Annotated in this window: 48 protein-coding genes (2 of these 48 only partly in view); 20 read left to right on the top strand and 28 right to left on the bottom strand. The window is 73.3% G+C overall.

All coding sequences use genetic code 11. From position 1 onward, the window contains the following. Positions 1–1,012 carry the 3' portion of a helix-turn-helix transcriptional regulator gene (locus K4G22_RS17895; protein WP_228081297.1) on the top strand. 5 nt of this gene lie to the left of the window's left edge, so only the last 1,012 of its 1,017 coding nucleotides appear in the window; the start codon falls outside the window, past its left edge; the stop codon is at positions 1,010–1,012. Continuing rightward, positions 1,005–1,565 (top strand): YdeI/OmpD-associated family protein, encoded by a 561-nt coding sequence (locus K4G22_RS17890; protein WP_228081296.1) that lies wholly within the window; start codon positions 1,005–1,007, stop codon positions 1,563–1,565. Before K4G22_RS17895 ends, K4G22_RS17890 begins: the two co-directional genes overlap by 8 nt. 12 nt (positions 1,566–1,577) lie before the next feature. Here the strand turns inward: K4G22_RS17890 and K4G22_RS17885 are convergent, their stop codons facing one another. The 3 genes from K4G22_RS17885 to K4G22_RS17875 all read right to left on the bottom strand — a co-directional run bounded on the left by K4G22_RS17885 (position 1,578) and on the right by K4G22_RS17875 (position 2,750). Next, a complete protein-coding gene (locus tag K4G22_RS17885; RefSeq protein WP_228081295.1) occupies positions 1,578–1,742 on the bottom strand; it encodes a hypothetical protein in 165 nt (54 codons plus the stop codon). 226 nt (positions 1,743–1,968) lie between these two features. Next, on the bottom strand, positions 1,969–2,334 hold the full coding sequence (locus K4G22_RS17880; protein WP_228081294.1) for a thioredoxin family protein: 366 nt from the start codon (positions 2,332–2,334) through the stop codon (positions 1,969–1,971). Continuing rightward, positions 2,331–2,750, bottom strand: a complete 420-nt coding sequence (locus tag K4G22_RS17875) for a MerR family transcriptional regulator (protein WP_228081293.1) — start codon at positions 2,748–2,750, stop codon at positions 2,331–2,333. The genes K4G22_RS17880 and K4G22_RS17875 overlap by 4 nt, the downstream gene beginning before the upstream one ends. A gap of 135 nt (positions 2,751–2,885) precedes the next feature. Here K4G22_RS17875 and K4G22_RS17870 point away from each other — a divergent pair, with 135 nt between their 5' ends. Further along, positions 2,886–3,719, top strand: a complete 834-nt coding sequence (locus K4G22_RS17870) for a DUF4253 domain-containing protein (protein WP_228081292.1) — start codon at positions 2,886–2,888, stop codon at positions 3,717–3,719. Between the two features lie 80 nt (positions 3,720–3,799). On the opposite strand, the gene K4G22_RS17865 is transcribed toward K4G22_RS17870, so the two are convergent. Continuing rightward, the gene (locus K4G22_RS17865; protein WP_228081291.1) at positions 3,800–4,744 is read right to left on the bottom strand and encodes a glycosyl hydrolase; all 945 of its coding nucleotides are present in this window, start codon (positions 4,742–4,744) and stop codon (positions 3,800–3,802) included. A gap of 9 nt (positions 4,745–4,753) precedes the next feature. Then, positions 4,754–5,548 (bottom strand): GNAT family N-acetyltransferase, encoded by a 795-nt coding sequence (locus K4G22_RS17860; RefSeq protein ID WP_228081290.1) that lies wholly within the window; start codon positions 5,546–5,548, stop codon positions 4,754–4,756. 206 nt (positions 5,549–5,754) lie between these two features. On the opposite strand from K4G22_RS17860, the gene K4G22_RS17855 reads away from it, so the two are divergent. After that, positions 5,755–8,145: a tetratricopeptide repeat protein gene (locus K4G22_RS17855; protein WP_228081289.1), complete on the top strand. Its 2,391-nt coding sequence runs from the start codon at positions 5,755–5,757 to the stop codon at positions 8,143–8,145. Between the two features lie 14 nt (positions 8,146–8,159). On the opposite strand, the gene K4G22_RS17850 is transcribed toward K4G22_RS17855, so the two are convergent. Continuing rightward, positions 8,160–9,935, bottom strand: coding sequence for a hypothetical protein (locus K4G22_RS17850; RefSeq protein ID WP_228081288.1), 1,776 nt, complete (start codon positions 9,933–9,935; stop codon positions 8,160–8,162). A 286-nt stretch (positions 9,936–10,221) separates the two neighbouring features. Between K4G22_RS17850 and K4G22_RS17845 the strand changes: the two genes are divergently transcribed. Next, a complete protein-coding gene (locus K4G22_RS17845) occupies positions 10,222–11,385 on the top strand; it encodes a pyridoxal phosphate-dependent aminotransferase (RefSeq protein WP_228081287.1) in 1,164 nt (387 codons plus the stop codon). Positions 11,386–11,464: 79 nt separating this feature from the next. Here the strand turns inward: K4G22_RS17845 and K4G22_RS17840 are convergent, their stop codons facing one another. The 5 genes from K4G22_RS17840 to K4G22_RS17820 all read right to left on the bottom strand — a co-directional run bounded on the left by K4G22_RS17840 (position 11,465) and on the right by K4G22_RS17820 (position 17,524). After that, positions 11,465–12,271, bottom strand: coding sequence for a phosphotransferase enzyme family protein (locus K4G22_RS17840; RefSeq protein WP_228081286.1), 807 nt, complete (start codon positions 12,269–12,271; stop codon positions 11,465–11,467). Positions 12,272–12,366: 95 nt separating this feature from the next. Then, positions 12,367–14,328, bottom strand: a complete 1,962-nt coding sequence (locus K4G22_RS17835; protein WP_228081285.1) for a DUF2264 domain-containing protein — start codon at positions 14,326–14,328, stop codon at positions 12,367–12,369. After that, positions 14,325–15,152 carry a carbohydrate ABC transporter permease gene (locus K4G22_RS17830; RefSeq protein ID WP_228084132.1) on the bottom strand — a complete coding sequence of 276 codons (828 nt, stop codon included), beginning with the start codon at positions 15,150–15,152 and terminating at the stop codon, positions 14,325–14,327. Before K4G22_RS17830 ends, K4G22_RS17835 begins: the two co-directional genes overlap by 4 nt. 62 nt (positions 15,153–15,214) lie before the next feature. Beyond that, positions 15,215–15,880, bottom strand: a complete 666-nt coding sequence (locus K4G22_RS17825; RefSeq protein ID WP_228081284.1) for a carbohydrate ABC transporter permease — start codon at positions 15,878–15,880, stop codon at positions 15,215–15,217. Positions 15,881–16,210: 330 nt separating this feature from the next. Then, positions 16,211–17,524: an ABC transporter substrate-binding protein gene (locus tag K4G22_RS17820; protein WP_228081283.1), complete on the bottom strand. Its 1,314-nt coding sequence runs from the start codon at positions 17,522–17,524 to the stop codon at positions 16,211–16,213. A 142-nt stretch (positions 17,525–17,666) separates the two neighbouring features. Here K4G22_RS17820 and K4G22_RS17815 point away from each other — a divergent pair, with 142 nt between their 5' ends. Next, positions 17,667–18,806 (top strand): substrate-binding domain-containing protein, encoded by a 1,140-nt coding sequence (locus K4G22_RS17815; RefSeq protein WP_228081282.1) that lies wholly within the window; start codon positions 17,667–17,669, stop codon positions 18,804–18,806. 22 nt (positions 18,807–18,828) lie between these two features. Here the strand turns inward: K4G22_RS17815 and K4G22_RS17810 are convergent, their stop codons facing one another. Further along, positions 18,829–19,947: an ADP-ribosylglycohydrolase family protein gene (locus K4G22_RS17810; RefSeq protein ID WP_228081281.1), complete on the bottom strand. Its 1,119-nt coding sequence runs from the start codon at positions 19,945–19,947 to the stop codon at positions 18,829–18,831. Next, positions 19,944–22,559, bottom strand: a complete 2,616-nt coding sequence (locus tag K4G22_RS17805) for a bifunctional FO biosynthesis protein CofGH (protein ID WP_228081280.1) — start codon at positions 22,557–22,559, stop codon at positions 19,944–19,946. Before K4G22_RS17805 ends, K4G22_RS17810 begins: the two co-directional genes overlap by 4 nt. Before the next feature lie 213 nt (positions 22,560–22,772). Between K4G22_RS17805 and afsR the strand changes: the two genes are divergently transcribed. The 3 genes from afsR to K4G22_RS31665 all read left to right on the top strand — a co-directional run bounded on the left by afsR (position 22,773) and on the right by K4G22_RS31665 (position 26,414). Continuing rightward, positions 22,773–25,709 (top strand): SARP-family global regulator AfsR, encoded by a 2,937-nt coding sequence (afsR, locus tag K4G22_RS17800; RefSeq protein ID WP_228081279.1) that lies wholly within the window; start codon positions 22,773–22,775, stop codon positions 25,707–25,709. 177 nt (positions 25,710–25,886) lie between these two features. Then, positions 25,887–26,135, top strand: coding sequence for a hypothetical protein (locus tag K4G22_RS17795; RefSeq protein WP_228081278.1), 249 nt, complete (start codon positions 25,887–25,889; stop codon positions 26,133–26,135). Between the two features lie 153 nt (positions 26,136–26,288). After that, the gene (locus K4G22_RS31665; RefSeq protein WP_265590235.1) at positions 26,289–26,414 is read left to right on the top strand and encodes a hypothetical protein; all 126 of its coding nucleotides are present in this window, start codon (positions 26,289–26,291) and stop codon (positions 26,412–26,414) included. Between the two features lie 341 nt (positions 26,415–26,755). Here K4G22_RS31665 and K4G22_RS17790 read toward each other — a convergent pair whose 3' ends face one another. Continuing rightward, positions 26,756–27,430 carry a helix-turn-helix domain-containing protein gene (locus K4G22_RS17790; protein WP_228081277.1) on the bottom strand — a complete coding sequence of 225 codons (675 nt, stop codon included), beginning with the start codon at positions 27,428–27,430 and terminating at the stop codon, positions 26,756–26,758. A gap of 104 nt (positions 27,431–27,534) precedes the next feature. On the opposite strand from K4G22_RS17790, the gene K4G22_RS17785 reads away from it, so the two are divergent. Continuing rightward, positions 27,535–28,536, top strand: a complete 1,002-nt coding sequence (locus K4G22_RS17785) for an NAD(P)/FAD-dependent oxidoreductase (RefSeq protein WP_228081276.1) — start codon at positions 27,535–27,537, stop codon at positions 28,534–28,536. Then, positions 28,533–29,225 (top strand): class I SAM-dependent methyltransferase, encoded by a 693-nt coding sequence (locus tag K4G22_RS17780; RefSeq protein ID WP_228081275.1) that lies wholly within the window; start codon positions 28,533–28,535, stop codon positions 29,223–29,225. Before K4G22_RS17785 ends, K4G22_RS17780 begins: the two co-directional genes overlap by 4 nt. A gap of 21 nt (positions 29,226–29,246) precedes the next feature. On the opposite strand, the gene K4G22_RS17775 is transcribed toward K4G22_RS17780, so the two are convergent. Then, a complete protein-coding gene (locus tag K4G22_RS17775; RefSeq protein WP_228081274.1) occupies positions 29,247–30,278 on the bottom strand; it encodes an aminoglycoside phosphotransferase family protein in 1,032 nt (343 codons plus the stop codon). Positions 30,279–30,417: 139 nt separating this feature from the next. On the opposite strand from K4G22_RS17775, the gene K4G22_RS17770 reads away from it, so the two are divergent. Further along, positions 30,418–30,978, top strand: a complete 561-nt coding sequence (locus tag K4G22_RS17770) for a dihydrofolate reductase family protein (RefSeq protein WP_228081273.1) — start codon at positions 30,418–30,420, stop codon at positions 30,976–30,978. Between the two features lie 19 nt (positions 30,979–30,997). Here the strand turns inward: K4G22_RS17770 and K4G22_RS17765 are convergent, their stop codons facing one another. Further along, positions 30,998–32,818: an endonuclease/exonuclease/phosphatase family protein gene (locus tag K4G22_RS17765; protein WP_228081272.1), complete on the bottom strand. Its 1,821-nt coding sequence runs from the start codon at positions 32,816–32,818 to the stop codon at positions 30,998–31,000. Positions 32,819–32,937: 119 nt separating this feature from the next. On the opposite strand from K4G22_RS17765, the gene K4G22_RS17760 reads away from it, so the two are divergent. Then, complete coding sequence (locus K4G22_RS17760; protein WP_228081271.1) at positions 32,938–33,489, top strand: hypothetical protein; 552 nt, start codon at positions 32,938–32,940, stop codon at positions 33,487–33,489. Between the two features lie 243 nt (positions 33,490–33,732). On the opposite strand, the gene afsK is transcribed toward K4G22_RS17760, so the two are convergent. Continuing rightward, entirely contained in the window at positions 33,733–36,180 is a 2,448-nt protein-coding gene (gene afsK / locus K4G22_RS17755; RefSeq protein WP_228081270.1) for an outer membrane protein assembly factor BamB family protein, read from the bottom strand. A gap of 253 nt (positions 36,181–36,433) precedes the next feature. Here afsK and K4G22_RS17750 point away from each other — a divergent pair, with 253 nt between their 5' ends. Then, entirely contained in the window at positions 36,434–37,081 is a 648-nt protein-coding gene (locus tag K4G22_RS17750) for a TetR family transcriptional regulator (protein ID WP_228081269.1), read from the top strand. 134 nt (positions 37,082–37,215) lie between these two features. Beyond that, positions 37,216–38,385 (top strand): flavin-containing monooxygenase, encoded by a 1,170-nt coding sequence (locus K4G22_RS17745; protein ID WP_228081268.1) that lies wholly within the window; start codon positions 37,216–37,218, stop codon positions 38,383–38,385. 196 nt (positions 38,386–38,581) lie between these two features. On the opposite strand, the gene K4G22_RS17740 is transcribed toward K4G22_RS17745, so the two are convergent. Together K4G22_RS17740 and K4G22_RS17735 are read right to left on the bottom strand one after the other, a co-directional pair. Continuing rightward, on the bottom strand, positions 38,582–39,073 hold the full coding sequence (locus K4G22_RS17740; protein ID WP_228081267.1) for an ATP-binding protein: 492 nt from the start codon (positions 39,071–39,073) through the stop codon (positions 38,582–38,584). Between the two features lie 285 nt (positions 39,074–39,358). Further along, complete coding sequence (locus K4G22_RS17735; protein ID WP_228081266.1) at positions 39,359–39,736, bottom strand: STAS domain-containing protein; 378 nt, start codon at positions 39,734–39,736, stop codon at positions 39,359–39,361. 276 nt (positions 39,737–40,012) lie between these two features. On the opposite strand from K4G22_RS17735, the gene K4G22_RS17730 reads away from it, so the two are divergent. Continuing rightward, positions 40,013–40,561, top strand: a complete 549-nt coding sequence (locus tag K4G22_RS17730) for a sigma factor (protein ID WP_228081265.1) — start codon at positions 40,013–40,015, stop codon at positions 40,559–40,561. Then, complete coding sequence (locus tag K4G22_RS17725; RefSeq protein ID WP_228081264.1) at positions 40,558–41,913, top strand: zf-HC2 domain-containing protein; 1,356 nt, start codon at positions 40,558–40,560, stop codon at positions 41,911–41,913. Before K4G22_RS17730 ends, K4G22_RS17725 begins: the two co-directional genes overlap by 4 nt. Before the next feature lie 17 nt (positions 41,914–41,930). Here the strand turns inward: K4G22_RS17725 and purU are convergent, their stop codons facing one another. From purU to K4G22_RS17705, 4 genes are all read right to left on the bottom strand, one after another. Next, on the bottom strand, positions 41,931–42,824 hold the full coding sequence (gene purU, locus K4G22_RS17720) for a formyltetrahydrofolate deformylase (protein ID WP_228081263.1): 894 nt from the start codon (positions 42,822–42,824) through the stop codon (positions 41,931–41,933). 33 nt (positions 42,825–42,857) lie between these two features. Beyond that, a complete protein-coding gene (locus K4G22_RS17715) occupies positions 42,858–43,304 on the bottom strand; it encodes an SCO4402 family protein (RefSeq protein ID WP_228081262.1) in 447 nt (148 codons plus the stop codon). A gap of 74 nt (positions 43,305–43,378) precedes the next feature. Then, the gene (locus tag K4G22_RS17710; RefSeq protein ID WP_228081261.1) at positions 43,379–44,926 is read right to left on the bottom strand and encodes a hypothetical protein; all 1,548 of its coding nucleotides are present in this window, start codon (positions 44,924–44,926) and stop codon (positions 43,379–43,381) included. Positions 44,927–45,021: 95 nt separating this feature from the next. Continuing rightward, positions 45,022–46,437: an NsdA family TPR-like regulatory protein gene (locus tag K4G22_RS17705; protein WP_228081260.1), complete on the bottom strand. Its 1,416-nt coding sequence runs from the start codon at positions 46,435–46,437 to the stop codon at positions 45,022–45,024. A gap of 509 nt (positions 46,438–46,946) precedes the next feature. On the opposite strand from K4G22_RS17705, the gene K4G22_RS17700 reads away from it, so the two are divergent. Next, positions 46,947–47,813 carry an ABC transporter ATP-binding protein gene (locus K4G22_RS17700; RefSeq protein WP_228081259.1) on the top strand — a complete coding sequence of 289 codons (867 nt, stop codon included), beginning with the start codon at positions 46,947–46,949 and terminating at the stop codon, positions 47,811–47,813. Between the two features lie 50 nt (positions 47,814–47,863). Beyond that, positions 47,864–49,420 (top strand): transporter, encoded by a 1,557-nt coding sequence (locus tag K4G22_RS17695; protein ID WP_228084131.1) that lies wholly within the window; start codon positions 47,864–47,866, stop codon positions 49,418–49,420. A 124-nt stretch (positions 49,421–49,544) separates the two neighbouring features. Here the strand turns inward: K4G22_RS17695 and K4G22_RS17690 are convergent, their stop codons facing one another. From K4G22_RS17690 to K4G22_RS17675, 4 genes are all read right to left on the bottom strand, one after another. Then, positions 49,545–50,354: a hypothetical protein gene (locus tag K4G22_RS17690; RefSeq protein WP_228081258.1), complete on the bottom strand. Its 810-nt coding sequence runs from the start codon at positions 50,352–50,354 to the stop codon at positions 49,545–49,547. Between the two features lie 239 nt (positions 50,355–50,593). Then, positions 50,594–51,406, bottom strand: coding sequence for a hypothetical protein (locus tag K4G22_RS17685; protein WP_228081257.1), 813 nt, complete (start codon positions 51,404–51,406; stop codon positions 50,594–50,596). Positions 51,407–51,469: 63 nt separating this feature from the next. Continuing rightward, a complete protein-coding gene (locus K4G22_RS17680) occupies positions 51,470–52,315 on the bottom strand; it encodes an alpha/beta fold hydrolase (RefSeq protein WP_228081256.1) in 846 nt (281 codons plus the stop codon). A gap of 198 nt (positions 52,316–52,513) precedes the next feature. Next, the gene (locus K4G22_RS17675) at positions 52,514–53,206 is read right to left on the bottom strand and encodes an iron-dependent transcriptional repressor DtxR (RefSeq protein WP_228081255.1); all 693 of its coding nucleotides are present in this window, start codon (positions 53,204–53,206) and stop codon (positions 52,514–52,516) included. A 183-nt stretch (positions 53,207–53,389) separates the two neighbouring features. Between K4G22_RS17675 and K4G22_RS17670 the strand changes: the two genes are divergently transcribed. Beyond that, entirely contained in the window at positions 53,390–54,145 is a 756-nt protein-coding gene (locus tag K4G22_RS17670) for an SIS domain-containing protein (RefSeq protein WP_228081254.1), read from the top strand. A gap of 408 nt (positions 54,146–54,553) precedes the next feature. Here the strand turns inward: K4G22_RS17670 and K4G22_RS17665 are convergent, their stop codons facing one another. Next, positions 54,554–55,639 carry the 3' portion of a PAS domain-containing protein gene (locus tag K4G22_RS17665; RefSeq protein WP_228081253.1) on the bottom strand. The gene runs 348 nt beyond the window's last position, so only the last 1,086 of its 1,434 coding nucleotides appear in the window; its start codon lies off the right edge, out of view; it ends in the stop codon at positions 54,554–54,556.

Below are 55,639 nucleotides of genomic sequence, written 5' to 3'. Positions count from 1 at the left end.
GGGAATGCCGTCGCGGATGTTGAAGCTGCTGTCGTTGTTGCAGACCCGGCGTGACTGGCCCGGCCAGGTGCTGTCCGAGCGGCTGGAGATCAGCGACCGCACGCTGCGCCGCGATATCGACCGGCTGCGCGAACTCGGTTACCGGATCACCGCGGTCAAGGGGCCGGACGGCGGTTATCGGCTCGACGCGGGTTCGGAGCTGCCACCGCTGTTGTTCGACGATGACCAGGCCGTCACCCTCGCGATCGCTCTCCGGGCCGCCGCGGCGTCGGGCGCGGCGGACGGCGAGGCCGCCCTGTGGGCGCTGACGACCATCCGGCAGGTGCTGCCCTCCCGGCTGCGCCACCGGATGGACGCCATGACGTTCACGACGCTGCCCGCCGGCACCGGGGCGGTGGCCGACCCCGCCGTGCTCTTGGCCGTGAGCGCGGCGGTGAGGGCGTCCGAGGTGGTGCGGTTCGACTACGTTCCGGTCGGGCGCGCCCCGGACAGCGGTCCGTCGCCGCGGCGCGTCGAACCTCACCATGTCGTGTTCGGGAACGGGAGTTGGTACCTCGTCGGCTGGGACCTCGACGTCGACGACTGGCGGGTGTACCGGCTCGACCGGCTGACCCCGCGGATTCCGACGGGGCCCCGTTTCAGGCCGCGCACCGTGCCCGGTGGGGAGGTCCGCGACTTCCTCTCCGGGCGTTTCAGGGGCTCGGCTGGTGGGAGCGAGTGGCCTTGTACGGGCTCGGTCGTGCTGCGTCTGCCGGCCCGGGAGGTGATCCCGTTCGTTCCCGACGGGATGGTCGAGGAGCTCGGCCCCGACCGGTGCCGGCTCACCGCCGGTTCCTGGTCGTGGGTGGCGCTGGCCGCCTCGTTCGGCCGCTTCGACGCCCCCGTCTCCGAGGTGGCACCACGCGAGCTGGCCGACGCGTTCGATCTGCTCTCGCGACGCTTCGCGGATCTCGCCCCCCGGCCACCCGACTCCCCTGGCGGCGGGCTCGACGAGGAGGTCTCCGGTGGATGACCGGTCGCTGCTGGTCGTGGACGTGTCGGCGTGGCGGGCCTGGCTCGATGTGAACGAGGAGGCCTCGAACGGTGTCTGGCTCGTGCTGGCGAAGTCGCGGACGGTGTCGCCGACGTCCCTGACCTATGCTCAGGCGCTCGACGAGGCGCTGTGCAGCGGGTGGATCGACGGCCAGCGGAGGAGGCGGGACGCGGCGACGTTTCTCCAGCGGTTCACGCCCAGGCGGGGAGGGTCCATCTGGTCGCGGCGCAACGTCGGACGGGTCGAGGCACTGATCGGTCAGGGGCGCGTGCGGCCACGGGGCCGGGCGGAGATCGAGCGGGCACGGCTCGATGGGCGCTGGGACCGCGCCTACCCGGGCTCGGCGACCGCCGACGTGCCCGAGGACGTCGTCGTCGCGCTCGCGGCGTCGCCGGTCGCGGCGGCCCGGTTCGCGGCGCTGACCGCCGGCGAACGGTACGCCCTGCTGCTGCGGATCATGACGGCCGAGCCCGGGCTCCGCGACCGCCGGATCGCCGCCATGGTCCGGCGGCTGGAGGCCCTCGAACCCTGACCCTGCCGGGGGTCAGCCGTCGTGCGCCGCCGGTATGAGCCGGCGCGGCAGGTCCTCGACGCGGGTCTCCTCGGCGTTGCTCAGGATCACGACGGTCGTTTCCGGGCGGGGCAGATCGCCGACTGTCGACCAGAGGTCGTCCGGCCCGGGGCGGGCGGCGAGCTCCGGGGCGTCCACGCGCCGGCCGCGCGGCAGCCGTGTGCCACCGGCTCGGTGTGTTGTCCCGGGACGTCGGTGACCCGCGTGCTGGGTGCTTGACCGGGTGTGGGCCTTCGGCGTTCGCGAGACCGGCGGCGGCCCGGAGGACGGTGGCGCCGCCCGCTCCACCAGGACCGCGCCGGAAAGGCCATCCGTCGTCTCCATCCGGCAGCGGTAGCCACACGGGTGTGAAGGACAGGGGGGTTCACCACCGTCGGGGGCGCTCCTCACCGGGTAGGTGGTCGGCGAGTTCGGCGTGGAGGCGGGCCTTGGGACGGGCGCCGACGAGGGAATTGAGGGGTTCGCCGGCGCGGAAGAGCATCAGGGTGGGGGTGGAGAGCACGCCGTAGCGGGCTGTGGTGCGGGGGTTGTGGTCGACGTCGAGGGTGACGATGCGCAGTTCGTCCCGCAGATCTGCGGCGAGCGACTCCAGTACCGGGGCGATCATTCGGCAGGGTGGGCACCGGTCGGCGGTGAAGTCGACCAGCACGGGGAGCGGTGCGCCGAGGACATCCTCGGCGAAGGCGGCGTCGCTGGTCGGGGTGACCAGGGTGACGGGGGCTTCGGTCATGGCGGACTCCTCATGGGATCGACGGGTGGGGTGGGGGCGAAGGCGCAGCCGGGTGCGGGGGTAGCGGCGGCCTCGGCGAGGCTGAGGCGTTCGCCGACGGCCGCTCTGACCTCGATCAGCTCGGCTATGACCGCGTCCAACTCGGCGAGCTTGGCGCGGTAGACGGCGAGGGAGGCCGGGCAGGTGTCGCCGGAGGGGTTGCCCGCGCGGAGGCATTCGACGAAGGGCCGCGTCTCCTCCAGGCCAAAGCCGAAGGACTGAAGCACCCGGATCTGACGCAGCAGGCGAACGTCCTCGGGACCGTAGGTGCGGTGTCCGTTCCGGTCGCGGTGCGCGGTCAGCAGGCCGCGCGCCTCGTAGTAGCGCAGGGTGCGCGTGCTCGTCCCGGCCAACTCGGCCAGTTCTCCGATGCGCATCAGGACCCCTTTCCGGCTTCTCGCCCCGGTCGACCTGACCGTAAGCGTTGACGTCGGCGTCAACGCCAGCGTCCGTTGGGGCCGACCCGCTCCGCGCGACTGCGGGCTGTCAGACCCTGCCCTTAGGATACCCGCATGACTACTGAGAGTAATCACTTCGTCGCCCTCGGCATCCCGTTGCCGCCGGGTCGGCTGGTCACGGCGGACGAGGGCGAGGGGGATCTTCAGCCGTTGTGGTTGAGCGAGGGGCCGGTCTCCGGCGCGCTGTGGGGGCGGCTCAACGCGGCCCATGGGAAGACGGGGGTGCGCCCCCTGTTGTTGGAGCCGTTGGAGCCGTTGGAGCCGGAGACCCCGGAGAACAAGGAGTGCCGGCCGTGGGCCTCAGGAGAGTTGTTCCCGACGGAGATGTCGTCCCCCGACAGCCATGACGCGGCCGATCTGCTGGCCGGCTGGTGGCGGGAACACGCCCTGCCCGGCGAGGAGGAGGGGATGTCCGAGGAGGAACGCCTCTCCGTCGTCGCGCCCTTCGGGAGAGCGTTGCCCGGCCGGGCGCCGGCCGGCCCGCCGATCGCGGACCCGGACGAGGTGGCCGCTGGATGCGCCGTCTTCCTGGCGGAGGAACTGCCCGAGCTGCGGCTGGGGTTGGTCGAGACGGCGGGCTCGGGCGCCGACGCGTTGGTGGTCGCCGGCTGGTCAGGCCCGATGAACTACGACGACACGGGCAAGTTCGCCGCCGTGCTCCGCGACTGGGAGCGACGGTTCGGGGCACGGGTCGTGGCGGTCGGCTTCGACACGCTGTATCTGAGCGTCGCCGCTCCGGCGCGATCCTTCGACGAGGCGTTGCCGATCGCGGCGGAGCACTTCGCCTTCTGCCCGGACAACGTCTGGCAGCGCGAGGGCTCCCAGACGCTGGCCGCCTACGCGCGGGATCTCGTCGGGGCGAGTTGCTGGGAGTTCTGGTGGGACTGAGAGCGTGGTTCAGGAGACTGCTCGGCCCGCTGGCGCGGCGGTTGCCCCGGTGGCCGGCCGGCCGCCGCGCGACGGGCGGTTCAGCCGCGCCAGTTCGACAGCTCGGGCAGGTTGGCGACGCGGGGGTGGTGGTAGAGGGCCCGGATCGCCGCGTCGCTGTTGCGGTCGGTGACGACATCGGGCCACGCCATGAACCAGGACCACAACGGCTGGTCGGCCAGGACGTCGGCCGGCGGCAGGTCGCCGATCTCTCCGAGGCCGATGGGGCGCCCCTCGGCGAGGGCGAGCAGGTTGTCGTAGTGCTCCCGCTCGTAGTGGCCCCCGTAGGTGTCCGAGGCCAGCACGTCGACCACGTCGTGGCCCGGGTAGTAGGGCGCCAACGGCTCGGCGCTGTCATAGGCGGCGTTGGGGCTCCACGCCCAGACCAGGTTGCGCAGCCCGTGATGGCGCACCAGGCGGTCGAAGAGCTGGCGCCAGAGCGCGACGAGGCGCTCCGGCTGGGCTCCCCACCAGAACCAGGGCCCGTTCATCTCGTGGTAGGGCCGCCAGAGCACGGGCACATCGGCGTCGCGCAGCCTGGCCAACACGGCCGCGGCCTCGTCCACCTGGGCGCACCAACGGATGTGAAGGTCGGAGCCGGGTTCGAGAACCGCGTCGAACTCGCCGGGGTCGAAGTCCCGGATGATGCCCCCTTGGAACGCGACCGGCTCCTCGTCGGCCGGGCAGACCGCGTGCCAGGTGTAGGTGATCACGGCTCCGCGCCGATGCCAGGCGATGGCCTCGTCGGCGTTGGCGGCTCGGTGCTCGACCCCGTCCAGGGTGCCGGGGGCGGAGAAGCCGATCTCCTGCCCCCAGACGGCCGGCACCCGGTCGGCGATCGTGGTGATCCGCTCCGTCCAGGCCGATCGGTGCACGGGCTGGTTGTGTTGCCCGGAGAGCGTGGCCTCTCCGGAGACCCGATACAGCAGATCGAGCAGGTGCTGGGCTGCGGACGTGGCCTGGGGCGTTACGGCATCGCGCGACATATCCGCACGCTATCCCACAAGGTCAACCGTCGGTTGGGGGCCAGGAGGGTCGAAGGGGCCGAGCAGCAGGCTGAGTTGCGTGCCGAGTTCCTGAAATCCCAGCGCGCTGGCCACCGCTCGGGAGGCCGGCGGCCTGGCGCGCCACTGGGGCAGCATGTCCCGCGCCAACGCATGGCCCACGGCGGCGGACGCGACCCGCTGGGCCAGGCCCTGACCGCGCCGCTCGGGAGCGGTGAGGAGGCAGATATGCGCCGTGGCCCCGGGCCAGTGCACATAGCCGGCGACGGCGAGCACCTCGGAGCCGTCGGTGAGGACGAACGCCGGCGAGTCGATCTCGTCCAGCCCGCTCTCGCCCGCCTCGTCGGGGCCCACCCGCTCCAGCAGCGCGGCCAGGCGCAGGTCCCTGGCCGGCAGCTCCCCGATTCCCACGGCGGCTCGGGCCGGGCGGAAGGCATCGGCGGAGGTGTAGCCGAGGGTGGCTGGCCCCAGCACCTCCCGCACCGGGAGCGCCGAACGGGCGGTGTCGGGGTCGGTGAGCGAGAAGCCCGAGCTGGAGGGTCCCGACAGCACGGACAGCGCGTGGAGCACCCGCTGGCGCTGCTCCTCGTCCGGTGCCGTGGCGATGGCAGAGCCGCCCAACTCCACGATGCCGACCCACCCCTCGGGGGCCAGCCCGGACGTCGGGGCGACCACGGCGTCCAATCCGCCGCGAACGGCCGGGAAGGCCACCGGCCCGCCGGCCAGCTCGCGCCAGACCTCTCGGGCTCGGGACACCAGCGAGGGCACCGGCGGTTCAGTGTTCATGGCGAGATGGTGTCATCAGCGGCGAGCGACGGCGCGCCAATATCGGCGCGGACCCGGCAGGTGAGGAGGGAGACAGCGGAGCCTCGTACGAGTGGAGCGCGCCCGGGATTCCTGCCTGACGGTTGCTCAACCGATCTGGCACGTCACGCCCGGTCAACCCGCGGCTGCCGATACCATGCCGGGAGCGGCGAGTTGGGGGTGGGGCCATGGACCCGTTGTTCACGATGGGCTCGGTTTTCGCGATGGTGGAGACGGGCCTTACCGCCGCCCTGTCGGGAGCGGCGGGTGAGGCGGGGAAGCGCTGGGCGGAACGCCTGTCCCTGCTGGCCGGCCGCGCTCGGGAGGACGCCGGCGGCCCACCGCCCACCCTGCCGACCACCGAAGCCGAGCGCCGTCAGCTGGCGGCCGAGCTGCATCGGCTGGCCAGCGGCTCGGTGGAGGTCTCCCGTGAGCTCGCCGCCGTGCTCGGCGAGGCAGGGGCGCTGGCCCCCGCGCCCCGGCCGCCGCTGGCCGTGCCCCGGATGCTGCCCGGCTACACCGCGCACTTCACCGACCGGACCTCGGTGCTCGATCAGGTCACCGAGCTGCTTGATCCCGACCGGGCGAAGCCGGGCACGCCCACCGTGGCGGTCCTGGTCGGGCCGGGCGGGATCGGCAAGAGCGCCACCGCCCTGCACTGCGCGCACAGCCTCAAGTCGCGTTTCCCCGACGGGCAGTTGTACGTACAGCTGCGCGGCGCCTCGGTGGCCACCGCGCTCACGCCGGCCGAGGTGCTGACCGGCTTCGTGCGCAGGCTCGATCCCCATGTCGGTGCTCTCCCCCGCGAGCTGGACGAGTTGGCCGCGCTCTTCCGCGAGCTGGTGGACGGTCGGCGGTTGCTGGTCCTCCTCGACGACGCGCACTCGGCGGAGCAGTTGCGTCCGCTGCTGCCCGCCTCCCCCGAGTCCCTGGTGTTGATCACCAGCCGCTACCGCCTGGGCGGGCTGGCCGGCGATCCGGGGGCCACCGTCATCCGGCTGGACAAGCTGCCGCAGGCCGACTCCGAGCTGCTGCTGGCCCGGATCACCGGGCGGGAGGAGACCCTGGCGGAACCGGCCGCCCGCGCGGTGGCCCGGCACTGTGACGGCATGCCGCTGGCCCTGGTGGCCACCGGTTCGCGGCTGCGCGAACGGGAACAACTCAGCTGGACGACGCTGGAGCGGCAGTTCGCGGCCAGGGCCCGCCGGCCGGAGCACCGGGACGAGAGGGAGGCGGGGATGAGCGACCGTTCCGGGCCCGACCCGGTCTGGGCGAGCACCGAGCTGAGCTACCGCGAGCTGTCCGAGCCGGCCGCCCGGCTGATGCGCGCCGCCGCGCTCCACCCCTGGCCCGCGCTGACCCCGCCCCTCGCCGCCAGGGCCGCCGGCCTGACGGAGGGCGAGGCCCAGGCGGCGCTTGAGGAGTTGGCCGCCGTCCACCTGCTGGAGGAGTTCGGCGAGGAACGCTATCGCTTCCACGACTCGGTGCGGGAGTTCGCCGCCGACCGGGCGCGGCAGGAGGGCGGTCCAGGGGCGCAGGTGGCCGCCGTGCGTCGGGTGGTCCTCTGGGTGCTCGGCTACACGGCCGAGCGCGCGTTCCGGGTGCTGCCCGACCGGTGGTGGCTGGGCGAGGCGTTCAAAGGACGAGCGCTGCCGGACGACCGTCCCGACGGTGACGCGGCTCTGGCCCTCGGCGAGTTGGACGCCGAACGAGAGACGCTCTGGGCCGCCGTGGAGGCCGCCGAGGAGTACGGCCTGGACGAGCTGACCTGGCAGCTGGCCGAGGCGAGTTGGCCGCTGCACCTGCGGCTCGGCTACTACCCGCGCATGGTCACCACCCACGCCAGGGGCGCCGAGGCCGCGAGGCGCCATGCCGCCGACTCCTTCGGCGACCCCCGCGCCGAGGGCCGCATGCTGGCGCAGCTGGGCTTCGGTCAGACACGGTTGGGGAGCGTGGTGGAAGCCGAGGAGGCGCTGGCCAAGGCGGTCGAGGCCGACCGGGTCGCGGGCCACAAGCGCGGCCAGGCCACGGCCGTCGAGCTGCTGGGTCTGCTGGCGTTGAGTCAGTGGAAGTGGGCCGAGGCGGCGGATCGGTTCGTGGCCGCCAAGGAGTTGCTGCTCGGCATCGAGGAGAGGGAGGACGGCGTCGAGGACGTCCCGCGCGGTGTCGCGCTGCTCGAACACCACCTCGGGCGCGCCCTGCGTCATCTGCGGCCCCACTCCGAGGTGGTCGACCAGCTCAACGCCGCGCTGGCCGCGCTGCGCCGGCTGCCCCAGGGGGACGACCACAACGTGGGTCGCGTCTATATGACGCTGGGCGAGACGCATCTGGAGGCCGGTGCCCCGCACGACGCGCGGGTCTGTCTCGATCGGGCGGTCGAGGCCATGGAGCGGGACGGCGCCAGGATCCACTGGGCCGACGCGTTGGAGCTACGTGCCCGGGTGGCCAGGGAGATGGGGCGGGTGGCGGACGAGCGGGGGGATCTGCTGGCCGCCCAGGTGTTGTACGAGCGGGCCACCGACCGCCACGCGCTGGCCCGGGTCGGCCGGCGCCTCGCGGAGCTGCCCCCGGCGCACTGACCGTTGCCCCACCGCTACGGGAGCTTGGGGAGGGGCTCGACGGTGACGCGGTGGCGGGTGGGGCCCGTGGTGACGAGGAGGGTGGGTCGGCGGCCCGCCGGCGCGTGGCCCAGGTCGAGCCAGGCGCGGACGGCCGACGCGTAGACGGCGGGGTCGCAGAGGTCGGCGTGGCCGTCCGGGTCGGGGGCCGCCGTCAGTTGGTAGAGCGCGCCGTCCCTGGTGCGCACGGTGCAGCGGTCCGGGCCGCTGACATAGGCGGCCAGCGCGCAGGAGCCGTACCGCGCGAGGACCTCCGCCGTCCAGGTGGCTGGCGGGCCGTAGCGCGGGTCGTCGGCGGCGGCGTAGCGGAGGATCACATCGGCCAGGGCGAGCCGGCTGGCGTCCTGGGTGTCCTCGTGGACCACCGTGTGGGCGTCGTCCGTCGCCGTCCGGGCTCCCCCCATCTCGGGCTCGAAGTCGGTGTCCGGGTAGCGGGTGACGGCGATCTCCAGCGGCGCCTCGCTGATCAGGCGGGTCAACGCCCGTACGGGCGCGGTGCGTTCGGCCGGTTCGAAGGACGGGGTCCGCAGCCGGTCGAGTCGGGCGGGGCGGTCGTCCGGCTCGGGCAGCCCGATCAGCCGGTAGAACAGCCGGCGCAGCAGCGGCGCCGACTCGCCGGGCGCGGAGGAGACATGGCCGGCCAACTCGGCGTAGCTGCCGGGCCGGTGCTCGTCGATGGCCCGGTCGAGCTGGGCCCTGAGGCTGCCGCGCGGACGCAGCCTCGGCGCCGCCCGGCCGAGTGCGGCCACGGGCGAGTCCGGGTCGAGGTCGGCTTCCGGGAAGGCCCCGAGCAGCACCGGGGTGCCGATGGCCGCCGCGTAGGAGGTGACCGAGCTGTGGTCGCCGACCACGCAGTCGGCGGCTATCAGCGCCTGTCGCCAGCCGTCCAGCGGGTCGATCAGGGTGAGCCCGGCGCGGCGTGCCCGGTCCAGCCATGCGCGGAGCTGCCCTGGTCCGTGGCCGTACCAGATGTTGGGGTGCAGCACGGCCGCGGTGCGGTACTCGTCGGCCGGCAGCTCGGTGGTGAGTCCGCGCAACAGCCAGGGCAGCAGTTCGTCGTGGTCCGTGCGCTCGTCGCCGAAGAGGGAGCGCGGCGACCAGGTGGAGCTGACCACCACCAGGCGCTGTTCGGGCGTCACGCCCAACGCCCGCCGGAACCTGGCGCGGTGGGGGCGCGCCTCCAGGATCCGGTCGTAGCAGGGGTCGCCGGCGAGCACGGCGGTGGGCGCGGCCTCCGGGCAGGCGGCGCTGAGCCGGTCGAGCTGCTCCGGGTGGGACAGCACCGTGGCGGTGGCCAACGGACGTCCCCGGTGCAGCAGCCAGTCGGGCGAGAGGCCGAAGACGGGGGCGGCGGCGTCCGATGGTCCGCCCTCCGGGGTCGCCAGCCGCTTGTTGTAGCCGACGCCGTGCGAGAGGACGGCCAGATCGCCCTGGATCAGGTCGAGTCGACCGCCGTAGCTGGCCGATATCGCCAGGTCCACCGGGGTCGCCTTGGCCTGTTCCCAGGGCAGCACCGGCAGCCCGAGGGAGGACAGCAGCTCGGGCATCCCGGCCAGGAACGGGGAGGAGCCGGTGCAGGTGGCCAGCATCTGGACCCGCAGGTCGTCGGCCATCAGGGGCAGCACGTCGAGCAGCCTGGTCGCCGAGGTCACGTTGTGCACCACCAGCAGCACCCGGTGGCAGTCCGCCCTGGTCGCCCAGCGCCGCGCGTCCCGCCCGACCGGCACCCGCAGACCCGCCCCGTCCTCCACCCGGCTGCTCCCCCTCGGACGTTCGCCAGTTCACCGCAACCCCCAGGATGCCGCGCGTCCCTCCGGCGTACCAGCACCCCCGCGCGTCACATCGGCGGTCCTCCCGAGTCGACGTCAGCCGATGTGCGGACAACCGCCGTTGTGCGGTGTCGGCGCAACACGCCCCTGTCGGTGGGTGGTCGTGCCCGGCGCCGGACGAGTGGTCAGGCCCGTGACGTCGACTCCCGTGCCGCCTGGTCCCGTGATGTCATGGACGGCACCAACGCCGTTCGAGCAGGGGGCCCTGATGACCGTGAGCAGACTGCGCGACATCCCCGGGATCGGTGTGGATGTGCTCGGGGACGCGGCGGACGCGCTGGCCGATCCGGAGCTGCTGCGGCTGGAGAACCTCGACACCGATCTGCGCCCGCCGCACGCGGCGTTGGTCGCCACCCACCAGGCGGTGGACCAGGACGCGGCCAACAGCTATCTGCCGTTCCAGGGCGGCATGGCGCTGCGGGAGGCCGCCGCCGCGCATGTGGGGCGGATCGCGGGCCGTTCCTACGATCCGGCCAGCGAGTGCGTCGGGGTGGCCGGTGGTCTCAACGGCATCCTCAACTCGCTGCTGGCCACGGTCGAACCGGGCGAGGAGGTGGTGCTCTGCGATCCGGTCTACGCGGGGCTGGTCAACCGGGTACGGCTGGCCGGCGGGGTCCCGCGGTTCGTGCGGTCACGGCCGACGGACCAGGGGTGGGAGGTCGATCCTGAGGAGTTGGCCGCGGCGGTCGGCCCGCGCACGGCGGCCGTGTTGCTGATGAGCCCCTCGATGCCCAGCGGCCTGCTGCTCGACGAGCGTCACTGGGCGGCGCTGGCCGGTCCTTGCCACCGCCACGACGCGTGGCTGATCTACGACGCGGCGATGGAACGCGTCCGTTTCGACGGGCTCGGGCCGCGACACCCGGCGCGCGACGCGGGGTTGGCGGAGCGGACCATCACGGTGGGGTCGGCCTCCAAGGAGCTGCGGATGATCGGCTGGCGGGTGGGCTGGGTGGTGGGGCCCGCTCCGATCCTGGCCGATATCCGGCTGGTGGGGCTGACCAACGTGGTCTGCCAGGTGGGCCTGGCCCAGCGGGCGGTGGCCGAGGCGCTGACCGCGCCCGGCGCCGAGGAGGAGATGGCCGCCATGACGCGGGAGTGGCGGCTGCGGTGCGACACGGTGCTCGACGAGCTCGCGGACTACCCGGTGGTGCGGCCCGGTGGTGGCTGGTCGCTGCTGGTCGACGCCTGGCAGCTGCGGTTGCGGCCCGCGGAGTTGTCCCAGCGGCTGCTCAGGAGGGGCAAGGTGGTCGCCACCCCGATGGACGGCTGGGGCCCGAGCGGGGAGCGCTATCTGCGTCTGGTCTTCGCCAACGAGCCGGTGCACCGGCTCAGGGGCCTCGGGGATCGCTTCGCCGCGGCGCTGCCCCACTGACCGGGCCCGCGCCGGCGCCGCCGCCCCGGCCCGCAGACCGGGTGCTGGTGATTCATCCCATACCGCCATGGAACGCCCGTCAGGAGAGGAGGGCGGTGCGCCAGAGGTCCTGGCGGGCGTCCGCGTAGTCGGCGTCCTCCCGCCAGGTGGTGCCGTGTCCGTCCCGCCACAGGTCGGTCCAGGGCTGCGCGCCGAGGGCCGACTGGTCGCGCAGGAAGTCGTGCATGGAGCGGGCGCGCGCCCCCAGCAGCGGCACCAGCGCGTGGCGTTCGGCCTCGGCGGCGCCGTAGGCGTCGGCGAAGAGCCGCAGCCGGCGGGCCGCGTCCTGGTCGGCGCGGCGGAACGCCGGGTTGGCGGAGAGCGGGAGGAAGCCGTGGGCGGCGTAGGCGAGATCCCAGAGCCTGGTGCCGGGTCCCGCGCCGTCCCAGTCGATGAGGGCCCAGCCGGCGCCGCTGTCCTCGGCGCCCTCGGGGACGACCAGGTTCCAGGGCGCGAGGTCGTGGTGGATGATCTGCTCCTCGCCGTCCGGTGGGATCATCCGCCGCCAGCGCGCGTCCGGCGGCGGGGTGAAGTCGGCCGCCGCGTCGTGGAACTCGCGGATCAGGCGCGCGACGCGCGCCAGCCGGGCCGCCGGGTCGAGCAGCGCGAACCGTTCGGGCCAGACGGTGGCGCCGGGGGCGAACGTGAGCACCTCGCGGCCCTGTTCGTCGATGCCGAGCGCCCGTGGGGACGCGGGGTAGCCGACGTCGGCGAGATGGTCGAGGAGGGCGTGGACGGCGGGGGTCCAGGGGCCGGCGGGGCGGCGCACGGTGTCGCCGATCCGCACCACGCCGCCGCTGACGTTGCCACCGGTCAGGGGCACTTCTTCGGGAACGGAGCGCTGCATGGCCGAGGAGTCTGCCAGTCGACGCCGCCCGGCGCGCGCGCATCGCGGTCCCGGCGGTCGGCGTGGCCGACCGCCGGGATCTGACGGGAGTGGGCTCAGTCGGTCAGCGGCACGGTCGTCCGCTCCCCGTCCGGCCAGTGCACGGTGACGGTGTCCGCCGTGGGGAAGGAGACCGAAGGCGCCGGTGGCAGGCCGCCGGCCGGCTCCGTCCCGCCGAGGAAGACCGCGACGGCGTGCAGCGGCCCGGCGGCGCGGTAGACCGGGGTCGCGCTGTGCGGGCCGAAGGCGTTGGTGCCCTCCGAACGGTGCACGGTGACCTCGCCGTCCGCCGGGTGCAGCGGCACCACGGCGCTGGTGAGGCCGTCCGCGCGGCGCAGCACGCCGCCGTCGTCGGCCGGTGCGGAGCCGTCCGCGAGCGGATGCCCGCCGACCAGCACGGGGGCGTCGCCCTGAGGTTGGGAGACCCGGACCAGCCGCACCTCCCAGGGGCCACGCGGCACGGACGCGGTGGTGAGCCAGGGGCCGCGCCGCCAGTCGTCCCGGTCGGCCGCCTCGTCGGCCGCCCGGTCGTCCGGCCAGTGCGCGCGGTGGCGCGAGAGGGCGAACGCGTCGGTGAGCGCGAGGCGTTGGAAGGGGCTGCGGTGGGCGGGCACGCCGTCCGCGTCCACGACGGTGACCTGGCCGTCCACGCTGGTGCCGAGCCGGGCGTCGCCGTCCCGCTGGTGGTCGTCGAGGCGGTCGCCAGGCGAGGGGGTGGTGCCCAGCTCGGGCCCGGTGTGGGTGGTGTAGGCGTATCGGGCGTAGAACGGGTCGTCGCGGCCCGGCCGTCCCGGCGGGGTGTGGTCGGTGCCGTGGTTGGCGACGCGGACGATCCCGTCGGCCTTCGTGCCGGTGACCAGCCAGCCGGGCGCCGCCATGGCGCGGGTGAAGTCGCCGCGCTCGGCGGGGAGCTGCTCCTCCGTCGCGGTCCACACCGGGTGGTCGGCGGGCAGCATCAGCCCGGCCAGGCCCTTGCTGGCCCAGTAGGGCGAGGCGGGCCCCGAGTACATCTGCCTGATCGGCTCGAAGCGGCGGTGCCAGCCGAGGGAGAGGACGCCGTCCTCCTCGGTGGCGCCCCGGTCGACGAAGTGGCTCAGCAGTCCGCTGACCGCGCGCCGGGTGCGGCCGGGGGGCAGCGGGCTGGCGTCGAAGAGCGCGCCGGTCCAGAACGGGGCGGCGGCGGCGAACCGGTAGGTGAGCGAGCGGCCCTGGAAGAGCGGCCCGCCGTCGGCGGCGACCAGGTGTTGGGCGTCGTCCAGGAAGGTCCGCAGCCGCGCCCGGTAGCGGTCGAGCAGCCCTGGCTCGGCGTCCGCGCCGGAGATCCGGCAGTACCAGAGCGGGTAGAGGTGCATCGCCCAGGCGTTGTAGTAGTCGAAGTTGCGGAACTGGCCGCGTTCGGCGGCGCCGTCCGCGTACCAGCCGCCACCCGCGTACCAGCCGTCGGTCTCGTGGATGGCGTACGCGATGTCGCTGGCCTGGTGGGGCGCGCCCACGGAGCGCAGGAAGGCGGCGACGCAGCCCCGGAACCACACCCAGTTGTTCTCCGGCACCCAGGCGTCGGCGAGTTCGGAGAGCCAGTCGACGGTGCGTTCCTGGACGTCGGCCGGCAGCCGGTCCCAGAGGAGCGCGCGGGTCTCGTGCAGCCCGATGGCCACCGAGGCCGCCTCCACCCTGGCCTGCCGCACCTCGCTCGGCCGGGGCCAGGCGTGCGGGTGTTGTGGGTCGGTGCCGGCCGCGAGTCCCTCGGCGTAGGGCGCGAGCAGTTCGGCGGAGCGCGGGTCGTCGAGGTTGGCGCCGCCGGTGCGGAAGGCGGCCAGCAGGAAGGTGCGGGCGTAGCCTTCGAGGCCGTCGCTGAGCCTGCCCGAGCGGCTGGGCGGTCCCGGCAGGTGGATCAGCGAGTTGCCCGGCGTCGCGTGGGGGCGGACCGCCGCCAACATCCGGTCGGCGGTGTCCAGCCAGTCCTGGCGGGTCCAGCCGGTGTGCGGGGAGAGCGCCAGGTCCTGGTGCTCGTTCGTCACTTGATGCCACCTTCGGTGAGTCCGGCGCGCCAACGGCGCTGGAGCGGGATGAACAGCAGGATCAGCGGGATGGTCGCCAGCGCGGAGCCGACCACGACCATCCTGGCGTAGTCGGGGTCCTGGCCCACGCCGGTGTTCCAGGTGAAGAGGCCCTGGCCCAGGGTGAAGAGGTCGTTGTTGGTGATCATCACCATCGGCAGGAAGAAGTTGTTCCAGATGGCGATGAACTGGAAGAGGAAGATGGTGAGCGCGCCGGGCCCCATCAGCCGCAGGCCGACGGAGAAGAACGTGCGCAGCTCGCCGGCGCCGTCGATCCTGGCGGACTCCAGCAGTTCGCCGGGGATGGCGCCCGAGGAGTAGGCGCGCGCCAGGTAGACCCCGAAGGGGTTGACCATGACCGGGATCAGGACGGCCCACATGGTGTCGGTCATCCGGATCTCGGACATCAGCAGGTAGAGCGGCACCACGATGGCCGTGTTGGGGATCAGCACGCCGGCGATCACCAGGGCGTACCACTTCTCCCGGCCACGGAACTCGAACTTGTCGAAGGCGTAGCCGGCCATCACGGACAGCAGGGTGGCCACGGCCGCGCCGCCGAAGGCGTAGATCGCCGTGTTCAGCAGCCAGCGGCCGTAGAGTCCGCCGTCCCTGGCGAACAGGTCGGTGATGTTGTCCCAGACGTGGAAGCCGGCTGACGGCGCGAAGCCGTTGCTGCTGTACAGGTCGGGCAGGGTCTTGGTGACGCCGAACAGCAGCCAGATCAGCGGCATCAGGGTGTACAGCGCGGCCAGGAGACAGATCAGCGTGGCGAAGGAGCGACGCATCCACCAGGCGCGGTCGTCGGTGTGCGCGGTACCCGCTCTACCCACGGAGTTCACCGGGGCGGTCATCGCAGTGCCCTTCTGTTGGAGAGCTTGGTGACGGTGAAGGACAGCACGCCGGCCAGGAGCGCGATCAGCACGGAGACGGTGGCCGCGTAGTGGTAGTCGTTGGACTGGAACGCCGCGGTGTAGGCCAGCATGTTGGGCGTCCAGGTGGAGCTGACGTCGCTCAGGCCCGAGGACTGGATGATGAACGGCTCGGTGAAGAGCTGGAGCGAGCCGATCATGGTGAAGAGCGTCGCCACCATCACGGCGGGGAAGACCTGCGGCAGCTTCACCCGGAACGCGATCAGGCCCTCGCTCGCGCCGTCCAGCTTGGCCGCCTCGATGGTGCTGCGCGGGATCGCCTGGAGGGCGACGAAGATCAGCACCACGTTGAAGCCGAGGTTGCTCCAGACCGCGATGTTCACCAGGGAGAAGAGGGTGGCGGCGCCGTTGAGGAAGTCGATCTCCAGGCCGAAGACCTCAAGACCGTCGATCACCGGGCTCAGGCCCGGGGTGTAGAGGTACAGCCAGACGATGGAGGCGATCAGACCCGGCACGATGTGCGGGAGGAAGAGCACCGTCTGGAAGGTCCTGCGGAAGCCGGTGAGGGCGCTGTCCAGCAGCAGGGCGAAGAGCGCGGCCAGCGCGATCAGCAGCGGAACGTAGATCGCGCCGTAGAGCAGCACCCGCCCGACGCCCTGGAGGAACTCGGTGTCGGTGAGCGCGCGCGTGTAGTTGTGGAAGCCGGCGAAGACCTTCCGTGGCCCGTCCCGCCGATGCCGTCGAAGCGCTCCCGGAAGAAGCTCAGGCCGACGGCGTAGAGGATCGGGCCGACATAGGTGAAGAAGAAGAGGACGAAGAACGGGGCGAGCAGCAGGAGGGGGCCTGAGCCGCGCCTTCCGTGCTTGGGGCGGGGTGGTCCGCCGACCCGGGGTGATCGGGTGGAGGTGAGTGAGGCCATGGGCTGTCCCAGGAGTCAGGTCGGATCGGGGGCAGGGGGACGCGTCGCTGTGCCGCTAGTCGCTGGCGTTGTAGCCGCGTAGCCGCAGTTGGTCGACGGTGCCGTCCTGCCAGTCGCGCAGCGCGGCCTCAAGGCCGCCGGCTCTGCCGACCCGGGAGCTGGCCGCGTCGCCGAGTCGGGAGAAGCTCTCCGTCATGTCGGGGCCCCACTCCCAGGCGGGGTTGATCTCCTGCGCGGCCGGGGAGGTGACGTCGGGCAGCCGCATGCCCTCGACCCACTCGTTGACCGAGCTGACCTCCTGGGCCCAGGTGTCCTGGAGGTTGACGTTCGCCGGGTAGGCGGTGCTGACCGGCGCCGCGGCGGCCACCGCGTCCGGGGAGGTGGACACCCAGCGGGCGAACTCGATGGCCGCGTCCGGGTTGGGCGAGCCCTTGGGCAGGGCCATGGTCGAGCCGCCGAAGTTGCCGGCGGTGGCCTCCTCGCCCCAGTTGGGGATGGGCGCCACGTCCCAGAGGCCGGCCTGTTCGGGGAGGAAGCGGGAGAGGTTGGCCGCCGTCCAGGGGGCGCCGATCATGGTCAGCGACCTGCCGTTCTGGAGGTCGGTGATGTGCTTCTCGGCGTACTGCGGCTCGGCGTTGACCAGCCCGTCGGCGATCAGCCCGTCCCAGAACCTGGCCATCCGCACGGTGTGCTCGTCGGTGGTGTTGACCTTCCACTCCCCGGTGGAGGTGTCGAACCACTCGGCGCCGGCCTGCCAGGCGAGGCCGGAGAGCAGGCCGGCGTCGTTGTGGCCGAAGGTGGTGAGGGCCGCCTCCGGCTCCAGCACCTGGAGCTGTTCGGCGGTGGAGCGGAACTCGTCCCAGGTGGCGGGCGGTTCCAGGCCGTACTCGTCGAAGAGGTCCGCCCGGTAGTAGAGCACCGTGGGGGCGACGTCCTTGGGCAGCGCGTACACGTCGGCGCCGGACGGGGCGACCTGCTCCCAGGTCCACTCCGGGTACTGGTCGGCCAGCTCCGTCACTCCGTAGTCCGTGATCGGGCGCAGCAGGTCCTGTGTGATAAAGCTGTTGAGCTGCGGATACTCCACGGTCACCACGTCGGGTGCCTTGCCGGCCCGCACCGCGTTGAACATCTTCGAGTACCCACCGTCGCCACCGCCGGGTATCAGCTGGAAGTCCACCTGTATGTCGTCGTGGGTCTCGTTGAACCGGTCCACGATCTGTTGGGAACCGGAGATCCAGGACCAGTACGTGATGGTGGTGGGCCCCTCGTCGGAGGCGCCGCCGGTGAGCGCGCAGGAGGCGAGCAACGCACCTGTGGCGGCGCTGATCAGGATGCTCCGCGACGTCGCATGGCATCGGTGAGGAAACACAAACGGCTCCGCTTCCTTGAGTGACGGATGCCATGCACGATGAACCAGGTCCGTTCACGAGTCAAGAGAAGTACGCAGAAACGTTGATGATCACCTACGAACAACCACTAAGCTCAACAATGGACCGAGAGGGGTTGCCGAGATGCTCGTAGAACAACGGCAGGACTTGCTGCTGCGGGAGCTGCGCGCCAGTGGGGCCGTGCGCGTCGCCGAACTCGCCGCGCGCTTCGAGGTGTCGGCCGGCACCATCAGACGCGACCTGGCGGAGCTGGCCGAGATGGGGCAGCTGACCAAGGTGCGCGGCGGGGCGATACTTCCCGGCACGCGCGCGGAGCCGGCCGAGACCAGCGCGGAACAGCCCGCCCGGCTCGACCAACTCGGCGCCGTCGCCGATGAGGCCGACGAGGGCCAGGCCGGCCGCACCATCGGGCTGCTGGTGCCGTCGGCCACCTACTACTACCCGAGCGTGGTGGCCGGGGTGCGGACGGTGGCGTCCGGGCGGCACGCCCGGATCGTCATCGGGCTGACCGACTACGGCCAGCCGCGCGACATCCAGCAGATCGACGAGCTGTGCGCGTCGGGCGCCGCCGGTCTGTTGATCGCGTCCACCGGCGGGCACTACCTTCCGGGAGCCACCCTCGACCATCTGCGCGCCACCGGGCTGCCGTTCGTGCTGCTGGAACGGCGGCCCGAAGACCCGTATGAACACTGCGAGTTCGTGATATCCGACCATCGGATGGGCGCCTACACCGCGGTGCGTCGGCTGCGGGAGCTCGGCCATCGCTCCGTCGGCCTGTACCTCAACCGCACCCCGACCGCCCCGCTGATCCGCGAGGGGTACGAGCACGCCGTCGCGAGCCTGGGCCTGCACCGGGGGGCGCCCCTGCTGGAGGGCGGCGGCTCCCTGCCCAGCTACCAGACCGGCGCCAAGCCGTACGACCCGTTCATCGACGAGCTGTTGGCCACCGGCACCCGCGCGGCGCTGGTGCACTCGGACTACGACGCGATCGAGCTGCTCCAGCGGCTGCGCGCCAGGGGCCTGCACACCCCCGAGGACATGGCGCTGATCGCCTACGACGACGAGATCGCCTCACTGGCCGAGGTCCCGCTCACGGCCGTGACCCCGGCCAAGCACCAACTGGGTGTGGTGGCCGCCCAGTTGCTGTTGGACCGGATGGACGCCCCGGCGGCGGCCTGGCCCCCGGCGACGCGGCATGTGGTGCTGCACCCGCGCCTGACCGTCCGGGACTCCTGTGGATCGGGAGGCCCCGACTCGCCCTGAGGCGGGCCGGGGCCCCGGGGCGTCAACCGCGCGGGTAGCGCTCCAACCAGACCTTGGCCGAGTCCCCCGGGCCGTGCAGCGCCGGCCCCTGCGTCATCTCCATCGAGAAGTCGTCGGCCAGCTCCAGGATCGTGGCACGCCCCTCCAACTCGGCCAGCCAGGCGGGCGGGAGGGCCGTCTCGCCGTGCAGGGCGCCCAGCAGGTTGCCGCAGACGGAGCCGGTGGAGTCGGAGTCGCCGCCGTGGTTGACCGCCAGCAGCAGGCCATGGCGGATGTCCTGGGCCACCAGGGCGCAGTAGACGCCGATGGCCAGCGACTCCTCGGCCGTCCAGCCCTCCCCCAGCGCGGCGACCCGCTCGGGGCTCGGCAGGCCCTGGCGGACCGCGCCGAGCGCCTGCTTGAGGGCCTCGGTGGTCTCCTCGTGCCCAGGGCGGGTGGCGAGTTGCGCCAGCGCCTTCTGCACCGCCGCGTCCAGCTCGTCGCCGCGCACCACCGCGTGCACGATGGCGGCGAAGGCGCCGGCGGCCAGCATCCCGGTGGGGTGGCCATGGGTCTGCGCGGCGCACTCGACGCCGAGCTGGAAGACCAACTGCGGCTCCCAGCCCACCAGCAGGCCGAACGGCGCGGACCGCATCACCGTGCCGCAGCCCTTGGAGTCCGGGTTCTTCGGCTGGTCGACGGTGCCCATGGCGGCGTCGCCGAGCCCGGAGAGGCAGGCCCGGCCGGGGGCGCGCTGGCTGTAGAGCCACTCCTCACGCGCCAACCAGCCGTCGCCGGGGCGGCGTTCGTCCGGCCCCCACTCGTGCTGGGTGCGGTACCAGCGGCGGTGCGCGGCGTGCACATCGGTGGGCGGATGCCAGGCGCCGGTGTCGCGGCGGACATGGGCGCGGATCAGTCCGTCCACGGTGAACAGGGTCATCTGGGTGTCGTCGGTGATGGCGCCTCGGCGCCCGTAGGCCGGCACATAGTCCGTGACGCCTTCGGGGCCGTGCGCCTCGCGTATCGCCGCCAGCGAGTCGAACTCCACGCCGGCGCCCAGCGCGTCGCCTATCGCGCCGCCCAGCAGGCAGCCGCGCACCCGGCTGCGGAAGTCCTGTTGGTCGGCGCGCCCCCAGAGCGCGCCGCCGACCGGGGCGGTCACTCGACTCCCCCCACCACCGGCAGCAGCTTGGGCAGTCGGCCGTCGGCGGCCAGCGCGGCGTCGACCCGTTCCGCCGGCACCTCGCCATAGGTGGTGGTGCGCGGCCTGGACGGGCGGCCGGCCAGCTCGGCGATGGCCGTCAGCTCCGCCACCGAGCGGTGCGAGCCATAGGCCGAGCCGGCCATGCGGGAGATGGTCTCCTCCATCAGGGTTCCCCCCAGATCGTTGGCGCCCGAACGCAGCATCGCGGCTGCGCCCTCGGCACCGAGCTTGACCCAACTGGTCTGGATATTGGTGATGTAGGGGTGGAGCAGCAACCGCGCCATCGAGGTCACCGCCCGATTGTCGCGCGCGGTGGGCCCCGGGCGGGCGATTCCCGCGAGGTAGACCGGGGCGTTGGTGTGGACGAAGGGCAGCGTGACGAACTCCGTGAAGCCGGCGACTCCCTTCTCCTGGTTGGCGCGCTGCATCCCGGCCAGCGTGCGCAGATGCCCCAACCAGTGCCGGGGCTGGTCCACATGGCCGTACATCATGGTGGACGAGGACCGCAGCCCCAGCTCGTGCGCGGTGCTGATGACCTCGATCCAGGTGTCAGCGGGGAGCTTTCCCTTGGTCAGCACCCAGCGCACCTCGTCGTCCAGGATTTCCGCCGCGGTGCCGGGGATGGTGTCGAGCCCCGCCTCCTTGGCGGCGAGCAGCCACTCCCTGATCGACATCCCGGTGCGAGTGGCGCCGTTGACGACCTCCATCGGGGAGAAGGCGTGGATATGCATCTCGGGGACGCGCTCCCGCACCGCGCGCACCAGGTCGAAGTAGGCGGTGCCCGGCAGGTCGGGGTGGATGCCGCCCTGCATGCACACCTCGATGGCGCCGACCTCCCACGCCTGCTGGGCCCGGTCGGCGACCTGGTCCAGGGAGAGGGTGTAGGCGTCGGCGTCGGTGCGGCGCTGGGCGAAGGCGCAGAACCGGCAGCCGGTGTAGCAGATGTTGGTGAAGTTGATGTTGCGGGTCACCACATAGGTGACCTCGTCGCCGACCACCGAGCGGCGCAGGTCGTCGGCGACCGAGGCCAGCGCGTCCAGGGCGGGGCCCTCCGCGTGCAGCAGGGCGAGGGCCCCCTGGTCCGTCAGCCGCGTGGGGTCGTCGGCGGCCACCCGCAGCGCCTCGCGGACCTCGGCGTCCAGCCGCGTGGGCTCCCTGCTGTCCGGGACGAGCCCGGGGGCGGCCAGCTCGCGGAGCTCGGACCAGTCGCCGTAGACCTCGTCGAAGTCGGCGCGGCGGTCGCCGGTGCGGCCCTCGGTGTCGATGGTGTGGTGCAGGTCGACCCGGCCGCCGGCGGTGAGCGGTTCGTCGGGCTCCTGCCAGGGCAGGCCGCGCGGCATGGCGTCCTGGCGGGCGAGACCCGTCTCGGGATCGGCGAGCGCGGTGACGTGCGGCAGCAGCCTCGGGTCCAGCCAGGGCTCGCCGCGGCGGATGAACTCCGGGTAGATGGTGAGCCGTTCGCGCAGCTCGAAGCCGGCCGCCGCGGTGCGCTCCGCCAGTTCGTCGATCGCCGGCCAGGGGCGCTCCGGGTTGACGTGGTCGGGGGTGAGCGGGGAGACGCCGCCCCAGTCGTCGATGCCGGCGCGGATCAGCGGCGCGTACTCCTCGTCGACCAGGTTGGGCGGCGCCTGGAGCCGCGCGTCGGGGCCCAGCAGCAGCCGGGCCACGGCGACGGTGGCGGCCAGCTCCGCCAGCTCGGCGTCCGGCATGCCGCGCATCGCCGTGTCCGGCTTGGCGCGGAAGTTCTGCACGATGATCTCCTGAACGCCCCGGTAGGTGCGGGCCACCTTGCGCAACGCGAAGAGCGACTCGGCGCGTTCGGTGTGGTTCTCCCCGATGCCCAGCAGGATGCCGCTGGTGAAGGGGACGCTGGAGCGTCCGGCCGCCTCCAGCGCGCGCAGCCGCACCGCGGGCTCCTTGTCGGGGGAGCCGTGGTGCGGGCCGCCCGGCTCGGACCAGAGCCGGGTGGCGGTGGTCTCCAGCATCATCCCCATCGAGGGCGCGACGGGCTTGAGCCGCTGGAAGTCCGTCCAGGTCAGCACGCCCGGGTTGAGATGCGGCAGCAGCCCGGTCTCCTCCAACACCCGGATGGCCATGGCCCGTACATAGGAGAGGGTGTCGTCGTAGCCTGCGGCGGCCAGCCACTCGCGGGCCTCGGGCCAGCGGTCCTCAGGGCGGTCGCCGAGAGTGAAGAGCGCCTCCTTGCAGCCCAGGGCCGCGCCGGCCCTGGCGATGTCCAACACCTCGTCCGGGGACAGAAACATGCCATGCCCATCGCGGCGAAGCTTCCCCGGAACGGTCACGAACGTGCAGTAGTGGCAACGATCCCGACAGAGTCGCGTGAGCGGAACAAAGACCTTCTTCGAGTAGGTGATCACTCCTGGTCGGCCGGCCGCCGCCAGCCCCGCGTCCCGCACCCGGGACGCCGCCTGGGAGAGGCGCTCCAGGTCAGCGCCGCGTGCCTGGAGCAGAACGGTCGCCTCCGCCACGTCCAGGGCCACCCCGTCATCGGCCCTCCGCAGCGCTCGACGCATCGCGTTGGCCGTGGGAACGTGCGCACTTGTCGTCATGCTTCCGAGGATAAGAGGATGCACCCCTGGCCCCTATGAGGCGAGGAACACATGGCCGGGAGTCGTACGTCCCAGGAGAATCCTTCTCCCCCGTTGGTCGAGTCCATGCCACACTGCGAGGACTTCGGCCACCCGGTCTTTATCCATGCCGGTTCGGGCAGATAGACTCCAACGTTCGCCCCATACGCGCAGAGGTTAGAAGCAGAGGACGCCATGGCCGTTGGTGAGGGGACGGGGAACACGGGGGGTTACACACCCGCCTTGCGCTTTGCGGTGCTTGGCCCGATTCGTGCCTGGCAGGGCGGCCGACTACTGCCCGCCGGGTCACCGCAGCAACGCGCGCTGCTGGCCGTCCTGTTGCTGCGGCGCGGGCGGCCGGTGTCCGTGTCCGAGCTGGTCGACGCGCTGTGGGGGGACGAGCCTCCGCAGCAGGCGGTCGCCGCCCTGCGCACCTACGCCTCCCGGCTGCGGAAGTCCTTCGGGCCCAGGGCGGCGGTGCTGGTGAGCCAGTTCGGCGGCTACGCGCTGCGGCTCGACCCCCACGACCAGCTCGACCTGGACGAGGTGGCACGGATCGCCTCGGCCGCCGAGCAGGCGGCGGGCGCCGGCGAGTTGACGCAGGCGCACGAGCTGTTCGGCGAGGCGCTCGACCTCTGGGACGGCGAGGCGATCGCCGGCGTGCCGGGCCCCGAGGCCGAGGTGCAGCGCACCCGGCTGGCCGAGCGGCGGCTCGGCCTGCGCGAACAGCGCCTGGACGTCGGCCTCCAGGCCGGCCTGCACGCGGACTCCATCTCCGAGCTGACCGAGCTCACCACCACCTACCCCCTGCGGGAGCGGCTGCGCGAGCTGCTGATGCTGGCGCTCTACCGGGCCGGCCGGCAGGCCGAGGCGCTGGCCGTCTACGCCGACGCCAGGCGGCTGTTGATCGACGAGCTGGGCGTGGAGCCGCGCGCCGAGCTGTCCGAGATCCAGCAGCGCATCCTGAACGCCGACCCGGGCCTCAACCTCCCGGCGCAGCAGAGCAGCGCGCCGACCCCCAGCATCCGCCCCGCGCAGCTGCCGGCCGCCGTGCCCGACTTCACCGGACGGGCCTCGTTCGTCGCGGAGCTCGGCGCCCAACTCTCCTCGGCCGGTGGCCAGGTGATGGCCGTCTCGGCGGTGGCCGGGATCGGCGGGGTCGGCAAGACCACGCTCGCCGTGCAGGTGGCGCACGCGGCGCGGGACCACTTCCCCGACGGCCAGCTCTATGTGGACCTCCAGGGCGCGGGCGCGGCACCGGCCGATCCGGCCGCCGTGCTGGCCTCGTTCCTCCGGGCGTTGGGCATCTCCGACCAGTCGATACCGGACGGGGTGGACGAACGCGCCGCGCTCTACCGCTCGTTGCTCGACGGCCGCCGGGTGCTCACCCTGCTGGACAACGCCAGGGACGCCGCCCAGGTGCGGGACCTGCTGCCCGGCACGCCCGGCTGCGCCAGCCTGATCACCAGCCGGCTGCGGATGGTCGACCTGGCGGGGGCGCATCTGGTCGACCTGGACGTGATGAGCCCCGACGAGGCGCTGACCCTCTTCACCAGGATCGTCGGCGACGAACGGGTGCGCGGCGAGCGCAAGGCCGCCATGGCCGTGGTCGGCGCCTGCGGGTTCCTCCCGCTGGCGATCCGGATCGCCGCCGCCCGGCTGGTGGCCCGCCGCACCTGGACGGTGTCCACGCTGGCGCGCAAGCTCAGCGACGAGCGCCGCCGGCTGGACGAGCTGAAGGCGGGCGACCAGGCCGTCAAAGCCACCTTCGAGCTGGGGTACGGCCAGCTGGAGGACGAACAGGCCCGCACGTTCCGGCTGTTGGGGCTGACGGAGGGCCCGGACATCTCGCTGGCCGCGGCCTCCGCGCTGCTCAACCGCGACGCGGAGACCACCGAGGAGCTGCTGGAGTCCCTGGTGGACACCTCGCTGGTGGAGTCGGCGGCCCCCGGCCGGTACCGGATGCACGACCTGGTGCGGCTGTTCGCCCGGGCCTGCGCCGAACGGGACGAGCAGCCGCCGGCCGAGCGCGAGGCCGCCAGCACCCGCCTGTTGGACTTCTACCTGGCCAGCTGCGCCCAGGTCTACGCGATGGAGCGCCCGGGCGACCGGCTGGTCGACCATCTGGCGATCACGGAGCACCCGGGGCTGTCCTTCCCCGATCTCGCGGCGGCGCTCGACTGGTTCTTCGCCGAGGCCGAGTGCGTGCTGGCCTGCGTGCGCCAGCCGTCCGGCACGACGCTGCTGCGGCGCTGCGTCGACACCCTGCTCGCCGCCCAGGACCTGGGCGAGTCGGGCGCGTTCTCCTACCAGTTCGACCAAGTGGCGCACGCCGTGCTGGCCGCCGCGCGGGCGGCGGAGGACGATCAGGCCCAGGCCCGGCTGCACGCGCTGCTGGCCCACAGCTACTCCGTCGCCGGCCGGTTCGACGAGGCCGACGCCGAGGCGCAGCGCGCCATGCTGCTGGGCACGGCGGCCGACGACGCCTACGCCATCTCGGCCGCGCTCAACGACCGGGGGATCATCGCCATCTACCGGGGCGACATGGAGCGGGCCGAGAGCTGTCTCACCCGCGCCATCGAGCGGTTCCGCGCGGACGGCAACCTGCCGAGCGAGGCCAGCGCGCTGGCCAACCTCTCCCGGGTGCACCTGGACACCGGGCGCGTCGACAGCGCCATCGAGCTGGCCGCGCAGTGCCTGACCCAGTACCAGAGCGGCGCGAAGTCGGCGACGCGGTTGGCCAACGCGCGCTACGCGCTGGCCGTCGCGCTGAGCCAGGCCAAGCGGCACGAGGAGGCGCTGGCCGAGTTCACCGAGGCGCTCGCCGGGTTCCAGGAGAGCCGGCAGCGGCTCTGGGAGGGCGTGACGAACTTCCGGCTCGGCGAGCTGCGGTTGGCCGCCGGCAGCCCGGCCGAGGCGGCGCAGCACGCGGAACGGGCGCTGGCGCTGGGCGGCATCGGCGGCGAATGGCGGCGCGGCACGGTGCTGTTGATGCTAGGCCAGGCCCTCGACTCCCTCGGCCAGACGGACCGGGCCCGGGCCTGTTGGCAGGAGGCACTGACGATTTTCGAACGGTTCGGCAGCCCCGAGGCGGCCATGGCACGGAACCTTCTGGCTCCTGCGGGCGTCTAGAGCCCAAAGCGAACCGAGTTGACACGTTTACCGATCATTTATTTTTGCGTGTCAGTCTCTGCCCACCATTCGCTGACCACGGGGGCGGACGTTTCCGGCCAGGGAACGACCGGCGAACGAGGGGACCGCTGGCGTGTCCGTGTCGCCCGGATCAGCCGTACCGTCAAGGAGCTGACGTTGACCGACACCACGTCGCACACGCAGGAGAGCGAGCAGGACACCACGCCAGGCCCCGTCGGTCCCAAGGACCACTGGGTCTCCGGCGAGCCCAAGGTCCCGGGGACCAAGCCCGAGCGTGACGCCCCGGAGGCCAGGAAGAGCGGGGAGGACGGGGACGGGGAGGTCGGCACCGAGGACCACTGGGTCTCCGGTGAGCCCAAGGAGAAGCCGGGCCCCATCGCCCCGGTGGACCACTGGGTGTCCTGAGCCGCACAATGGTCGTACGAGGGCCGGTACCCGGACTCCGGGGAACCGGCCCTCACATATGGGCACTTCCGCTTCACCTCGCATCTGACGTTCCGTAAATCGACGCGCCGACACATCGAGCGCAGTTCGGCATTCGCAGTGAGGAGACCCGGCATGATCCGCTTCAGAAGGTTCGCTATCGGTGCCGCCCTGACCACCGCGCTGTTGGTCGGAGTGGCCGGCACCGCCCAGGCCGACCACTTCATCAGCGGCGGCGGCACCTCGCAGTCAGGCGACTGACCAACCGCCGTTGCTCCGACGGCATGCCACCAGCGGGCGGTCCCCCCGGGGGACCGCCCGCAGACGTTTATCACTCGTTTATGGCCGCCTGACATGCTCATCCATGTCCGGCCGCACAGGGGTGCGCGGCCGGCCTCCCCGGTGGACCTGTTCGGCGGCGACGGGGGAGTCGCCGGACAGGGTCCGGGCGGGTGGTGATTCGGGCGGCGTGGAGGGGGCATCGTCCGGATCAGGCCCAGCTCGACCACCAGTACATCGGATGTCGGTCGGGGGCCGACGCCCGATGCGCCCCGGGCGCCCGCTTCGGTGGGAGTCCGGGGCCTCTTCGCGTGCGGCGGGGGTCAGGGCCCCTGAGGCGGGGCGCCGCCCGATCGGGCGCGGACATGGATGCGTTCGCCCTGGGCCCCGAACAGGCTGAGGAACTCGGCGGGTTGGGGATCGGGGTTGGCCAGCGCGTGCGGCACCCTGGTGTCGAACTCGGCGGCCTCGCCCGCGGCGAGCGTCAACTGCCGGTCCCCCAGCGTCATCGTCACCCGGCCCGAGAGGACGTAGAGCCACTCGAACCCCTCATGAGTGCGCGGCTCCCCCGGCCGCCCGTCGGCGCCGCAGTTGTACCCCGGCGGGAGGATCTGCTTGTAGGCGTGCAGCCCGCCCAGATAGCGGGTGAGCGGCACAAAGGTCTGCCCGAAGCGGGTGAAGGGGCGCGGGTGGATCCGGGGGTCGCCGGTGGCGGGCGCCCCCACCAGCTCGTCGAGCGGCACATGGTAGGCCGTGGCCAGCGGCAGCAGCAGCTCCAGGGTGGGCCGGCGCCGGCCCGACTCCAGCCGGGAGAGGGTGCTCACGGATATCCCGGTCCGCTCGCTCAGCGCGACCAGGGTGATCTCGCGTTCCCGCCGCAGGGCGCGCAGGCGGGGGCCCACGCCGCTCAGCACGCTGGCGAGCGCGCCCCCCTCGTCGGCGTCCGTCCCGGTGGCCTCTCGTAGGTCCGCTCTCCGCTGCCCGTGCTCTTCCGTCATCCTTCCATTTGCCGACACGGCAACGATGTTTGTCAAACCCGCCCCCATTCCCGCATCGTCGCCAGCGGAGGACGACGGAGCCGGACGACAGGGAGCAGGCCGACATGGACGCAGAGACCCCGCGCGAGGGCCGCTACGAGGTGGTGATCATCGGGGGTGGAGCGGCGGGCCTCAGCGGCGCGCTGACGCTGGCCAGGGCCCGCCGCTCGGTCCTGGTGATCGACGGCGGCCGGCCGCGCAACGCCCTGGCCGCGCACGCACACGGCTTTCTGACCAGGGACGGCGCCCCACCCGCCGAGATCCTGGCCGCCGGCAGGGCCGAGGCGACCGGCTACGGCGCCGAGATCGTCCGGGCCACCGTGCGCACCGTCACCCCGCTCGGTGGCCCCGAGGGCGGCGAGGACGCCGAGGCGGGGTTCCTGGTGACGCTGGCCGAGGGAGCCGCCGTCCGCGCCCGCCGGCTGCTGGTGGCCACCGGCCTGGTGGACGAGCTGCCCGACATCCCCGGCCTGGCCGACCGCTGGGGCCGGGAGGTGCTGCACTGCCCCTACTGCCACGGCTGGGAGGTGCGGGACCAGCCGATCGCCGTGCTGGCGAGGCACCCCGCGCTCGCCGTCGACCAGGCGCTGCTCTGGCGGCAGTGGAGCCCCTCGGTCACCGTGCTGAGCCACACGGCGCCCGCCTTCGACGAGGCGGACCTGCGGCTGCTCGCCGCCCGTGGCATCGGGGTGACGCCCGGCACGGTGGCCAGGGTCGAGACGGCCGAAGGCGGGCTCCGGGGCGTCACGCTGGCGGACGGGACGCACGTGCCCTGCCGGGCCCTGGTGGTGACGCCCCTCCTCACCGCGCGCGCCGAGCCGCTGGCGGGCCTCGGGTTGCGCGCCGAGGAGGTGGTCAGGGACGGGGTGGTGCTGGGAAGCGAGGTCCCCTCCGACTTCACGGGGCGCACCGCGGTGCCGGGCGTCTGGGTCGCCGGCAACGTCGCCAGCGTCACCGAGCAGTTGGTCGCGGCGGCGAGCGCGGGCCAGCGCGCCGGCGCGGCCGTCAACATGGATCTGATCAAGGCCGAGGCCGCGCAGGCCCTGGCCATGGAGGGAGCGGCATGAGCACACACCGACCGCACGAGCACGGACCGCTACTGCCCCCGGACTCCGGGGATCCACTCGCCAACGAGCGGTACTGGGACGAGCGTTACGCCGCCAGTGACCACCTCTGGAGCGGCGAGCCCAACGCGGCGATGGTCGAGGAGACCGCCGGCCTCGCCCCCGGCACCGCGCTCGACCTGGGCTGCGGCGAGGGCGGGGACGCGATCCATCTGGCCGGCCGCGGCTGGCGGGTCACCGGCGTCGACGTGTCAGGGGTGGCGCTCGCCAGGGCGGCCGAGCACGCGGCGGCGGCCGGCGTCGCCGACCGGGTGGACTGGCGGCGGCACGATCTGACGGAGTCCTTCCCCGCCGGGCTCTTCGACCTGGTCACCACCCACTTCCTGCACTTCACCGACGCGACGCTCGGCCCGAAGGTGCTGCGCGGCGCCGCCTCGGCGGTGGCCCCGGGCGGCACCCTGCTGATCGAGGCGCACGCGGGGTTCCCCGAGTGGGAGCACGGGCATCCGACGGACGTGCCCTTCCCCACCCCGGAGGAGACGGTGGCCGCCCTGGCGCTGGACCCGGCGGAGTGGGAGGTGCTGCGCGCCGAGCGGCACAAGCGCGTGCAGCACCACCCGACCACCGGCGAGCCCACCACCCGCACCGACCAGACCGTCAAGGCGCGCCGCCGCCCCACGGGCGGGCGTTAGGGCCGCGCGGCCGGCCGGGCGTCAGAGCAACTCCCGCAGCCAGCGGGCGATATGGGCGTCCCGGTCGGCCGTGGTCAGCAGCATGGTCGGGAAGACCCGGTCCCAGGTGTCGGCCCGGCAGACCACGGCCACCCGGCAGGCCAGATCGACCCAGGAGCGCAGCTCGGCGAGGCTGGTGCCGGGCTGCACCCAGGCGTCCAGGTAGGCGTCCAGCACCCGGGCGCGGACGGACTGGTCCTGGTCGAAGCGCTCGCCCAGCACCCGGCCGAGCACCAGCAGGCTCATGAAGGGGTGGGTGACGGACGCGTCGCCCCAGTCGAAGAAACGGTAGGCCCCGCCGCCCGTCAACCGACCGTCGTCCAGCGGGCGCCGACCGCCGGTGAGCACCGAGGCGGGGTGCAGGTCCGACTGGTCGAGGGAGCAGCTCACGGGGGACTGCGCCAGCTCCTGGCACCAGCCCTCGAAGCGGGGCGCCAGCGCGCGCAGCGCCGCGCGCTCCGGCCCTCGCAGCACACTGGTCGACTCGACCAGCGCGAGGAACCGCTCGGCCAGCCGCCGGGGCCGGAAGTCGGGCACCCCGAGCGTGGCGAGCTGATCGACATGGGGCTCCAACTCCCGTTGCAGCAGCGCGTACTGGCGCAGCATCTCGGCCCAGGCGTTGACGTCCTCGGGGTTGTTGGTCAGGACCTCGGCGAAGAGCGAGCCGCCGTCGGGGAGCAGGGACCAACCGCGGGCGGTGTCCACCGCGATGGGCTCCAGCACCCGCTCCGGCACCCAGCGGGAGAGGGCCGCCATCACGGCCGGCTCGAACGCCGATCTCGGCGGGTTCGCCTTGAACCAGACCGCTCCGACCCCGTCCGTCCGGAGTACCGGCACCCGCAACACCACCGACCAGGGGCGCAGCCGTGCCCACACCTGCCCGTCCGCCACCAGCCGCCGCCGGGCCAGGGCCGCGGTGATCCAGTCGAGCGCCTCCTCGCGCCAGGTCTCGTCCTCCCACGGGGTGACGGCCCGATAGCCACCGGTCTCCACCACGATCCGATTGACGTCCATATGACTACCTCATCACACAACGGCATGTCACACAGGGGGACTTGAGGTCTTGCCCCATCCGTGCCGCGTATCCGGCACCACTGTCAGTGGCGGCTGGCATGCTCGGCGAAGGCAGCCAGCCACCGAAGGGACGACCACCATGCCGGCCAAGCTGATCTACTCCGTGATCATGTCGCTCGACGGCTTTCACACCGACGCGGACGGCGACTACGCCTGGGGCGAGCCGGACGAGGAGGTCCATCAGTTCATCAACGACCTGGAGCGCCCCATCGGCACCTACCTCTACGGCAGACGGATGTACGCGGAGATGGTGTATTGGGAGAGCGCCCACACCCAGCCCGAACAGAGCCCGGCCACGCTGGACTTCGCCCACCTCTGGCGCGCCGCCGACAAGATCGTCTACTCCCGCACCCTGGAGGGCGTCCGCAGCGCGCGCACCCGCCTTGAGCGGGAGTTCGACCCGCTCGCGGTGCGCGCGCTCAAAGCCTCCGCCACCGCCGACATCACCGTCTCGGGGCCCACCCTGGCCACGCACGCGGCCGGCGCCGGGCTGATCGACGAATACCACGTCTTCCTCACCCCGCTCACGCTGGGCGCCGGCCAGCCAGGGCTTCCGCCCGGCGCCCGCGAACGCCTCCGCCCGCTCGACCAGCACACCTTCGCCAGCGGCGTGGTCCACCTCCACTACGGGGCGGCCTGAGGCATGCCGCCGGCCCGGCTCACTCCAGGAAGACCGTCACCACCAGCGGCAGATGATCGGAGGCCGTGGTGTCGACCAGCTCGAAGCCGCCGAAGGCGATCTTCGGCGCCCCGAAGATCCAGTCCACCCGGCGCGGCGGCTCCACGGCGGTGTCCAGGCTCGGATCCCCCGCCCCGTCCTGCGCGCTGTGCAGGCCGCGCGCCTCGATCGCCTCGATCTCCCCGCTGTCCGGGCGGGCGTTGAGATCGCCGGCGAGCACCGCCGTCGGATCGTCGGCCACCTCGTCGAGCAGCGGCTCCAGCTGGGCCAGCCGCGGCCCAGCCGAGGCGCCGCCATGCAGATGGGTGCCCACGATCCTGGCCGTCTCACCATCCGTCAGCCGCACCGTGACGCTCGCGTAGGAGCGGTCCATATCGCCCCCGGCCCGCGGGAGTTCGCCCGTCTCCCTGGCCACCACCGGCAGGCTGGTGAGGATCAGGTTGCCGAACCGCGCGTCCGCCCCCGGGCTCCAGACCGTCTCCACATCGAGGCGGCGCTCCAGAAAGGCGGCGAGATCGAGCCCACCGGAGCCGGGGCTGCCCCTCGGCACCTCCTGGAGGACCACCACCTGCGCGCCCGACTCCTCGATCACGCTCCGGATCGCGTCCGGGGACAGCGCCCCGCTCTGGTCGACGGCCCCGTGCACGTTCCAGGTGAGCAGCCGGTACATGCCACCGGCCGTGTCCGTGGGCAGCGGCTCGGGAACGCCGCGCAGCGCGCCGGCCAGCGGCGGCCACGCCAACAGCAGCGCGGCCAGCACCACGGGGGCGAAGGCACGGGCCAGCGGCGGCTGGGACGCCACCCGGAACGCGGGCGCGGCCAGCGCGAGGGCCAGCGCCGTGGCGAACGCCCAAGGCATCAGGTGGAATTCGTAGCCCACCACCAGCAGCACACAGGCCAGCCCCGCACCGGCACCGGCGAACGCCAGATCCACCTGCTGGCCCCGGCCGAACCCCAGCGGCGCCGCCAGCGCGCGCCGGAGCACCGCCGGCAGCACGGCGAGCCCCAGCACCGCCGCCGGCACCGCCAGCCAGGACACGTCCACCGCGCAGAGCAGCACCGCCAGCGGCAGCACCACGGGGACCACATGACCGCCGGCCCCGCCCAGCCGCGCCGGCGAGGGCACGGAGAGCAGCGCGACCCCCGCCAGCGCGCCGGCGCCCAGCCAGAAGCCGGTGGCGGTCAGCGAGAGCCCGCTCACCGCCGACAGCGCGCCCGGCGCGCCGAGCAGCACCACATAGAGCGCCAACGCCACGCCCAGCAGCGCCAGTTGCGCGCCGCCGTGCGGCCTGCTCAACGGCTCGGACTGCGCCGCCCTGGCCAGCGGGCCGAGCAGCGCCACCAGCGCGAGCACCAGCAGCCAGCCGAGCAGCTGGCCGCCCCAGAGCGGATCCAGCAGGTCGAGCGGCAGCCGAAGCGCCAGGTCGACGGCCACCGCCAGGGCGATCCCCCTGGCCACCCGCCCGGGCCCGGCCGCCGCGTCGCCCATCGCGCGCCGCACCACCAACACCAGCGACACCAGGGCGGCGGCCAGCGCCAGGCCGACCAGAGCGGCCGAACGCCCCACCGGGAACTGCACCAGCAGCCGGGCACCGGCCAGCGCGCCCACCGCGACGGTCAGGGCCTGGCGGCTGCCGAGCCACCAGGTCAACGGGCCGGCCAGGCACGCCAACGCGGGGACCGCCGCCACCGCGACGGCCCCGGTCTCGCTGAGCGCGGTCGCCGCCAGACGCAGCAGTTCCAGGGTGACAAAGGCGACGACGGAGGTGAGCAGGGGCAACGGACGCGCGACGAAGCTCATGGCGGCTGAGGTTAATGCCCGCATCCGGGGCGCCTCCGTTCGGGGTGCGAGCCCGGTGGGGTGCGCGTAGCGTCGAAACACGAGCCGGAATCAGACCGTCGTGCCTAGGGAGGCTCGTCATGGTGCGTAACTCGATCGGGGCGGTACTCGCTCTGATAGCCGCGATAGTGGGAATCGGCAGCGTGTTCTTCAACTGGTACGGAGGACGCGACGGACGACACTACCGATGGTGGGACCTGTTCAACGGGGCCGGTGTCACAGGGAGTAACGCGGCGTTGTTCGCGGGACTCTTCCTGCCGATGCTGGTCGCCGCCGCCCTCGCCGTCGCGGGCATTCTGCTGAGGTCCCGCCTGCTCACCGCGCTCTCGGGCGTGGCGATTCTGGGCTTCACCATCCTGTGGTTGGTGCGGCAGTACAACACCACCGACAGCCTGCTCATCGGGCAGGGCGGCATCAAGTGGGCGATGCTGGCCGCGCTGGGCTCCGGTCTGCTGATGCTGTACGCGGCGTCGACCATGGCCGGCCGACACCTGGCCGAGCGGCATGGGCACGGTCGGGGAGACCGTGAGGAGCGGGGCGGCGAGGTGCGGCAGGGCCCGTGGCGCAGGCGCCACGACGAACACACCGCACACGGTGACCAGGAGGAACACGGCCGTCGCGACGTGGCCTAGGCCGCCGTCCGACTGATCACCCCCATCGCGCGCCACCGCCGCCCCTCCCGGGACGGCGGTGCGTCGCGTGCTCCTCAGGCCGGGCGGCCCCGAACAGCCGGGCCGGGCGGCCCCGAACAGCCCCCTCCGGCCGGAGGGGCGCCACGGCCTCCGCCCGGAAGCCCGGAGGGCCGTGCCAGGGCCCGACGGGCCCCAGGGCCGGGGCGAGCGATTCCTCGGGGTCGTTGGCCGTCGGAGTGCCGGTCAGGACTGGCGGGTGCCGCGGGCGGCGTCGAGGGCGTAGACGCAGTGGTCCTTGCTACAGGCGAAGACCATGCCGCCGGAGGCGGCCGGGGTGCCCGTGATGGCGCCGCCGGTCTCCAGCTTCCAGCTCAGCCGCCCGCTGACCGCGTCCAGGGTGTAGAGGCAGTGGTCCTCGGAGCCGAAGTGCAGCCGGCCGTCGGAGACCACCGGCGAGCCGACGATCGCCTCGCCGGCGGCGAACCGCCAGCGCGGGGTGCCGCTGACCGCGTCCAGCGTGTACATCGCGGTGCCGCTGCCCAGATGCACCAGGCCGTCCGAGACCACCACCGGCTCCGTCGACTGCCGGGACTCCGTGGCGATGCGCCAGCGGTCGTCGCCGGTGGAGACGTCCAGGGCGTAGACCGTGCCCAGGTAGTCGGTGAAGTAGAGGCCGGCGTCCCGGCCGCCGGCCGGCTGGTGGGTCGGCGGGCAGAGGATCGCCGCCGGCGCGTCGAAGCGCCAGCGCTCCGCGCCCGAGGCGGCGTCCAACGCCAGCACCCGGGAACCGGCCGCGACATAGACGACGCCCTGGTCGGTCGGCGTGACGCGGACGGGGACCCCGCCCGTGACCGAGGTGTCACCGACCGGATAGCGCCACAGCTCGGAGCCGGTGCGCGCCTCCAGGACATAGAGCTGGCCCTCGCCCCAGGCGTAGACCACGCCGTCCCGCAGCACCGGGGCCGCGTCCTGCGACTCGAAATCGCTCTGGGCGCCGGAGAGCTCCCACAGCTGCTCGCCGTTGCCCGCCTCCCAGGCCTGGACCAGGCCGCCTCGGGAGGCGGTGATCACCGTGCCGCGTTCGGCGCTCAGGGCGTAGATCCAGCCGTCGGTCGGCACCCGCCAGCGGTCGGACCCCTCGGCCGCGTCCAGCGCGTAGAGGCTGGGACCGTCCGAGGCCAGCACGACACCGCCGGTGACCGCCATCGACCAGGCGACCTCCCGGGTGCGGAACCGGCGCCTGCCGGTGGCCACATCGAGCGCGTGCACCTCAAGCGAGGTGACGTAGAGCGCGCCACCGGCGACCGTGGGCGAACCCCAGAGGTCGTTGTTCATGCGGAAGCGCCAGGGCCGCCACCGGGGCGCCGCCTCGCCGGCGTCCCGCGCCATCGGGTGGTCCGCCGTCGATCCCGGCTGGTGCATCTGGCCGGGATGCGCCGTGTTGGGGCTGGGCACCGCGGCCTGCTGATGGGCGGTGGGCGGTCTCGCCCAGTCCGGGCCCTGATGCTCGCCCGGCGGCGGCACCATGGGCGGCGGCTCGGGCGCCGGCGAGGCGGGGCTGTTGGTCGGTGGCGGCGGCGTGCTGGGCAGCGGGGGCGGCGGCATCGACGGCATCGGCGGCGGCGCCATCGGGGCGGACCCCGACGGCTGCGCCGGCGGGCCCTGCGGCGCCTCGTGCGCACGGGACGGGGGCACGGGCGAGGGCGGGGGCCGCACGGACGAGGGCGGCGGGGACGGCGGCGCCTCGGCGCCGCCCCAGCCGCCGCCGGTGTTCTGCCGGGGCGGACCGGGGCTGTTGGTGCGGCCCCTGCGGGTCTCGATCATGGCGACGGCGCCCGGCGGCAGCCAGGCGGACGCGCTGCCGCCGTCGTCCCCGGCGGCGAAGAGGTAGGGGGCGAGCTGCGCCTGGAGATCCGCCGGGCTCGGCCGGTCGTCCGGCTTGTGCTCCATCAACGACTCGATGAGCGGGAGCAGTTCGTCGGGCAGCCCGGAGAGGTCGGGGCGCTCCCGCAGCAGCATGAAGACCGTCTCCACCGGGTTGCCGCCGTGGTAGGGCGGGTGCCCGGTGGCGGCGAAGACCAGGGTGGAGGCGAGGGAGAAGACATCGCTCGCGCCGTTGACGCTGCGGGAGTCCCTGGCCTGCTCGGGCGACATGTAGGCGGGGGTACCGACCGCGACGTTGGTCATGGTGAGCCGGGTGTTGGAGACGCCGGAGGCGATGCCGAAGTCGATCACCCGGGGGCCGTCCTCGACGACCAGCACATTGGAGGGCTTGAGGTCCCGGTGGACCAGGCCGGCGCCGTGGATCGACTGGAGCGCCTCGGCGATGCCGGCGGCCAGCCAGCGCACCGCCTGGGCCGGCAGCGGCCCGCACTCGCTGACGATCTCCTCAAGGGAGGGGGCCGGCACATAGGCGGTGGCCAGCCAGGGCACGGCGGCGCGGGGATCCGCGTCCACCACGGCGGCGGTGTAGAAGCCGCTGACCGCGCGGGCCGCCTCCACCTCCCTGGTGAAACGCACCCGGAACAGCTGGTCCTCGGCGAGTTCGCTGCGCACGGTCTTGATCGCGACCCGCCGGCCCGATGCCGAACGGGCCAGATACACCAGCCCCATGCCGCCGGCGCCCAGCCGTCCGAGCACCTCGAACGGCCCGATCCGCCGGGGATCGTGCTGCGTCAGCTGCCCCACCATGTGCTTGCCACCTCCCCGTCTGAGCGCTTGCCTCGTCCAGCCCCCCAGGCAGCATCTCATTGCCACCTGACAGGAGCGGGCTTCCGAGACGATTCTTCCCCCCGGGACTGACAGAGACGAACTCGGGGGCCGGATCTGCCGGGATGCCGGACATCCCCCACCGGCCTTGGGGATCACCCCCGACCAACGGGCCCATTCCCCATTCGGATGCGATCAAATCGCGCCTAGATCGCGCGTCGATAAGCTGACTGGCATGACAGGAAAGGTAACGACCGTCGACGGCAGGGTTGCCGGCCGACGCGGTCAGGCGACGCGGCAGAAGCTCCTCGACTGCCTGGGAAAAATGCTCAACAGCTCCCCCTACCGAGACGTCAAGGTCATTGACGTAGCTCGCAAAGCGGGCACATCACCGGCCACTTTCTACCAGTATTTCCCGGATGTCGAGGCCGCCGTCCTGGAGATCGCCGAGGAGACGGTGCGCGACAGCGCGGCGCTCTCTGAGTTGGTCGCCGGCCGGTCGTGGACCGGCAAGGCGGGCAAGGAGACGGCCGACAAGCTCGTGGACGGCCTCCTCGGCTTCTGGCGCAAACATGACGCTATCCTCCGGGTGATCGACCTCGGCGCGGCCGAGGGGGACCGGCGATTCGTCCGGATCAGAACCCGGGTGCAGGGCGCCGTGGTGAAGCCGTTGACCGAGTCGATCGAGAGCCAACTCGGCCGGGGCAGAACCAAGCCGCCCGCCTCGCCCGCGGCGCTCGCCGGTTCGCTGGTGGCCATGCTGGCCGCGGTGTCGGCCCAGCCCAAGAGCCTTCAGTCGCTGGGCGCCAAGCAGTCCGAACTCCGGCCGGCGCTCTCCCTGTTGGTGTATCTGGGCGTCACCGGCCGTAAGCCCGCGAAGTAAGGGAACGGGCGCTGCCGCCCGGCCCCTGTCTCCGGGACGGCGCGTCCCGCCGATGTGACACGCCGGCGCGTCCCGCCGGCACACAGCCGCCGCCCCAGCCCTCGCCGGGGCGGCGGCTGCGTATGCTCCTGCCCATGCCGAATCCGCCCGTACCGCCGGACCCCACCGCCCCCGTGCATGTGATCGGCGCGGGGCCAGGCGGCCTCGCAGTCGCCGCGGCGCTCGCCCAACGGGGCGTCCGTGCCGTGGTGGTGGAGAAGTCGCCCGATGTGGGCGCCAGTTGGCGCGGCCACTACGAGGGGTTGCGTCTGCACACCACCCGGCGCTGGTCCGCGCTCCCCGGGCTCTCCATACCCAGGTCCGCCGGACGCTGGGTGTCCAGGGGCGACTTCGTCCGCTATCTGGAGCAGTACACCCGCCACCACAGGATCGATCTCGCGGCCGGCGTCGAGGTGTTCCGGGTGGAACGCGCCGAGGCCGACGGCGGCTGGCTGCTGACGGCGACCGGCGGACGCAGGCTGCGCGCCTCGGCCGTGGTGGTGGCCACCGGCTTCAACCACACGCCCAGGCTGCCCGACTGGCCGGGCGCCGACGCGTTCGGCGGCGAGCTGCTGCACGCCCGCGCCTACCGCGAGCCCTCGCCCTACGCCGGTCGTGACGTGCTGGTCGTCGGGGTCGGCAACACCGGCGCCGAGATAGCCGCCGAACTGGCCAGGGCCGGCGCCGGACAGGTCTGGCTCTCGGTGCGCACCCCGCCGCACATCCTGCGCCGCTCCACCCTCGGCTGGCCGTCCCAGGCCAGCGCGATCCTCTGCCGCCGGCTGCCCGTCGGCCTGGTGGACCGCGCCGCCCGCCCGCTGACCCGGCTGCTGCCCGACCTCAGCGCGCACGGGCTGCCGCGCCCCGGGCCCGGCCTCTACTCACGGGTGTTGGAGGGCGCGATCCCGGTGCTGGACCGGGGCCTGGTCCGCGCGGTGAAGCGGCGGCAGGTGCTGCCGGTGGCCGCCGTGGAGTCCTTCGACGGGGCACGGGTGCTGCTGGCCGACGGGAACAGCGTGACCCCCGACGTGGTGATCGCCGCCACCGGCTACCGACGCGGTCTCGAACCGCTGGTCGGCCATCTGGGCCTGCTGGACGGCGACGGGCGTCCGCTGGTGCACGGGCGGGAGACCCATCCGAGCGCCCCCGGGCTGTACTTCACCGGCTACACCAATCCGATCAGCGGGGGCCTGCGCGAACTCGGCCTGGACGCACCCCGTATCGCCGGCGCGGTCGTCGCCGAGCGGCGGGACGCGGCCCGCTGACGGCAGGGCCGCGAGAGGGGGTTCCCCTCCCCGGTGAGAGGGAGGGGCCCCACACCGGGTGATCCGCACTCGCCGAGGGCCCTGGCCGTTCCGACCGGCCTCGACGTCCCCTCGCAACGCATCACCCCGCCCCGTTCGAGCCGGCCTCCACGGCCGAACGGAACCCTTCACAGGGTCATCAAGCCAATACAGGACGTCAATACCTGGCCGGAACCTTGCGCCCCTCCGGAGAGACCTCGTCCGGGGGTTGACCCGGGGGCGAGCAGTCCAACTCGCACCAGACGCGTTTCCCCTCGCCCTCCCACTGCCAGCCCCAGCGGTCGGCCAGCACCTCGACCAGCTCCAGGCCGCGCCCGCCGGTGTCACAGCGGGTGGCCTGGCGGGGCATCGGCGCCTGGCCGCCGCCGTCCACCACCTCAAGGCGCACCGGCACCCCGGCGCAGCCGCGCTCGGCGCGCGACGCCTCCGGGCGCCGAACCGCCAGCCGCAGCACGGCCGGACGGCCGGTGTGGACCACGGCGTTGGTCACCAACTCGGAGACCAACAGCACCAGGGTGTCGCCCGGCGCCGCGTCGGGGCAGGCAGGGCACGGCCGCCCTCGCCCCAGCTGTGCCCGCACCCAGCTCCGCGCACGGGCCACCTCCGAGGGCTCGGCGGCCACCTCCAACTGTCTTTCCTGCTCCTGCACCGTTCACACCATCCGAACCGCCGGACAAAACACCTCACACCGAGGCACAACCCCAGCTCAGGACAGCATGATTGACGGGCGAGTCGGACAACAAGCGCTTCCGGAATAATCCGGCGCAAAGGAGTAAGCCGGCGGGTGGCTGTACGAGCCCTGAAACGTTCGCTCGAACAGGAGTAAGGCAAGGCTCACGAGAGCCACTTCACAGGTTGCGTCGCGGTGAAGGACGGCGCGCGCCAGCGCGAGGGGGCGCACTACCGGCGCGCGAGGGCTCGGGAGAAGGAACCGTCAGGCGGAGAGCGAGGCGTTGGCGTCCCCGACGGCCGAGGCCAGGTCGGGGTGGCAGTCGAAGAGCCGGCGCACGCCGAGCGCGGCCAGCACGCGGTTCACATGGGAGCCGTCCTCCGCGCCCCTGGCCGGCAGGATCAGCCGCAGCTCACCGGCGCAGGAACGCATCAACCGCCGCGCTCCGACCAGCACGCCCACCCCGCTGGAGTCGCAGAAGAGGACCTCGGACAGATCGAGCACCAGGCGTCTGTGCCCGTCGGCGACCGCGTCGTGCACCCGTTGACGCACGGTCGGTGACGTCGCCAGATCCAGCTCGCCGACGACGCGCAGCACGGTCCACTCCCCCCACTGCTCCGCCCGCACCCGCAGCGCCGTCATCGTCTTTCCTTCCGTCGTCCTCTTACGCGACCTGCCCACTTTCCCCTTCGGCACGCGTCACAACTCGGCCGCGGGCCGTCCCGCCACCCTTCATCCGGCCGATCCCGGCTCATCCCGGCCACCCGCCGCCGCCCGGCGGCGGCGCGAAGGCGGGCGTTCCCCGGCGAGCCGGGGGAAGGTCAACTCGCGGGGGCGCGCGGTGAGCGCACCGCACACTACATTTGACGTGCCTACGGGGCCGGAGGTTGTCGTCAGGCGGACGGGAATGGGGGCCGAATGGCGCACGAGACGCCGCCACACTGGGACCGGAACATGCGCGAGCGGCTCCGTCGCGGGGAAGCGGCGGCCCTGGCCGAGCTGTACGACCGCTTCGCCTCCCTCGCCTACGGGATAGCGCGGCGGGTGCTGGACGACGACGAGGCCACCGGGCAGGTCACCCGTGAGGTGTTCGGCGCCATCTGGGAGTCGCCGGACGACTTCGACCCCCGGCAGGGCACCATGCGGTCGTGGATCGCGGCTCTGGCGCACCGGCTCGCCGTCGCCAGGCTGCGGGGCGCCGCCGCGGGGCCCGGCGTCTCGGCGCAGGTCCGCGCCGCCTCCACGGCCGCGCGGGCGGACTACATCGTCACGGCCATGCCGGCGCCGCTGCGCGCCGCCCTGGAGCTGACCAGGTTCCAGCGGCAGGACTACCGGCAGATGGCGGAGCGCCTGGGGATCAGCGAGGACGAGGCCAGACGGCGGCTGCGGCTCGGGCTCCAGCTGCTGTCGTCAGCGGCGCAGTACAGCCCGGACGCGCCGGCGGACATGACCGGGGAGGCCAGGTGAGCGGCTCGCGCCCCGGCGGCTGGGAGCAGGAGCACGCCGGCGCACGCGACGGCGCGAGCGCCATGGACGCCGTGAGCCGGGTGCCCGAACCGCGTCGCGGCACGGCCATGCCCAGGGATCAGGTGACGCGCCCGTTCGGCGACGAGGAGTGGGTCGAGGAGCCGGAGGATCCCCCGGACAACGCGCGGGACGAGCACCGGGGACACCACCAGGAGGTGTTGTCCCTGCTGGGCGCCTGGGCCCTGTCCGCCTGCTCGGACGAGGAGGTCGAACGCGTCGAGTCGCATCTCGGGCACTGCGCCCGCTGTGCCGACGAGGGGATGCGACTGCGGGACGCGGCGATGCTGTTGGAGCCGCGCCGGAGCCTGGATCTGGATCCCGAACTGCGGGCCGACGTGTTGGACGACTGCCTGTCCCGCCGCCCGGCGCGGCTGCCCGTGCCCACCTGGGCCGCGCCGCTGGACGCGGAGGCCGCCAGGTTCGACGCGCTGCTGCACGACATGGCGGAGGACGAGTGGCTGACGGCCGTCCGGCTGCGCTGGTTCGCCGAGGAGTCGGAGCTGAGGCGGTCCACCACCGTCTCCGGGGTGCTGGACCATCTGCTCGCCGTGGACGGGCTGTTGGCGCGGACGATGGGGCTGCCCGATCCGCTGGCCGGCCAGCCGGGGCTGACCGACCCGGACGATCCGGTGGCCCGCACGCTGGCCAGGTGGGCGGCCGACGAGCGGCGGTCCTGCCGGCCGACGGACGCCTGGCAGCCCTGGCGCGCGCAGACCAGGGCGCTGGTCTGGGCCGCCTCCCGCACGGGCGGGCGGATGGGCGAGCGCCGGGTGCCCCGCTCCGGCTACGGCCCGAGCCACCTCCCGGCGGAGGGCGGCGCGCTCTCGCTCTCCGACCTCTATCTGGACCGGGCGTTCGCCTGCTGGGTGCACGCGGGCGATGTCGCCGAGGCCGTCGAGTACCCGTACGAGCCGCCGTTGGCCCCGCATCTGCGGCTGCTGGTCGATCTGGCCGCGCGGCGGCTGCCGCACAGCATCGCGGGGCGGCGCAGAGCCGGCCTGGCCCGCTCCCCCGCCAGGCTGACCACGGCCGGTTCGCCTGGGCGCACGCTGCATCTGGAGATCGAGGGCGCGGGCGGCGGCGACTGGTTCATCCCGCTGGACTCCCCCGTGGCCGGCGTCAACCGCACGGCCGCCAGGGCGTCGGTGGCCCATGTCGCCCTGGACGACGTGGTGTTCTGCCAGCTGGCGGCCGGCCGCGTCACCCCGGAGGACGCCGCGTCCGGCACCGAGGGCGACCCCGATATCGTCCACGACGTGCTCGCGGCGGCAGCGGCGATGTCCCGGCTCTGACGCGGGCCCCGCCGGTCTCAGTCGAAGACGACCGTGCGGCGGCCGTTGAGCAGCACGCGGTGTTCGCTGTGCCAGTGCACCGCCCTGGCCAGGGCCCGGCACTCGACGTCCCGGCCCACCGCGACCAGCTGGTTCGGGGTGAGGCCGTGCCCGACGCGCTCGACCTCCTGCTCGATGATCGGGCCCTCGTCCAGTTCGGCCGTGACATAGTGCGCGGTCGCGCCGATCAGCTTCACGCCCCGGGCGTGCGCCTGGTGGTACGGCTTGGCGCCCTTGAAGCTCGGCAGGAACGAGTGGTGGATGTTGATCAGCCGCCCGGCGAGCTGCTTGCAGAGATCGTCCGAGATCACCTGCATGTAGCGGGCCAGGACGACCAGTTCGACCTGCTCGGCCCGCACGATGTCCAGCACGGCCGCCTCCGCCTGCGGCTTGCTGTCCGCCGTGACGGGGATGTGGTGGAACGGGACGCCGTAGGAGCCGACCAGCTCCTCGAACGTCGGATGGTTGGAGACCACGCCGGCGATCTCGATGGGCAGCGCGCCGATCCGGGTGCGGAAGAGCAGGTCGTTGAGGCAGTGGCCGAACTTGCTGACCATCAGCAGCACGCGCATCCTCTCGTCGGCGCGGTGCAGCTGCCACTCCATCTGGAACGTGTCACCGACGGCGGCGAAGCTGGCCCGCAGCTTTTCGAGAGTGACGGGGGCCTGTCCGGTGAAGTGCACGCGCATGAAGAACAGTCCGGTGTCGCGGTCGCCGAACTGCTGGCTGTCCTCGATGTTGCAGCCGGTCATGAACAGGTAGCTGGAGACCGCGTGCACGATGCCTGGCTTGTCCGGGCAGGACAGGGTCAGCACGTACTGGTCGCTCTGCCCGTCGCCCCGGGCGGCGCCCCGGTCCGTTGAGGTCGTCATGGTCGCCAAGCCTGGCACATCGGCGGGGGCGCGTCAGACGCTGCGCGCGCCGGCGGCCAGATCGTCCAGCGTGCGCGGGGGCACGTTCGGATCCTCACCGTCGTTGACCGACAGCAACTGGTGCGCCTCGCGCGCCGCCTGCACGGCCTCCGGCCAGTTGGCGTGCGCCAGATAGTCCCCCACCGGCGCGTCAGCGCCGACCTGGTGCATGATCCGCAGCACCCGCAGCACCGCGACATCCACCAGCGCGGCCTCGTCCGCGTCCCTGAAGACGGCACCGACGTACTTCTCGGCCGACCAGTTGTCCAGCCAGGTGTCCTCGACGAGCCGGTAGACGGCGTCGGTGACGTCGCCGTAGCCGGGCAGGCCGGGCAGCCAGCACGTCTCGTGGAACACGGGGTCGGAGAGCATGTGCAGCGCCGAGCGAACGTTGGCCCGCCAGCGCCACCACGGCATGTCGTTGAGCGGCATACCCGCCATGGTGGAGGAACCGCGTGGCCGACGGGAAGACCTTTCCGTACCTTGCACGTCGACCGATGCTACGGGTTCACCGTTCACAGCTGGGTGGCCGCCCTCTCCGGAAGGCCGTACTGGCTGGCCAGCGGGTTCCAGAGCGCGGCGGCGCGCTCCTTGGCCTCGGTGGCGCGCCCGCTGGCCGCGTCGCCCTCGCCGGCGACGGCGGTGTGCCGGGCCTGGCCGCCCCGGCAGACGTTCCCGTCGCCGTCCCTGGCCTCGTCGGCCCAGGCCGCGTAGTGGTCGTCGGCCTCGGCCGAGGCGTGCCACGCGTCGGTGAGCGCCTGGATCAGCTCGTCGCCCTGCGGCAGTTCGTCCAGCGTCAGTTCGTTGAGCCGCGTCACCAGACCGTTGCGCTGGTCGGCGGCGGCCCGAAGGTCGTCGGCGGCGCGGTCGAGGTGTTGGCAGGCGCGGATGTTGGCGACCGACTCGATGACCGAGTCGCGGCTGTCGTTGCTGTCCGCCAGGAGTGCGGAGAGCGCCTCGGCCTGGGCCTCGGCCGCCCCCTGATCGGCCTCCTCCTCGCCGCCGGCGTCGCTCTCCTCCTTCTCGGTGTCCCCGCCCGCGGCCTCGCCCTCGGCTCCGCCCTGGTCCTCGGCCTGCGCCTCGGGCGAGAGCGGGTCACCCGGCGCGTCGCCGTCGCCGCTGTCACCGCTCAGCAGATAGCCGCCGATCAGGCCGACCAGGGCGCAGCCCACGATCACGGCCCCGATCAGCACCTTCGGGTTGCCACGGCGCTCGGGCCCCGGGGGACCGCCGGCGTACTGCCGCGCCCCAGGGCCGCCGTGCCCCTGGGGCGGCCCGCCGTGCCGGCCCTGCGGCTGGCCGCCCCAGGCGGGCGGCGGCGGCTCGCGGTCGGCGGCGGAGCGGAAGAGCTGGCCGAACTCGCCGTCGACGGCGGGCAACGCCTGGGTCTCGTCCGCGCCGCCGGTCGGCTCGGGGGAACGCTCGGGGGAACGGTGCCGGCCCGGCTGGCGGGGCGGCACCGGGCGCAGCTGGGTGGTGTCCTCGGGGCCGGCGGCCGGTACCGGCTGGATCAGCTCGGTGGCCGCCTCGTTCGGATGCCGGTCGGTGACCAGCGGGATCAGCTCGGTCGCGCCCTCGTCGGGGGCGGGAGCGGCCGGTTGGCCGGGCGGCGGCGGGGCCTGTCCGTGCCGGCCGCCCCGTGGCCCTGGCTGGGCCCGCCGCAGGTCCTTGGGCGAGATGGCCCGCAGCTGGGTGGTGGTCTCGATCTGCGGGATCAGCTCGGTAGCGCCCTCGTTGTCCACGGGGGGCACCCGCGGCGGGACGCTGGGGATCACCGGCGTCACCTGCGTCGGCAGCGCGTGCTGACCGCCGCCCGGGGGCAGCCGCGGCGGCCGGGGCGGCTCGGGCGACGGGGGCAGCCGAGGCACCTGCTGCGTGGGGGTGGGGAGCGCGGGCTGCCGCTCCTGGCCCGCCTGACCCGGGCCCCACGGCTGGTTCCACGGCTGGCCCGCGGGCGGGGCGGCCGGCGTCGGGGCCGGGCGGGGCTCACCGCTGGGCGCGCCGCCCGGGGGCAGTATCACGCCCTCGCGTGGCTCGTCGTCCCGTCCGTTGTGGCTCGTCACCCGGGGCTCCTCGTTCGTTCAACGCCGCTCGCCGGGCCACGGTACCGGCTCTTCGCAGCCTCGTGTGCCGCCCGCCGGCCGTCAAGTGCGTGGAATCAGACCGGAGTCGGCGCCGGTGACCAGCGGTTGGCGAAGTCGCGGACCAGCTGATGGTCCCGATGAGGCTCCAGACGGGCCCTGAAGTCGCCGAAGTACTCCACGCCGCGCCCGGAGCGGAGGCCGCCGAGCAGTCCGCCGGCCTCGTTCGCGGTGTGGCAGGCGTGTTCCAGATCACCTTCCTGGAGCTGTCCCGTCGCCATGATGAGCATGCCTATCGCGCGCCTTCTGGTGCGCTTCTCCGGGTGCGCGGCCAGCGCCTCGGCCGCCCGGCGCTGCGCGGCGCGGCCCTGGCCGAGGTCGCGGTGGCAGTGGGCCAGCTCGTCGGCCAGATAGGCCGTGTCGAAATGGCTGATCCAGGCCGGCTCGTCGCCGTCGCCCCCGGCGCGTTCGTGTGCCGCCAGCGCCTCGGAAGCGGCCCGCCGGCAGCTCTCGCGGTCGCCCAGCTGGGCGTGGCCGCGCGCCTCGGCGGCGAGGAAGAGCGACTCGGCGCGCGCGGGCACCCGGCCCCTGGTGCCCTCCTGGGCGGCCCTGGCCAGCTGGATCACCTCGCGCGGGTTCCCCAACTCGGCGGCGAGGTGGCTCATTCCGGCGGCCAGCACATAGCCGCCGAAGCCCCGGTCCCCCGAGGCCTGGGCCAGCCGGAGCGCCTGGATGTAGTAGCGCTGGGCGAGGCCGGGCAGCCCGCTGTCGATCGCCATATAGCCGGCCAGCTCGGTGAGTCGGGCGGCGGCGGCGAACAGCTCGCGGCCGGTGGCCTCCTGGTAGGAGCCGGCCAGCAGCCCGGCGACCGTGCCGTTGAGGTAGTGCACCACCAGCGGCCGGACATGGCCCGAGCCCCAGCGGCGGTCCAGATCCACCAGCGCGGCCGTGGTGGAGACGACGGCGGCCACATCGGCCTCGCCGACCCTGGGCCCGCTGGCCCTGGCCACCTCCGCGTCGGGCGGGGTGATCAGCCAGTCCCTGCTGGGCTCGACCAGCGCCGCCGGCGCCACCTGGGAGCCGCCGGGGGCGTACGGATGCGCGGCTCCGTCTGCCGCCCCCTCGTTCCGCCCCACGTCGGTGCGCCACAGCTCGGCCGCCTGCTCCAGGCACTCGGTGAGCCCGGCGGCGAAGTGCAGCCCGACGGACGACGTCAGCTGCCGGGTGGCGCCCATGCCGATCTCGTCCACGGTGACCGGACGGCCCAGCTTGCGGCCGAGGGCCTCGGCGATCAGCTCCGGGGCCCGCCCGCGCGGCTGCTGGCCACGGATCCAGCGCGCCACCGAGGTCTTGTCGTAGCGGAAGTCCAGCGCGCGTTCCGCCGCGCACATGTTGACCCGCCGGGCCAGTCCCGCGTTGGAGCAGTTGGCCTCCCGAATCAGCGCCAACAGGCGTTCGTTGGGCTGTCGGGCGATCAGTGGTCTGGCAGACATCGGTGGCTCCCTTGGCTGACCGGCACGCCGGGCTGGTCCCGGGACAGCGCCCGGGTGATCCCGGGCAGAACAATGCCCGTTCGGTAACGGGTCCATCCCGTATGCCCCCATCGATGCATCCATGCGCCCCGGGCGTGGGACCCGGCGCACGAAGTGGGGCGAACGCGGCCAGCGGGGCCCGGGGGCCGGCCGCGCGGCGCGGCGCCGGGCGCTGGGCGCGGCCGGCCCCCGGCCGAGGGACCAGCCCGGATCGCCGGGCGAACGGCCGTGACCCGGCGGCGTGTTGCCGCCGGCGCCGGCAGCGCGCGGGGGGCGCGTGGGGCCGGGGACGGCGGGGCGCGTTCCCCCATACCCGCGCCGGGTAGTTCGCCACGCGCGCCGGTCTCCCGCCCCGCGCGCCACGGTTGAACTCCCGGTCGGGCCGCCGGTCGAACTCCCGCCGGCTCCCCGGCGCCACGGCGCCCCGTCCGTACATATCGGTCCGATAGCGGGCTTATAGGGTGTGCCGCATGACCGACAACGGGGAACAGGACATAACGCCACCCAGCAGCCCCTCCGACCAACCCGTCCAACCCGTCCAACCCGACCAACCGGCCCGGCCGGCCGGTGACGCGGTCGCGGTGCGGGTTCGCGGGCTGTGGAAGAGCTTCGGCGAGCAGGTGGCGGTCTCCGGCATCGACCTGGACCTGCCGGCCGGCCGGTTCGTCGGCCTGGTCGGGCCCAACGGGGCGGGCAAGACCACCACCCTCTCGATGATCACCGGCCTGCTCCGGCCGGACTCGGGACAGGTCGAGGTGGTGGGCCGGGACGTCTGGCGGGATCCGGCGGATGTGAAGACCAGGATCGGCGTCCTGCCCGAGGGGCTCCGCCTCTTCGAACGACTCTCCGGCCGCGAGCTGTTGACCTACATGGGCAGGATGCGCGGCCTGCCGGCGACGGAGCTGGAGCGCCGCGCCGACCAACTGCTCGACGTGCTCGACCTGTCGGCGAGCCAGCACAAGCTGGTGGTGGACTACTCGACCGGCATGCGCAAGAAGATCGGGCTGGCCTCGGCCCTGCTCCACAACCCCGAGGTGCTCTTCCTCGACGAGCCCTTCGAGGGCGTCGACCCGGTGTCGGCGCAGGCCATCAGGGGGGTGCTGGAGCGCTACACCGCTTCGGGCGCCACGGTGGTCTTCTCCAGCCATGTGATGGAGCTGGTCGAGTCGCTCTGCGACTGGGTCGCCGTGCTGGCCGCCGGCCGGATCAGGGCGCACGGGCCGCTGGCCGAGGTGCGCGGCGACGCCGAGTCGCTGCACAGCGCGTTCCTCGAACTCGTCGGCGTCCAGGGCAACCCCGCCGGCCAGCGGCTCGACTGGCTGGGAAGCGCGCGGTGAGCGCGCTCGCCACCCCGAGCACCGGCACCGTCACCACCGCCTTCGTCCGGATGAAGCTCGCGCTGCTGCGCAACGGTGTGCGCCAGTCCAAGGGGAAGTCGACGGCGTTCGTCGGCACGGTGATCCTCTCGGTGCTCTTCGGCGGCCTGGGGCTGCTGGGCATGGTCGGCCTGCGCGGGCACGAGTACGGCCCCGACGCCGGCATCGTGCTGGTCGCCTTCGTCGCCGTCGGCTGGGCCTTCCTGCCGCTCTTCATCGGCGGCGACGAGACGCTCGACCCGGGACGCCTCGCGATGCTGCCGCTCCGGCCGGCGCCGCTGATGACCGCCCAGCTGGTCTCAGGTCTGGTGGGCAGCGGCCCGCTGTTCACCCTGCTGCTGGTGCTCGGCGCGATGGTGGCCACGGCGCACGGCACGGCCGCGCTGCTCGCCGCCGTGGTCGCGGTGCCGCTGGTGATGCTGGTGTGCGTGACCCTGACCCGCGCCCTGGCGACCGCCAACGCCCGGCTGCTCAACAGCCGCAGGGGACGCGATCTGGCGGTGCTCAGCGGCCTGTTGGTGGCCTTCGGGCTCCAGGGCCTCAACCTGGCCATCAGCCGGATGACCGACGAGGACGGCAGCCTGGCGCCGCTCGGCACCATGGCCGACGTGCTGCGCTGGCTGCCCCCGGCCACCGCCGTGCGGGCCGTCCAGCTGGCCGACGAGGGCTCCCACGCCTGGGCGGTGCTGGCGCTGGCCGCCACCGTCGCGGCGCTCGGGCTGCTGCTCTGGTGGTGGCGGACGACCCTGACCAGGCTGTTGACCGCCCCCGACGCCTCCACCCTGCAGGCCGACGCCCCGACCGACCGGGCCGGGACGGGCCGTGCGGGCGGCCTCGCCGGCTGGCTGCCCACCGGGCGCACCGGCACCGTCATGCTGCGCGTCCTGCGGTACGCGTGGCGCGACCCCAAGGCCAAGATGTCCTGGGCCACTTCGCTCGGCATGGGCCTGCTGCTGCCCGTGGTGCTGAGCGTCCAGGGCGGGAGCAGCGTCTATGTGGCCTGCTGGGCGCCGGGCCTGCTCGGGCTGTTGATGTACAACCAGTTCGGCGGGGACTACAGCGGCTTCTGGCTGGTGGCCCAGACGATCAGGTCGAGCCACGAGGCGTTCGTGGAACTGCGGGCCAGGACGCTGGCGATCTGCCTGCTCGGGCTGCCCTTCACCGTGCTGGTCGTGATCGGTACGGCGGCCCTGCTCGGCGACTGGGAGGGCGGGCCGACCGCCCTGGGCCTGTGCCTGGCGTTGCTGGGCTCGATGCTGGCGGTGGGCGCCGTGGCCAGCGCCTGGCTGCCCTACTCGATCCCGCAGGAGGGCGCGATGAAGAACGTCGCGCCGGGACAGGCCGGGTTGGCCTGGGGCGGCGTCCTGGGCGGCATGCTGGCCGGCGCCGTGATCGCGGCGCCGGTGGGGCTGCTGGCGCACTGGTGGCACGGGGAGGCGCTGGGCTGGCTGCTGGTGCCGATCGGGTTCGGCTACGGCCTGGCCGTCTGCTGGTTCGCGCTGTGGCTCGCGGCGCGCCGGGTCGCCGACCGGCTGCCGGAGATCCTGGCCGCGGTGAGCAGGAGCTGAGCACGCGGGCGGCGGGCGGCGACGGGGCTCCCCCGCCGCCCGCGCCGTCTGCCGGGGCTGACCCGTCCGATCCGTGCGACCCGTCCGATCCGTCCGATCCGTCGGCTCGGTCGGCTCGGTCGGCTCAGTTGAGGAAGGCGCCGGACCGCAGGTCGTCGACGGTGATGATCTGGTCAGCGGGGGGCAGGTCGGTGGGGACCGGCTCGTCGAACGCGCTGAAGTCGATCGTCGGCGCCGTCGGGTCCCTGGTCGCGAAGCGCAGCGGATAGGGCTCGCCCTCGGTGGCGACCAGCACCTTGTCCTCGCCGTCGAGCAGGGTGAGCGCGGGGATGCCGTTCACCTCCGTCTCCTCGCCCCTGACCAGGCCGGCGGAGGACCCACGGAGGTTGCCGAGGAAGTTCGCCAGATCGCAGGACTCGGCCGCGCCTTCCATCGGGGGCTCGCCGACGGGCCCATGGAGGTACCGACCCTCGACGTGGGCCAGCGCCTCAGGCCCTGCGGCGGACCCCAGCAGGTTCTCCCAGAGGGAGATATGCGGCTGCATCCAGACCTCGTCGCCCTGCTTGATGATCTCGAAGGACCCCACGGGGGCCGCGGAGATGGTGCCGGCACAGTCGCCCGCGCGGTTGAGGTGCAGATCCAGGGTGACATCCTCCCCGGCCTCCTCGCTGGTGCCCGTCATCCGCAGGGAGTCGACCCCCAACAGCGCCTCCTGCGCCAGATCGCCGATCTCCTGCCCGTCGAGGCCACCGAACGGACCGTCGGCCTCGGGGACGTCGTCCGCGGGCTCCTCCTCGGGCGTGGGCCCCGACTCCGTGGGCTCGGGCTCCCTCGGCCAGGGCCGCCCACCGTCGCTGTCGCCGCCGGCACAACCGGCCAGCGCCACCATCGCCGCCGCCATCGCGGCGGCGGTCACCCGGGTACGTCCGGTCATCACACTCATCGGCCCCCCAAACAGTGCGCAAACCATCACTCTGACGCGCCGAAGGAGTCAGCACCATCGCGATCCGCGCCAACCCGCGCCCACTGAGCGCCAATCGCCGCCCGGCACTTGGGGGCGTCCGTGCGCGGAACGGGAACGGCGACGGGAACGCGACGAGCGCCGGGCGGCAACGGTGATCCGTTGCCCCCGGCGCTCGTGGTGTGTCCGCCCTTGCGGGCTGCCGCGGCCGATCAGTTGAGGAAGGCGCCGGACTGCAGGTCCTCGATGGTGATGACCTCCTCGGCGGCGGGCTGGTCGGTGGGGACCGGCTCGTCGAACGCGCTGAAGTCGATCACGGAGGGGGCCGACGGGTCGCTGCTCTCGATGCGCAGCGGGTAGGGCTCGCCCTCGGACGCGACCAGGATCGTGGCGTCCTCACCGTCGTGCAGCGTGAGCACCGGGGTGCCGTTCACGTCGGTCTCCTCGCCCTTGGTAAGACCGATGGAGCTGGTCGCACCGATGGAACCGAGGAAGGTCTCCAGGTTGCAGGACTCGGCCGAGGAGTTCATCGGGGCCTCGTTGGCGGGGCCGTAGAGGTAGAACCCGTCGATCTGGGTGAGGATCTCCTGGTCGGCGGTGCCGACCGCGGTCTGCCAGAACGTGGTGTCCGGCTTCATCCAGACCTCGTCGCCCAGCTTGATGATCTCGAAGGAGCCCTGCGAGGCGACGGAGACGGAGCCGGCGCAGTCGCCCTCGCGGCTGAGGTGCAGATCGAGGGAGATCTCGTCCCCCGCCTGCTCGACGCTGCCCGCCATCCGCAGGGAGTCGGCCCCCAGCAGCGCGTCCAGCGCCTGGTCGCCGATCTCGTCGGCCTCCAGGTCGCCGAAGGAGCCGCCGGCCTCGGGAGCCTCGTCCTCGGGCTCCTCCTCGGGCGTGCTCTCGGAGTCCGTGGACGGAGTCTCCTCGTCGTTGCTGTCGTCGCTGGAACAACCGGCCAGCGCCACCATGGCGGCCGTCGCCATCGCGGCGGCTGCCACACGGGTACGTCGGGTTATGAGACTCATCGGGCCCCCCATAAAGTGATCATGACAATCTTTGCGAGGCACCGACGAGGTCAGCGCCCGAGCTCACGTTATCAACGCGCCCTCAACGAAATGTTGGAGAGTCTCCTGCCATGCATCCGGGCGTTCCAGATGCGGCAGATGCCCCGCTTTGGGGATGTCCGCGTACCGCCCCCTGGGCAGCGCCCGCACCATCTCCTGCGCCTCCGCACGACCCAACTCGCCATCCACCCCCCGGACGACCAGCGTGGGACAGAAGACCTCGGCCAGCTCCTCCCAGAAGGCGTCATGCGCGAAGCCGTCCCTGACGGCGGCCATCTGCTCCCGGCTGAACACCGGCCGCCAGCCGTCCGAACGGCGGGCCATGACCTCGGCGAAGAACGAACCCCGCGCCGGCTGGGGCGCGTTGAGCGTCGGATCCCGCTCGGCGAACCAGCTCCGGACCTCCTCGACCGAGGCGAAGGGCAGCGGCCACGACCCCAGCCAGCGCCGCCAACCCCGCTGCGCCTCGGCGCTCGGCGGGGAGGCCCGCATCTCGCAGATCACCAGCGCCCGCACCAGATCCGGCCGGCGCGCCGCCAACTGCCAGGCGGTGAGCGCCCCCATGCCGTGGCCCACCAGCAGCGCCGGGGCAAGACCCAGCTCCTCGAGAACCGCCTCGGCATCCGCGACGAACGCGTCCCGCCCCCAGGGCCCGGCGGGCGGCTTGGCGCTGCGGCCGTGCCCACGCTGATCCAGCGCCACCGTCCGGAAGCGGCGGGCGAGCCACCGCCCGGTGGGCGCCCAGTGGTCCGCGTGGCCCATCAGCCCGTGCAGCAGCAGCGCACCGGGACGCCGCTCCCCGGGGCGGCCGAACTCTCGCACCACCAGGGGCAGTTCCCCCTGGCCCGACACCTCGATCGTGCGCCCCATGGCCGCCCCTCCTCTCCCTCGACCGATCACCACGACCCAGAATACCGAACAGACATTCGAACAGAAGGAGATGAGGGCGCACTTCCCCCTCACGAGTGGACAGACCTTGCGAGTTGACGCCAGAGCGGAAGACGGCGAACAAAAAGAGAAGCGGTCGGTCACCGATGGCGACCGACCGCTCCTTCTGCACCTACCCGGTCACGCCTTGGCGACGAAGACGTGCGACGCCACCTCGGAGTCCAGCTCCGCCGACTCGCCCCCGCTCCCGACCTGGACGCCACCGGCCGCGGCCGACGACACGCTCACCGAGGCGCCCGGCTGCACGCCGGCCCGCCGCAGCGTCTGCATGACCTGCTGGTCCGTCTGCACCGGCTCGCCGATCCGCCGGACGATCACGGTCTTTCCACCGTCCACGTCCAGATCGGAGAGCGCCACCACGCCCTCGGCGAGGAAGGCGTCGACCTCGGTGGTCTCACCCAGCTCAGCCAACCCCGGAATGGGGTTCCCGTAGGGCGACTCCGTCGGATGGTTCAGCAGTTCGAGCACCCGCCGCTCCACGGCGTCGCTCATCACGTGCTCCCAACGACACGCCTCCGCGTGCACCTGCTCCCACTCCAGGCCGATCACATCGACCAGCAGGCACTCCGCGAGCCGATGCTTGCGCATCACGCGCTGTGCCAGCCGACGCCCCTGCTCCGTCAGCTCCAGATGGCGGTCGCCAGCGATGGTGAGCAGACCGTCGCGCTCCATCCTGGCCACCGTCTGGCTCACCGTGGGGCCGCTCTGCTCAAGCCGCTCGGCGATGCGGGCACGCATCGGGACCACCCCTTCCTCCTCCAGCTCCAGGATGGTGCGGAGGTACATCTCGGTGGTATCGATCAGTCCGGACATAAGTGCCCCTCGATTTCTCGTGCGGTGGCCCTGTTGCAATTCTGACGCACCCCGCTGAAAACGGACCCGGCTCTCAGGTAACCGAGCGCGCGCGTATTGACACCGAACTGGTCTGGACCATTACGGTGTGCCCTATCAGACCCGGATCGCCGCCACCGGCCAGCAGCAAGGGACGCACCGCAGATGCGCGAAGACACCCTCGCCCACCAGTTCTTCGATGCCGCGATCGAACTGCTGCGCCGAGTCAGAGATCAGGAGGCGGCGCCTATCGCCGAGGCCGCCACGTTGATCGCCGACACCGTGACCGCCGGCGGCAAGGTGTTCGCCAGTGGCGCGGGGCACTCCGCGCTGCCCGCCCAGGATCTAGTCTACCGGGCAGGGGGGCTGGCGCTGGTCAATCTTCTGGCCATCCCTGGCACCACGGGCGTCGACGTCTCCCCCGCCACTCTGGGGAGCGCGCTGGAACGCGTCAGCGGGCTGGCCCCGGCCACACTCGACAACAGCCCGGCCGCCCCCGGCGACCTGCTCATCGTCATCTCGCTCTCCGGGCGCAACACCCTCCCCATCGAGCTGGCCCAGCACGCGCGGGAACGCGGCCTCACCGTGCTCGGCGTCACCTCCGTCGGCTATGCCACCGGCACGGCCTCCCGCCATCCGTCGGGCACCTTCCTCAAGGACCACTGCGACGTGGTCCTCGACAGCGCCATCCCGATCGGTGACGCGACGCTCAGCAGCGAACGGATCGGGGCGCCGTTCGCCCCCGCGTCCACGGTGGTGACCTGCGCGCTGCTCCAGGCCGTCTTCGCCGAGGCCGCCGGCCGGCTGGCCGACCGCGGCGTCGAACCCCCGCTGCTGCGCTCCGCCAACGTGGACGGCGGCGGGGCGTGGAACGAACGCGTCTTCCGCGAACACCCCGACCAGATCCTCTGGCGCCGCTAGCACCCTGGCGGGAGCCTGGCCACGACGGGCTCGGGCCGACGTCCCTGTCCCAGGGCGGTGGCCGGTTTGTTCGCACAACCGGCCACCGGACCGCCGGGCCACGGCCCCGACACGGCGTAGGGACGGCAGGCTGTCCGGCCGGCAGGCCAGCGGGCAGCGAGCCACACCGGACCGGGTACGGCGCCGTTGCCGGGCCGGCAGGCCAGCCGCAGGCCGATCGCCGAACCAGCGCCACCCCGACGCGGCGCCGATGCCGGGCAAGCAGGCAGGCAGGCAGGCCAACGGACGGGCGCGGCGTCACGGCCAGCCGCCGCCGGGCCACGGCACCCACGCACCACCCCGACGCGGCGCCGCCCCCGGCCGGGGGCCGCCCCCTGCGGGGGGGGCCGCCGGCAGGGGGTGGCGGGGCTAGCGCGCCGTGGTGAGGAGGTGGGAGAGGTCGAGGGCGGCGCCGACGCGGAGGGCCACCTCTTCGCCGTAGGCGGCGTCCAGGCGGTCGAAGGGGCGGCGGCCCTCGCCTCGGAGGAAGGTCAGGGCGCCGAGGACCCGGCCCCGGCTGCGGACGGGGACGCAGAGCGCGTGCTGGACGTCGGCCGGCCAGCGGTGGTCGTGGGCCCAAGCTGAACGGGAGACCCCGCCGGTCGCCCTGACCGGCACCCCGCAGTCCACCGCCTGGAGCGCCGGGTGACCCGCGCGATAGCGGATCGGCAGCCCCCGCGCCATGTTGGGCCCGGCGAAGCTGCCGGGGCTCTCGGCGATCCTGGTGAGGCCGCCCGCGTCGCTCGTCGTGTCGAGGAGGGCGTGGTCGGCGAAGCCCGCCAGGGCGTAGTGCAGGTGGAGGACGGCCGCTTCCATCGGGTCGGGGCAGTCGGCGGCGGCGCGGGAGGCGCGGCTGAGCTGGCTGTCGCGGAAGCGCTGCCGCGCGGCGCCCTGTCCGGCCCGCCTGGTCTCGGTGACGTCCTGGAAGATCCAGGCCACGCCGAGCGGCGCCGCGTCGTCGCCGGCGGTGGAGCCGAGCCGGACGAAGCCGCTCACCAGGCAGCGGCGCTGTTCGCCTGGGCGGTGGTCGTCGAAGAGGGCCGGGCCGGCGAGCCCTTCGTCCCGCAGGGTGACCCACAGCTCGACGGGGTCACGGGGCGGCTGGCCGGCGAGGCTGTGTTCGAGCGCGCTCTCCAGCTCGTCGAACCCGCCGGAGAGGAACTCGGCGAGCGGCTCCCCCAGCAGTCCGACGGGCGCGGCGGAGAGCGCGTCGGCGGCCCTGCCGTTGGCCGCGACCACGCGGAGGTCGGCGTCCACCAGCAGGACGCCCCAGGCGGCCTCGCCCAACAGCGCGGCGCTCAGGGCCAGATCGCGTTCCAGGTCGAGTTGGGCGAGCACCTCGCCGAAGGCGCAGTAGACGCCGACGGGGCGGCCCGCCGCGTCGCGGATCGCGGTGCTGGCGACGCGCATCAGCGCCCGGCCCCCGTCGGCTCGCCGGAAGGGGAGGTGCCGCAC

It is taken from the genome of Streptomyces profundus (assembly GCF_020740535.1).
GTDB lineage: Bacteria > Actinomycetota > Actinomycetes > Streptomycetales > Streptomycetaceae > Streptomyces > Streptomyces profundus.
Note: the sequence above shows the minus strand (reverse complement) of the source record. Positions and strands in the feature narration are given on the sequence as shown.

What these genes read in the sequence shown, in the direction of transcription:
- K4G22_RS17775 (WP_228081274.1), bottom strand. Translation starts at nt 30,278, where the DNA reads ATGGACGTCAATCGGATCGTGGTGGAGACCGGTGGCTATCGGGCCGTC.
- K4G22_RS17880 (WP_228081294.1), bottom strand. Translation starts at nt 2,334, where the DNA reads ATGACCGAAGCCCCCGTCACCCTGGTCACCCCGACCAGCGACGCCGCC.
- K4G22_RS17730 (WP_228081265.1), top strand. Translation starts at nt 40,013, where the DNA reads ATGGCGCACGAGACGCCGCCACACTGGGACCGGAACATGCGCGAGCGG.
- K4G22_RS17715 (WP_228081262.1), bottom strand. Translation starts at nt 43,304, where the DNA reads ATGGCGGGTATGCCGCTCAACGACATGCCGTGGTGGCGCTGGCGGGCC.
- K4G22_RS17705 (WP_228081260.1), bottom strand. Translation starts at nt 46,437, where the DNA reads ATGTCTGCCAGACCACTGATCGCCCGACAGCCCAACGAACGCCTGTTG.
- afsK (WP_228081270.1), bottom strand. Translation starts at nt 36,180, where the DNA reads ATGGTGGGGCAGCTGACGCAGCACGATCCCCGGCGGATCGGGCCGTTC.
- K4G22_RS17780 (WP_228081275.1), top strand. Translation starts at nt 28,533, where the DNA reads ATGAGCACACACCGACCGCACGAGCACGGACCGCTACTGCCCCCGGAC.
- afsR (WP_228081279.1), top strand. Translation starts at nt 22,773, where the DNA reads ATGGCCGTTGGTGAGGGGACGGGGAACACGGGGGGTTACACACCCGCC.
- K4G22_RS17815 (WP_228081282.1), top strand. Translation starts at nt 17,667, where the DNA reads ATGCTCGTAGAACAACGGCAGGACTTGCTGCTGCGGGAGCTGCGCGCC.
- K4G22_RS17745 (WP_228081268.1), top strand. Translation starts at nt 37,216, where the DNA reads ATGCCGAATCCGCCCGTACCGCCGGACCCCACCGCCCCCGTGCATGTG.
- K4G22_RS17845 (WP_228081287.1), top strand. Translation starts at nt 10,222, where the DNA reads ATGACCGTGAGCAGACTGCGCGACATCCCCGGGATCGGTGTGGATGTG.
- K4G22_RS17685 (WP_228081257.1), bottom strand. Translation starts at nt 51,406, where the DNA reads ATGAGTCTCATAACCCGACGTACCCGTGTGGCAGCCGCCGCGATGGCG.
- K4G22_RS17840 (WP_228081286.1), bottom strand. Translation starts at nt 12,271, where the DNA reads ATGCAGCGCTCCGTTCCCGAAGAAGTGCCCCTGACCGGTGGCAACGTC.
- K4G22_RS17830 (WP_228084132.1), bottom strand. Translation starts at nt 15,152, where the DNA reads ATGCGTCGCTCCTTCGCCACGCTGATCTGTCTCCTGGCCGCGCTGTAC.
- K4G22_RS17860 (WP_228081290.1), bottom strand. Translation starts at nt 5,548, where the DNA reads ATGAACACTGAACCGCCGGTGCCCTCGCTGGTGTCCCGAGCCCGAGAG.
- K4G22_RS17805 (WP_228081280.1), bottom strand. Translation starts at nt 22,559, where the DNA reads ATGACGACAAGTGCGCACGTTCCCACGGCCAACGCGATGCGTCGAGCG.
- K4G22_RS17700 (WP_228081259.1), top strand. Translation starts at nt 46,947, where the DNA reads ATGACCGACAACGGGGAACAGGACATAACGCCACCCAGCAGCCCCTCC.
- K4G22_RS17735 (WP_228081266.1), bottom strand. Translation starts at nt 39,736, where the DNA reads ATGACGGCGCTGCGGGTGCGGGCGGAGCAGTGGGGGGAGTGGACCGTG.
- K4G22_RS17865 (WP_228081291.1), bottom strand. Translation starts at nt 4,744, where the DNA reads ATGTCGCGCGATGCCGTAACGCCCCAGGCCACGTCCGCAGCCCAGCAC.
- K4G22_RS17765 (WP_228081272.1), bottom strand. Translation starts at nt 32,818, where the DNA reads ATGAGCTTCGTCGCGCGTCCGTTGCCCCTGCTCACCTCCGTCGTCGCC.
- K4G22_RS17750 (WP_228081269.1), top strand. Translation starts at nt 36,434, where the DNA reads ATGACAGGAAAGGTAACGACCGTCGACGGCAGGGTTGCCGGCCGACGC.
- K4G22_RS17870 (WP_228081292.1), top strand. Translation starts at nt 2,886, where the DNA reads ATGACTACTGAGAGTAATCACTTCGTCGCCCTCGGCATCCCGTTGCCG.
- K4G22_RS17770 (WP_228081273.1), top strand. Translation starts at nt 30,418, where the DNA reads ATGCCGGCCAAGCTGATCTACTCCGTGATCATGTCGCTCGACGGCTTT.
- K4G22_RS31665 (WP_265590235.1), top strand. Translation starts at nt 26,289, where the DNA reads ATGATCCGCTTCAGAAGGTTCGCTATCGGTGCCGCCCTGACCACCGCG.
- K4G22_RS17680 (WP_228081256.1), bottom strand. Translation starts at nt 52,315, where the DNA reads ATGGGGCGCACGATCGAGGTGTCGGGCCAGGGGGAACTGCCCCTGGTG.
- purU (WP_228081263.1), bottom strand. Translation starts at nt 42,824, where the DNA reads ATGACGACCTCAACGGACCGGGGCGCCGCCCGGGGCGACGGGCAGAGC.
- K4G22_RS17690 (WP_228081258.1), bottom strand. Translation starts at nt 50,354, where the DNA reads ATGACCGGACGTACCCGGGTGACCGCCGCCGCGATGGCGGCGGCGATG.
- K4G22_RS17875 (WP_228081293.1), bottom strand. Translation starts at nt 2,750, where the DNA reads ATGCGCATCGGAGAACTGGCCGAGTTGGCCGGGACGAGCACGCGCACC.
- K4G22_RS17695 (WP_228084131.1), top strand. Translation starts at nt 47,864, where the DNA reads ATGAAGCTCGCGCTGCTGCGCAACGGTGTGCGCCAGTCCAAGGGGAAG.
- K4G22_RS17785 (WP_228081276.1), top strand. Translation starts at nt 27,535, where the DNA reads ATGGACGCAGAGACCCCGCGCGAGGGCCGCTACGAGGTGGTGATCATC.
- K4G22_RS17675 (WP_228081255.1), bottom strand. Translation starts at nt 53,206, where the DNA reads ATGTCCGGACTGATCGATACCACCGAGATGTACCTCCGCACCATCCTG.
- K4G22_RS17760 (WP_228081271.1), top strand. Translation starts at nt 32,938, where the DNA reads ATGGTGCGTAACTCGATCGGGGCGGTACTCGCTCTGATAGCCGCGATA.
- K4G22_RS17855 (WP_228081289.1), top strand. Translation starts at nt 5,755, where the DNA reads ATGGACCCGTTGTTCACGATGGGCTCGGTTTTCGCGATGGTGGAGACG.
- K4G22_RS17790 (WP_228081277.1), bottom strand. Translation starts at nt 27,430, where the DNA reads ATGACGGAAGAGCACGGGCAGCGGAGAGCGGACCTACGAGAGGCCACC.
- K4G22_RS17670 (WP_228081254.1), top strand. Translation starts at nt 53,390, where the DNA reads ATGCGCGAAGACACCCTCGCCCACCAGTTCTTCGATGCCGCGATCGAA.